Annotated in this window: 54 protein-coding genes (2 of these 54 only partly in view); 20 read left to right on the top strand and 34 right to left on the bottom strand. The window is 64.7% G+C overall.

What is annotated here, in order from left to right:
- The 4 genes in view from HY699_15670 to HY699_15655 are tightly spaced (at most 42 nt apart) and all read left to right on the top strand, a layout consistent with a single transcriptional unit that may run on beyond the window.
- On the top strand, positions 1 to 627 hold the final stretch of the coding sequence (locus HY699_15670; protein ID MBI4517244.1) for a hypothetical protein. The gene continues 1,380 nt to the left of window position 1, outside the view; 627 of the gene's 2,007 nt are visible here — the last part of the coding sequence; its start codon lies off the left edge, out of view; its stop codon occupies positions 625 to 627.
- A 42-nt stretch (positions 628 to 669) separates the two neighbouring features.
- The gene (locus HY699_15665) at positions 670 to 1,746 is read left to right on the top strand and encodes a hypothetical protein (protein MBI4517243.1); all 1,077 of its coding nucleotides are present in this window, start codon (positions 670 to 672) and stop codon (positions 1,744 to 1,746) included.
- 36 nt (positions 1,747 to 1,782) lie between these two features.
- Positions 1,783 to 3,657 (top strand): cytochrome c3 family protein, encoded by a 1,875-nt coding sequence (locus HY699_15660; GenBank protein MBI4517242.1) that lies wholly within the window; start codon positions 1,783 to 1,785, stop codon positions 3,655 to 3,657.
- Positions 3,658 to 3,691: 34 nt separating this feature from the next.
- On the top strand, positions 3,692 to 5,011 hold the full coding sequence (locus HY699_15655; GenBank protein ID MBI4517241.1) for a cytochrome C: 1,320 nt from the start codon (positions 3,692 to 3,694) through the stop codon (positions 5,009 to 5,011).
- A gap of 18 nt (positions 5,012 to 5,029) precedes the next feature.
- Here the strand turns inward: HY699_15655 and HY699_15650 are convergent, their stop codons facing one another.
- Both HY699_15650 and HY699_15645 read right to left on the bottom strand, forming a co-directional pair.
- A complete protein-coding gene (locus HY699_15650; protein MBI4517240.1) occupies positions 5,030 to 5,635 on the bottom strand; it encodes a DNA-3-methyladenine glycosylase in 606 nt (201 codons plus the stop codon).
- Between the two features lie 65 nt (positions 5,636 to 5,700).
- Complete coding sequence (locus tag HY699_15645; protein MBI4517239.1) at positions 5,701 to 6,849, bottom strand: tetratricopeptide repeat protein; 1,149 nt, start codon at positions 6,847 to 6,849, stop codon at positions 5,701 to 5,703.
- Positions 6,850 to 7,190: 341 nt separating this feature from the next.
- Here HY699_15645 and HY699_15640 point away from each other — a divergent pair, with 341 nt between their 5' ends.
- Positions 7,191 to 7,754, top strand: coding sequence for a hypothetical protein (locus tag HY699_15640; GenBank protein ID MBI4517238.1), 564 nt, complete (start codon positions 7,191 to 7,193; stop codon positions 7,752 to 7,754).
- Positions 7,755 to 7,790: 36 nt separating this feature from the next.
- Here HY699_15640 and HY699_15635 read toward each other — a convergent pair whose 3' ends face one another.
- The 8 genes from HY699_15635 to HY699_15600 all read right to left on the bottom strand — a co-directional run bounded on the left by HY699_15635 (position 7,791) and on the right by HY699_15600 (position 16,865).
- Positions 7,791 to 8,945: a beta-lactamase family protein gene (locus HY699_15635; GenBank protein ID MBI4517237.1), complete on the bottom strand. Its 1,155-nt coding sequence runs from the start codon at positions 8,943 to 8,945 to the stop codon at positions 7,791 to 7,793.
- A 759-nt stretch (positions 8,946 to 9,704) separates the two neighbouring features.
- Positions 9,705 to 10,169 (bottom strand): hypothetical protein, encoded by a 465-nt coding sequence (locus HY699_15630; protein ID MBI4517236.1) that lies wholly within the window; start codon positions 10,167 to 10,169, stop codon positions 9,705 to 9,707.
- Between the two features lie 39 nt (positions 10,170 to 10,208).
- The gene (locus tag HY699_15625; protein MBI4517235.1) at positions 10,209 to 11,207 is read right to left on the bottom strand and encodes a phosphotransferase family protein; all 999 of its coding nucleotides are present in this window, start codon (positions 11,205 to 11,207) and stop codon (positions 10,209 to 10,211) included.
- 90 nt (positions 11,208 to 11,297) lie between these two features.
- Positions 11,298 to 13,199 (bottom strand): lytic transglycosylase domain-containing protein, encoded by a 1,902-nt coding sequence (locus tag HY699_15620; GenBank protein MBI4517234.1) that lies wholly within the window; start codon positions 13,197 to 13,199, stop codon positions 11,298 to 11,300.
- Entirely contained in the window at positions 13,196 to 14,101 is a 906-nt protein-coding gene (locus tag HY699_15615) for a beta-lactamase-like protein 2 (GenBank protein MBI4517233.1), read from the bottom strand. Before HY699_15615 ends, HY699_15620 begins: the two co-directional genes overlap by 4 nt.
- 146 nt (positions 14,102 to 14,247) lie before the next feature.
- Complete coding sequence (locus HY699_15610; protein MBI4517232.1) at positions 14,248 to 14,601, bottom strand: response regulator transcription factor; 354 nt, start codon at positions 14,599 to 14,601, stop codon at positions 14,248 to 14,250.
- Between the two features lie 69 nt (positions 14,602 to 14,670).
- The gene (locus HY699_15605) at positions 14,671 to 16,461 is read right to left on the bottom strand and encodes a carboxypeptidase regulatory-like domain-containing protein (protein ID MBI4517231.1); all 1,791 of its coding nucleotides are present in this window, start codon (positions 16,459 to 16,461) and stop codon (positions 14,671 to 14,673) included.
- On the bottom strand, positions 16,458 to 16,865 hold the full coding sequence (locus HY699_15600; protein MBI4517230.1) for a hypothetical protein: 408 nt from the start codon (positions 16,863 to 16,865) through the stop codon (positions 16,458 to 16,460). The genes HY699_15605 and HY699_15600 overlap by 4 nt, the downstream gene beginning before the upstream one ends.
- A 576-nt stretch (positions 16,866 to 17,441) precedes the next feature.
- Between HY699_15600 and HY699_15595 the strand changes: the two genes are divergently transcribed.
- The 13 genes from HY699_15595 to HY699_15535 all read left to right on the top strand — a co-directional run bounded on the left by HY699_15595 (position 17,442) and on the right by HY699_15535 (position 33,418).
- Entirely contained in the window at positions 17,442 to 18,740 is a 1,299-nt protein-coding gene (locus tag HY699_15595; GenBank protein MBI4517229.1) for a hypothetical protein, read from the top strand.
- Positions 18,680 to 19,315: an N-acetyltransferase gene (locus tag HY699_15590; protein MBI4517228.1), complete on the top strand. Its 636-nt coding sequence runs from the start codon at positions 18,680 to 18,682 to the stop codon at positions 19,313 to 19,315. Before HY699_15595 ends, HY699_15590 begins: the two co-directional genes overlap by 61 nt.
- Before the next feature lie 77 nt (positions 19,316 to 19,392).
- Positions 19,393 to 20,559 (top strand): DegT/DnrJ/EryC1/StrS family aminotransferase, encoded by a 1,167-nt coding sequence (locus HY699_15585; protein ID MBI4517227.1) that lies wholly within the window; start codon positions 19,393 to 19,395, stop codon positions 20,557 to 20,559.
- A complete protein-coding gene (locus HY699_15580) occupies positions 20,547 to 21,491 on the top strand; it encodes a sugar transferase (GenBank protein ID MBI4517226.1) in 945 nt (314 codons plus the stop codon). Before HY699_15585 ends, HY699_15580 begins: the two co-directional genes overlap by 13 nt.
- Complete coding sequence (locus HY699_15575) at positions 21,491 to 22,510, top strand: Gfo/Idh/MocA family oxidoreductase (GenBank protein ID MBI4517225.1); 1,020 nt, start codon at positions 21,491 to 21,493, stop codon at positions 22,508 to 22,510. The genes HY699_15580 and HY699_15575 overlap by 1 nt, the downstream gene beginning before the upstream one ends.
- A gap of 1 nt (position 22,511) precedes the next feature.
- On the top strand, positions 22,512 to 23,624 hold the full coding sequence (locus tag HY699_15570; protein MBI4517224.1) for an NAD-dependent epimerase/dehydratase family protein: 1,113 nt from the start codon (positions 22,512 to 22,514) through the stop codon (positions 23,622 to 23,624).
- Positions 23,621 to 25,021, top strand: a complete 1,401-nt coding sequence (locus HY699_15565) for a sugar transferase (GenBank protein MBI4517223.1) — start codon at positions 23,621 to 23,623, stop codon at positions 25,019 to 25,021. Before HY699_15570 ends, HY699_15565 begins: the two co-directional genes overlap by 4 nt.
- Positions 25,015 to 26,106 carry a GHMP kinase gene (locus HY699_15560; GenBank protein MBI4517222.1) on the top strand — a complete coding sequence of 364 codons (1,092 nt, stop codon included), beginning with the start codon at positions 25,015 to 25,017 and terminating at the stop codon, positions 26,104 to 26,106. The genes HY699_15565 and HY699_15560 overlap by 7 nt, the downstream gene beginning before the upstream one ends.
- 201 nt (positions 26,107 to 26,307) lie before the next feature.
- Entirely contained in the window at positions 26,308 to 27,444 is a 1,137-nt protein-coding gene (locus HY699_15555) for a hypothetical protein (protein ID MBI4517221.1), read from the top strand.
- Between the two features lie 68 nt (positions 27,445 to 27,512).
- The gene (locus HY699_15550; protein ID MBI4517220.1) at positions 27,513 to 28,805 is read left to right on the top strand and encodes a hypothetical protein; all 1,293 of its coding nucleotides are present in this window, start codon (positions 27,513 to 27,515) and stop codon (positions 28,803 to 28,805) included.
- A gap of 110 nt (positions 28,806 to 28,915) precedes the next feature.
- Positions 28,916 to 31,117: an adenylate/guanylate cyclase domain-containing protein gene (locus tag HY699_15545; GenBank protein MBI4517219.1), complete on the top strand. Its 2,202-nt coding sequence runs from the start codon at positions 28,916 to 28,918 to the stop codon at positions 31,115 to 31,117.
- Positions 31,114 to 31,977: an MBL fold metallo-hydrolase gene (locus tag HY699_15540; GenBank protein MBI4517218.1), complete on the top strand. Its 864-nt coding sequence runs from the start codon at positions 31,114 to 31,116 to the stop codon at positions 31,975 to 31,977. The genes HY699_15545 and HY699_15540 overlap by 4 nt, the downstream gene beginning before the upstream one ends.
- A gap of 58 nt (positions 31,978 to 32,035) precedes the next feature.
- Positions 32,036 to 33,418, top strand: coding sequence for a flippase-like domain-containing protein (locus HY699_15535; GenBank protein MBI4517217.1), 1,383 nt, complete (start codon positions 32,036 to 32,038; stop codon positions 33,416 to 33,418).
- 905 nt (positions 33,419 to 34,323) lie between these two features.
- Here HY699_15535 and HY699_15530 read toward each other — a convergent pair.
- From HY699_15530 to HY699_15420, 23 genes are all read right to left on the bottom strand, one after another.
- Positions 34,324 to 36,162 (bottom strand): FAD-dependent oxidoreductase, encoded by a 1,839-nt coding sequence (locus HY699_15530; GenBank protein ID MBI4517216.1) that lies wholly within the window; start codon positions 36,160 to 36,162, stop codon positions 34,324 to 34,326.
- Positions 36,155 to 36,442: a hypothetical protein gene (locus HY699_15525; GenBank protein ID MBI4517215.1), complete on the bottom strand. Its 288-nt coding sequence runs from the start codon at positions 36,440 to 36,442 to the stop codon at positions 36,155 to 36,157. Before HY699_15525 ends, HY699_15530 begins: the two co-directional genes overlap by 8 nt.
- Positions 36,443 to 36,445: 3 nt before the next feature.
- Positions 36,446 to 36,682: a DUF4926 domain-containing protein gene (locus tag HY699_15520; GenBank protein MBI4517214.1), complete on the bottom strand. Its 237-nt coding sequence runs from the start codon at positions 36,680 to 36,682 to the stop codon at positions 36,446 to 36,448.
- Between the two features lie 9 nt (positions 36,683 to 36,691).
- Positions 36,692 to 37,030, bottom strand: coding sequence for a hypothetical protein (locus HY699_15515; protein ID MBI4517213.1), 339 nt, complete (start codon positions 37,028 to 37,030; stop codon positions 36,692 to 36,694).
- Positions 37,031 to 37,091: 61 nt separating this feature from the next.
- Positions 37,092 to 37,439, bottom strand: a complete 348-nt coding sequence (locus HY699_15510) for an ATP-binding protein (protein MBI4517212.1) — start codon at positions 37,437 to 37,439, stop codon at positions 37,092 to 37,094.
- 28 nt (positions 37,440 to 37,467) lie between these two features.
- Complete coding sequence (locus tag HY699_15505) at positions 37,468 to 37,641, bottom strand: hypothetical protein (GenBank protein MBI4517211.1); 174 nt, start codon at positions 37,639 to 37,641, stop codon at positions 37,468 to 37,470.
- A 41-nt stretch (positions 37,642 to 37,682) separates the two neighbouring features.
- Positions 37,683 to 38,438, bottom strand: coding sequence for a hypothetical protein (locus HY699_15500; protein ID MBI4517210.1), 756 nt, complete (start codon positions 38,436 to 38,438; stop codon positions 37,683 to 37,685).
- Between the two features lie 219 nt (positions 38,439 to 38,657).
- Positions 38,658 to 38,840, bottom strand: a complete 183-nt coding sequence (locus HY699_15495; protein MBI4517209.1) for a hypothetical protein — start codon at positions 38,838 to 38,840, stop codon at positions 38,658 to 38,660.
- A gap of 84 nt (positions 38,841 to 38,924) precedes the next feature.
- Positions 38,925 to 39,431 carry a DNA-processing protein DprA gene (locus HY699_15490; GenBank protein MBI4517208.1) on the bottom strand — a complete coding sequence of 169 codons (507 nt, stop codon included), beginning with the start codon at positions 39,429 to 39,431 and terminating at the stop codon, positions 38,925 to 38,927.
- Between the two features lie 111 nt (positions 39,432 to 39,542).
- Complete coding sequence (locus tag HY699_15485; protein MBI4517207.1) at positions 39,543 to 39,761, bottom strand: DUF2283 domain-containing protein; 219 nt, start codon at positions 39,759 to 39,761, stop codon at positions 39,543 to 39,545.
- Entirely contained in the window at positions 39,758 to 40,009 is a 252-nt protein-coding gene (locus HY699_15480) for a DUF4258 domain-containing protein (GenBank protein MBI4517206.1), read from the bottom strand. The genes HY699_15485 and HY699_15480 overlap by 4 nt, the downstream gene beginning before the upstream one ends.
- A gap of 67 nt (positions 40,010 to 40,076) precedes the next feature.
- Positions 40,077 to 40,298, bottom strand: coding sequence for a hypothetical protein (locus HY699_15475; GenBank protein MBI4517205.1), 222 nt, complete (start codon positions 40,296 to 40,298; stop codon positions 40,077 to 40,079).
- A complete protein-coding gene (locus tag HY699_15470) occupies positions 40,295 to 40,867 on the bottom strand; it encodes a DNA-processing protein DprA (protein MBI4517204.1) in 573 nt (190 codons plus the stop codon). The genes HY699_15475 and HY699_15470 overlap by 4 nt, the downstream gene beginning before the upstream one ends.
- A complete protein-coding gene (locus HY699_15465; protein ID MBI4517203.1) occupies positions 40,860 to 42,047 on the bottom strand; it encodes a DUF1016 family protein in 1,188 nt (395 codons plus the stop codon). Before HY699_15465 ends, HY699_15470 begins: the two co-directional genes overlap by 8 nt.
- Complete coding sequence (locus tag HY699_15460) at positions 42,047 to 42,388, bottom strand: hypothetical protein (GenBank protein ID MBI4517202.1); 342 nt, start codon at positions 42,386 to 42,388, stop codon at positions 42,047 to 42,049. Before HY699_15460 ends, HY699_15465 begins: the two co-directional genes overlap by 1 nt.
- Before the next feature lie 2 nt (positions 42,389 to 42,390).
- Positions 42,391 to 43,398 carry an ATP-binding protein gene (locus HY699_15455; protein MBI4517201.1) on the bottom strand — a complete coding sequence of 336 codons (1,008 nt, stop codon included), beginning with the start codon at positions 43,396 to 43,398 and terminating at the stop codon, positions 42,391 to 42,393.
- Between the two features lie 203 nt (positions 43,399 to 43,601).
- Positions 43,602 to 46,691: a DEAD/DEAH box helicase gene (locus tag HY699_15450; GenBank protein ID MBI4517200.1), complete on the bottom strand. Its 3,090-nt coding sequence runs from the start codon at positions 46,689 to 46,691 to the stop codon at positions 43,602 to 43,604.
- 107 nt (positions 46,692 to 46,798) lie between these two features.
- A complete protein-coding gene (locus HY699_15445) occupies positions 46,799 to 47,599 on the bottom strand; it encodes a hypothetical protein (protein ID MBI4517199.1) in 801 nt (266 codons plus the stop codon).
- 90 nt (positions 47,600 to 47,689) lie between these two features.
- Entirely contained in the window at positions 47,690 to 48,979 is a 1,290-nt protein-coding gene (locus HY699_15440) for a restriction endonuclease subunit S (GenBank protein ID MBI4517198.1), read from the bottom strand.
- Complete coding sequence (locus HY699_15435) at positions 48,976 to 50,514, bottom strand: N-6 DNA methylase (GenBank protein MBI4517197.1); 1,539 nt, start codon at positions 50,512 to 50,514, stop codon at positions 48,976 to 48,978. The genes HY699_15440 and HY699_15435 overlap by 4 nt, the downstream gene beginning before the upstream one ends.
- Positions 50,511 to 53,171: a DEAD/DEAH box helicase family protein gene (locus tag HY699_15430; GenBank protein ID MBI4517196.1), complete on the bottom strand. Its 2,661-nt coding sequence runs from the start codon at positions 53,169 to 53,171 to the stop codon at positions 50,511 to 50,513. The genes HY699_15435 and HY699_15430 overlap by 4 nt, the downstream gene beginning before the upstream one ends.
- Positions 53,159 to 53,335 (bottom strand): hypothetical protein, encoded by a 177-nt coding sequence (locus tag HY699_15425; protein ID MBI4517195.1) that lies wholly within the window; start codon positions 53,333 to 53,335, stop codon positions 53,159 to 53,161. The genes HY699_15430 and HY699_15425 overlap by 13 nt, the downstream gene beginning before the upstream one ends.
- Positions 53,336 to 53,518: 183 nt before the next feature.
- Positions 53,519 to 55,402, bottom strand: a complete 1,884-nt coding sequence (locus HY699_15420) for an aldehyde ferredoxin oxidoreductase family protein (protein MBI4517194.1) — start codon at positions 55,400 to 55,402, stop codon at positions 53,519 to 53,521.
- A 116-nt stretch (positions 55,403 to 55,518) separates the two neighbouring features.
- Between HY699_15420 and HY699_15415 the strand changes: the two genes are divergently transcribed.
- On the top strand, positions 55,519 to 55,998 hold the full coding sequence (locus HY699_15415) for a hypothetical protein (GenBank protein ID MBI4517193.1): 480 nt from the start codon (positions 55,519 to 55,521) through the stop codon (positions 55,996 to 55,998).
- On the opposite strand, the gene HY699_15410 is transcribed toward HY699_15415, so the two are convergent.
- Complete coding sequence (locus HY699_15410) at positions 55,995 to 57,404, bottom strand: phenylacetate--CoA ligase family protein (GenBank protein MBI4517192.1); 1,410 nt, start codon at positions 57,402 to 57,404, stop codon at positions 55,995 to 55,997. The two genes, HY699_15415 and HY699_15410, sit on opposite strands and share 4 nt — an antisense overlap.
- 173 nt (positions 57,405 to 57,577) lie before the next feature.
- Here HY699_15410 and HY699_15405 point away from each other — a divergent pair, with 173 nt between their 5' ends.
- On the top strand, positions 57,578 to 57,671 hold the 5' end (the start) of the coding sequence (locus tag HY699_15405) for an enoyl-CoA hydratase/isomerase family protein (protein MBI4517191.1). The gene runs 713 nt beyond the window's last position; only the first 94 of its 807 coding nucleotides appear in the window; the start codon lies at positions 57,578 to 57,580; its stop codon lies off the right edge, out of view.

Below are 57,671 nucleotides of genomic sequence, written 5' to 3'. Positions count from 1 at the left end.
TTCGGACTCCGCTCCGAGACCTTCGGTTCCACCACCAGTGCAGAGCTCTTCGACGCCTTGCTGACGCCGTATTTCAGCTTCGTAGCCGTCAGGTCGGAACTGTTGTCAGGGTCGTTCGCGGGGACTCCGGTCGATGCCACCACCTACACCACCGGCATCATCTTTCAGCGCGGGCCGCTGCGGGTGCGGGGAGAGTACCAGAGTCTGGAATGGGAGGTGAGCGCTTATCGCGCCTGGAGAGCGGATGTCCAGTACGCTTACGCGCTCAACCCGACGACCAGCGTGTACGCGACGGTGGCCTACTTGAACCGCTACTATCCGCGCGGACGTTCCCAGTACTACAGCGGCGGCTTCAGCGAGGAGACCGCTTCCGCCGCCGGCAACATTCAGAAGCAGCTGTTCGCGCGCAGCATGTTCGTGTCGGTGGGGGGTTCGTACTCGCGCCTGCAAGGGTTGATTGACGCTAATGCCTATGCCCTCACTGCCGCCTGGATCTGGAAGATCGGCAAGCTCGACATCAACGTCGGTGCCAGCGCCTACGAGTCCGATACCGCTGGAACGGGCACGGTTGCCAGCCGGAGAGACCATGAACGCTTCTACGTCAGCCTGCGGCGGCGGATCTTCTGAAAGCGGCGCGGGCCAAGTAAGGCAGTAAGGCAAGGTGGCGTTATGCTGAGGTCTAACGATCGCGCGGGTGCTTGCTGGCGATGCACGAGCCTGGTCGGTGGGCTCGCCTTCTTGGCGCTAGGCTGTGCCGCGAAATGGAACCTGCAGGCGGCCCAACCCGAGATCGCTTTGCAGTGGCCGTACCAGCCGAACCGGGCCAAGCTGACTTACGTCCGCTCGCTGACCGGCCTGACCCGCCAGACGGACTCCGGCACGCTCCTGCGCGCCATCGTTTTCGGCAGCGAAGCCGCGGACCGCAATGCCTTCGTTCTGCCGGTGGCTGTCGCCGCCGGCCACGACGGCCGCCTGGCGGTCGCCGATATGGGACGGCGGCGAGTGCACCTCTACTTGCCCGCTACTCAGCGCTACCTACAGCTGGCGGGCTCGGAAACTGAAGCCATCAGTTCACCGGTCGGTCTGATCTTCGACGAGGAGTTGCGCCTCTACTTGTGCGATTCGGCCGGAAAGGTATTGGTGTTCGACGCCGACGGGACGCTGCTGTTTGCCGTGAGGGCGGCCGGCACCCAGCCGTTGCAGCGGCCGACCGGCATAGCTTACAGCCCCGGCAAGAAGCTGCTCTACGTCGTCGATACGCTGGCGAACAGGATTCATGCCTTCAGGAAGAACGGCGAGCTGGCCTTCTCGTTCGGCGGGCGCGGTGCGAGCGAAGGCCGCTTTAATTTTCCCACGCACATCTTTCGGGCCGCCTCCGGTGATCTCTTCGTGACCGATTCGCTCAATTTCAGGATCGCGGTCTTCGACGAAGATGGTAAGGCGCTGGGCTCCTTCGGCCATCACGGTGACGGCTCCGGTGATTTGGCCATACCCAAGGGGGTGGCGGTGGACCGTGACGGCATCATTTACGTCGTCGACGGCCTCTTCGACCACGTCCAGCTCTTCAACCGCCGCGGCGATTTCCTGCTGACCCTGGGCCGGCGCGGTACCGACTTCGGGGAGTTCTGGCTGCCGGCGGGCGCGTTCATAAGTGACGATAACGAACTTTATGTGTGCGACGCCTACAACCGGCGCATCCAGGTGTTTCGCATCACCGAACGGTACGCCGGCGCGGCGGCCGACTAGGAGCCGGTTCGGGGCTAGTGTCCTGTGGGTGTTAATATGACGCGACTTCGTCTGATCGCCGGTTGCCTCACGCTGACTGTCCAGGTTCTTTGTCTGCTCGCGATCGGCCTGGGTCGTGGTGTCGAGGCGCAGAGCCCGTCCGACATGGCCCGCACCCCGCACAATCTGTCGGTGTCGGGCCCCGGGCCGGTGCAGGCGCTGACGGAAACCCGCATCTGCATCTTTTGTCACACCCCGCACAACGCCACCCCGCTGTCGCCGCTGTGGAACAAGGAGCTCGAGCCGCAGGTCTACACCGTCTATGCGAGCCCGACCTTGCGCGCCGGCCCGCTGCCGCAACCTTCGGGTGCCAGCAAGCTCTGTCTGAGCTGTCATGACGGCACGATCGCGCTGGGCGCGGTGGTTAACCCGGTCGGCGGCATCGGCATGGCCAGCGCCGCGCTCGGCAGTCACTCGAGTTTCGGTTTGGACTTATCCGGCCACCACCCGGTGTCCTTCGCTTACCACAATGCCCTGCCCAATCCCGAGCTGGCGCTCTCGCCGCCGCCCGAGCTGGTGTACGGCGGCGCCGACGAGGTGCATTGCACCACTTGTCACGACCCGCACAGTGACCGCTACGAGAAGTTCCTGTTGAAGGACAACCGCTACTCAGCGCTATGCACCAGTTGCCATCAGCTGACGGGATGGAGCAGCTCGGCACACGCGACCTCGACCGCTTCGGTGGTCGGGATTCTGCCGCGGCCGCCGAAGACCTGGCCCACCTACACGCAGCTGAACGAGTGGGGCTGCGAGGCCTGCCATACACCCCATTTCGCCCCGACCGCGGAGCAGTTGCTGAATTTCACCGCCGCGCCGCCGGATCCGTTTTCTTGCACCAGCGCCGGTTGCCACAGCTCAGCACCAGGTGAGCCGCACGCGACCACCGCGCGTGCAGCTGTCGGCGCCCCGGGGCGCGCGGCTGCCGGGATGGTCGATATTGCCCGCCAAACACGCAAGCCCTCCGCCCACCACGAGCCCCTCGGTGCCTTCGCGCTGGCCCTCCAGCTGCCCGGCGGGGCGGCACGCTCAGGTGTGCGCAGCATTGCTTGCGCCGATTGCCACAACCCGCATTTCACCGCTCGGGGCAAGGCCCAGGCCCCGTATGCTTCGGGCCTGCTGCGAGCGGTCAGCGGCGTCGATCGCAACGGCATGGAGATCCGTTCAGTGACCTATGAATACGAGGTTTGCTTCAAGTGCCATGGTGACAACACCCCGGACCTCAACTACGTTCCCCGCGTGCTCGCCGTCACCAATACCCGGCGGGCCTTCGATGCCGCCAACCCCTCGTACCACCCGGTTGTCAGCATGGGCAGGAACCTGAACATTCCCAGCATTCCCTCGCCGCTCGAACCCAGCATGAGTCCGTCGGCGATGATCTATTGCACCACCTGCCACGCCGACGACGAGGGCGGTGCCAGCGGGCCCCACGGCTCGGCGTTTGCGCCGATCTTGAAGGAACGTTACGAGACCGCAGACTACACTCCGGAGAGCTACGATAACTATGCCCTCTGTTACCGTTGCCATAACCGATCGAGCATTATGAACGACGTAAGTTTCCGTAAGAAGACGATGCGGACGACGGCTTCCGGGGGCGGCCACAGCGGACATCTGGCAGCCGGCGCGCCCTGCTCGGCCTGTCACGACGCGCACGGAGTCAACGAGTTCGGCGCGCGGCAGACGGGGTCGCACACGCATCTCATCAACTTCGATACCAGGATCGTCTTGCCCAAGGCGGGTTTGTACCCGCTGTTCTGCGACGGCGATACCGCCACGATCGACTCCGGTTGCCCGCCGGCGGTTGGCGGGGTCTTCTCAGGAAGTTGTACGCTCGTGTGTCACGGTGTAGTTCACGACGGCACTTCCTATCCGTGATGGGCTCGGGCACATGCAGGAAAGGGATCGGCGCATGAATCACAGGGATGTTGGTACAGGCCTGCTGCTGGCTTCGCTCCTGCTGTGCCGGTTCTGGCTGCCGGGCGTGGCTGCCGCTGCCGAGGAGGGTTGCGTCTCCGGCAAGTGCCACGCGGCCCTGCTGAAGGGTCAGAATGTCCACCCGATCGCGGAGAATTGCGAGGGCTGTCACGAGTCGATAGCGACGCCGCATCCCAAGAAGGGCCAGAACACCTTCAAGCTGACGCAGGAGCAGCCCGAGCTGTGTTACACCTGCCACGAGAAATTCGGCAGCAAGGCGGAGGTGCATCCGCCCGCCAAGGAAGGGATGTGCAGCACCTGCCACAACCCCCACGCGGCCGACGAACCCAAGCTGCTGACCCAGCCGCTGAAGGATCTGTGTGCGATCTGTCACGCCGACCACGTCGACTTCAAGGTTGTCCATGGCCCGGTCTCCGCCGGCGCCTGCACCGCCTGCCACGCCGCGCACGAGTCCGACGCCAAGACCCTGCTGCTGAAGCAAGGCGAGGAGCTGTGTGCCGGCTGCCATCTCGACGTGCCGGAAATGGTGAAGAAGAAGAACCTGCATCCCGCGCTCCAGGGCGGCTGCACTTCGTGCCACAACCCGCACGGTGCCGCCCACCCGAAGATGCTGGCGGAAGCAGGAGCGCAGCTGTGCTTCCTCTGCCACGGCGAGATCGGGGAGAAGATCACGCAGGCGCCGGTGGTTCATGCCGCCGTCAAGGGCGAGCAGGGCTGCGCGGCCTGCCATTCGCCCCATGCCGGCGACCACGAGAAGCTCTTGCTCAATCCGCTCAAGGAGACCTGCTTGAGCTGTCACAGCACCGTCATCACCAAGAACATGACCGTGCTCCATGGCCCCAACAACGACGGCAAGTGTACGCGCTGCCATGATCCACACGGCAGCCAGAACGCGAAGCTGCTGGCCAAGGCCTTCCCGACCGATCCCTACGTGCCCTACACCGAAACCGAATTTGCGCTCTGTTTCAGTTGCCACAAACGCGACCTGCTACAGTATCCGGACACCTCGTTCGCCACCAACTTCAGGGACGGGGACAAGAACCTCCACTACCTGCACGTGAACAACAAACAGAAGGGGCGCAGCTGCCGGCTCTGTCACGACATGCACGGCAGCTCCCAACCCAAGCTGATCGCAGAGAGCGTGCCGTTCGGAAAATGGAATCTGCCGTTGCGCTTCGTCAAGACCGAGACCGGCGGCGGCTGCTCACCGGGATGTCACAAGACCTTGTATTATGACCGCCAGACTCCCGGCAAGAAGCCCGACGTAGCCAAGCCCGCCAGCAAGCGCGACTGAAGCAAGACGCGGGCTGGCCTAGCGCGGTGGGCGAGCTCGAGCCGAAACCGCGGCGCTAGTGCGGTCGTAGAATCGCCACAATCGTAAGGCGTGCTCGCCCGCGTAAGCGACGCCGACGCGGGTGGCTGCCACGATCCGCTCGGTGGCGAGCGCGGCCCCGCGCTCGATTCGCAGCGGCCCGCTGAGCAGGTTGGCGCCATTCAGCCGCCGATCAATACCCAGCGCCCGACAAAGGTTAGCAGGACCGCGGGCGAGGGCAGCGGGCGGCATCGCCTCGTTCACCCCACGGCGCGCGCGCATCAGCTCAACTCCGGCGAGCGGCTCCAGAGCCCGGATCAACACCGCCTCGGGCTGATCGCGGCCGGCCGCCACGACGTTGAAGCAGTAGTGCATCCCGTAGATGAAGTAGACGTAGGCGTGGCCGGCGGGGCCGTACATGACCTCGTTGCGCGGCGTGCGCCGGCCGCCGTAGGAATGGGCCGCGCGGTCCTCGGGGCCGCGGTAGGCCTCGGCTTCGACGATGCGGCCGGCGGCGGTGCCGTCGGGAGCTTCGTGCACCAGCACGGCTCCCAAGAGCGCCTGCGCCAGCGTCAGCGCGTCACGGGCAAAGAATCTCCGGCTCATGGCGGCGGCGGGAGGGCTCACCCTCTGGCCCTTGGCGGTGCGCGCTGGAATTGGTCGGGCCGGCACTACTCGCGAATGGTATCGAGCAGCTCACCCGAGGTGCTGTCAACCAGTTGTACTGTAACGCTGGCAGTGAGCCCCCGGGCGGTCTTCTGTTCTTGGAGTTGACTGCGGATACGGTCGGCAAAGCGCGTGCGCACATCCTCGGGCATCGCCGCCAGCGGGAAGTCGTGCACCAACACGCGCAGCTCGGTGTCGCTGGTCCATTCGAGCCGGTCGAGTTTGGCGGCGAGGATCTGATGGCTGCGGAAGAAGTGCTCGAGCTCGGTGCGCAAGCTGCCCGCTGGCGCACCAACGCTGCCGGCGGCGGGCGCCGCCGCGCTGCCGGCAACACGCGCGAGCACCTGATCGACCTGCTTGCGGGTGCGCTCGTCGGCCGCCAACTGGCGCGCCTGCTGCAGCGCCGCCACGGCTTCGGTGACCTTGCCGGTTTTTTGAAAAGCTAGGCCCAGGTTGAATTGGGCCTGAAAGAAAGACGGGCTCCCGGCCAGGATCTTCTGATACTCGGCGATCGCCGCTTCGGTCTCGCCCGCGGCCAGCTGCATGGTGGCGCGATCGGTCAGCACGTTGAGATCGTCGGGCTTCAACGCCAAGTAGCGCGTGTAGAAATCAATCGCCTGCTGCGGCTGATCGCGGTCGAAAGCAACGTTGCCCGAATTGCGCAAGGCGTCGGTGTGGTTGGGGTCGCGCTCCAGCACCTGCTGATACGAGCGCTGCGAGGCTTCCAAGTACGCCGGATCAACCTGTCCGGCGCGGTACTGCACCTCGGCGAGCTGCTGCCAGAGCTGGACGTTGTCCGGCTGGGCTTCGGCGGCCTTGGCCATTTCGGCGATGGTCTTCTTGACGTCGTCCGGCAGCGCGATCGGGGGATGCCCCTCGGGCAACTGGCCAACCGGTGCCGGGGCCGCGGGCGCGCCGCCCTTGCGTGAGGGCACCGACGGCGGGGTCTTGGGGTTGAGCCAGCCGATCGTGATCGCCGCGCTGCTGATCAGCACTACCACGGCGACAACCAAGATCGGGGCGTAGCGCCCGAGTGCCAAGCGCGCTGGGCCGGCTCCCTGGCCGCCGGCTAACGCCGTGCCACACTCGATGCAGAAGCGCGCGGTGGTTAGCAGCTTGGTACCGCAGTGGCTACAGAACTTGGCCTCGGCCATCAAGCCCTCGAATAAGACCGGCTGCCGGCCCGGTGTTGATCGCTGCGGCGCTGCGCCAAGCGAGCTGAATCGCGCCGGTATCTGTGCCGCCGCTTGAATAGTGTCCGGGAGGCAGGCGTCCCAAGCGCATACGGCTGACTTCGGGCCGGAAAAACGCGGGAGATCATCGCGAGTGGACCCTAGCAGCAATCCCCCAACGTGCCAACCAGCCCGCCGCGCTGGCAGGTGTGCGGTGAACGCCGTGCAAGCGGCCGCGCGCAAGCCGCGTGGCCGCCTTCTCTTGGCGGTTGTTTTCGTGAATAATCGGCGGCCAATGCGGCGCCGAGGAGGAGAGTGAAGGGATGCGCTACAAGTACTACCGCTGGCTACCACTGCTGTTCGCCGGCAGCCTCATCAGCTCATGCACCTGCCGCCAGCAGGTCGAACAGGTCGCCGGCAGCCCCACGCAACGGCCGGCCGGCTTCCATGTTGCGGGGCGGCGCACCGTAATCGCCCCGACTGTGCTGGTAGCGCCAACGCTGCCACCGGCCCCGACGTCCGAGATTACGCCCGGCCCCGGCGCCGAACCGGAAGGCACGCTGCCCTCCGATTTCCCCGCCGACGTTACCCTGATGAAGGACGCTGAAATCACCGGCGTTCAGCGGCTGCCCGCCGACGCCCGTGCCGTGCTGGTCCGCACCGAACAGGAGAAGAGCCAGGTGTACGACTTCTACGAGCAGGACCTGCGCGAGAAGGGCTGGACGCTAGAGCAGAACTACCAAGGCAAGGAGCAATCGTTCTTGGGCTTCCGCCGCGGCAACACGATCCTCAACCTGACCGTAACCGAGGACCCGAAGAATCCGGGCAAACGGATGGTGATGGTCATGTATCAAGAGGATCAGCCACCCGACTTCGGCGACTTCTGACGATACCTGCGCCAGCAACGAATGGGCGAGGCGCTCTCACAGTGCGGCGTAGACGGCGGCGATCAGTGCCCGCGTGCGCGGATCTTGAAAGCGCGGCCCCGCCTGATTCATGGTGTAAGCGAACGCCAACTGCGCATCCGGGTCGGCGAATCCGAGCGCGCCGCCGGCACCGAAGTGGCCGAAGCTGCGGGGGTTGGGACCCAGCGGCCGCGCCGGTTGCGTGAGCTGAAAGCCCAGTCCGAAACGCGATGGGCGCCGTAGCACGAAATCGGTTCCCGCGGCAGCCTCGGCGATGGCCTGATCGATTGTCGAGCTGTGCACGAGCCGGATGCCGTCGACGGCTCCGCCGCAGGCCAGAGCACTGTAGATCCGCGCCAAGGCACGCGCGTTGGCGTGGCCGTTGGTCGAGGGCATCTCGGCTGCCCGCCAAGCTCTCGTGTTGACAGTGCCGGGGCCCGATAGCCCGGCCGGGTTCATGTACACGCAGCCCAACATGAAGCGCCGCTCGTCATCATCATCGTCGGCCACGATTTGCGGCGGCTTATCGGCGAAGAGATAATCGGCGATGCGCTCGTCGTGCTCGGGCCCGATGCCGAAGTGAAAATCCGCCGCCAGCGGGCCGGCGACCTGACGCTGAAGGAAGCCGCCGATGCTCTGCCCACTCACCCGCCGCACGATTTCGCCGACCAAGAACCCAAAGGTGTTGACGTGATAGCCGAGCTCGCAGCCCGGCTCCCACCACGGTTTCTCCTCGGCCAGAGCTCCGGTCATGAGCTGCCAGTCGTACATGGCCAGGCTCGGTAGTGGGCGCCGGATCGCTGGCAGTCCGGCCCGATGGCAGAGCACCATACGCACCGTGACGGCGCCCTTGTCGTGAGCTGCGAACTCGGGCCAGTAGCGCACCACTGGAGCTTCCAGGGCGACCTGCCCGCGATCAACCAGGATGAGTAGAGCGAGTGCCGCTATCGCCTTGCCCGCGGAGAAGACGTCCACCAGCGTTTCCCGCTGCCACGCTCGCGTGCGGGTGCGGTCGGCCCAGCCGGCCCAGAGATCGAGGACCGGTCGGCCTTCGAGCGTGATTGCGAGCGCGGACCCGAGCTCGCCGTGTTGGCGGAAATTCTCGGCCATTGCGGCGCGCACGCCGGCAAAGCGCGCATCACACCAGCCATGGATCTCGGGGACGTCGGCCACGAAGGTACAGAGCGGTTACGTACCCGCTCCGGTGGCGGCCGCGCCACACGCCGAGCGGCAGGCGCGCGCGGCGGTCAGGCAAGCACGCGAATCAACCTGGTGCTTCTTGGCACAGGCCTCGCCACAGTCTCGGGCCTGGCGCAATCCCGGGCAGTTCTCCGTGGTAGCGTTTGGTGGGCATTCGCTCAGCTTGTCGCGCTGACTGCGGCAAGGCTGCAGGCAATCGCGCCGCTGCGCCTGAGCCTTGCGCTGACAAGTGGAGAGATCCTGCCGGCACTTATTCATGCATTGATTCGTCGCTGCCCAGGTAGTGGTGGCGACCGCCGCCAACATGATCAGAGATAACGTCACGCGCTTCATAGCCTCTCCGTACCAGCCGCTGGTCGGGGAATCTACCAGCAATAGCCGGTGGGGGTAAAACGAAAACGCTTGCAGCCCGGAGCCTGCGGCCCGGGCCCCATTTCTCGCTTGACGCTGTCCGGCACAAATTTCGCCGCCCAAGGGGAAGAGATTGGCGGATCCCAAGCGGGAGCCGCAAGATGGGCAACAATCCCGTGCCGGGGCTGCGGCCGCCGCACGAGCTGAGAAGCGGACCGCGCAAGCGGCGCGTGAACTCGCCCCGGGCTTGCGGGTCGTCCTGGCTGACGCAAGTCCGGATGACTGCTCGCCGTTGACAGCGAGGTCGGCCGCGGCTCAACCTTCCGTGTCTGGGGGCCCGCCAGTGTTGGGCATCCCCCGGCTCTTGCGTAAGACCGGGTCTCACCACGCCAGGCCGCCGACCTGCACGATCTGCTGGTCGCGGCGGTGTTGGTTGCGGATGTAAGCGCGCATGGCAGCGTCGAGCTCGAGAATGCGCTCGCCGCCGTCCTGCGGCAGTGCCCGCGCCAGCGCCGGCACCAGTGTGCGCATGCGCTCGTTCGCGGTATCCATGGCCCGCGGGCTAGCGCCGCTGCCCGCGGCTCCCTCTAGAGCTGCGCGCACACGTGGCCCCAGCTCGCCGCCATCACCGAGCACCGCGAGCGCTTGGGTCAACAACGCGCGCAACTCAGCGCGTTCCTCCAGCAGCAGCCCGCCCTCGATCTCCCAGCGGGCGATTACGTGATCCAGGAGCAGGCCGGTGTACATCGCCTGCTGCCGCGCCTGTTCGGTTTGCAGCTCGGGCAGCAGGATATTGAAGATGATCTGTTTCACGCCGTTAAGGACAGCGGTCGCGTCTGGTTGCATGGGTTCTCCTTCGGTGCGCCAGCGTGGGTGTGGCGGGGCTCAGATTCGTAGCTTCTCGATCAGGTCAGCCTCCAAGCGCGGTACCATCAAACCGACCAAGGCCAAGACGGTTTCGCAGTTGCGGCCCTCGCAGAACGACTTCACGCCGGTGAGCGAGATCACCGCCATCTTCACCGCGCCGAGCACCTCGTAGTAGAACAGCCGCTCCGCGTTCACCGGCATGCCGCCGGCATGTTCGTAGGCGGCGATCATCTCGTCACGCGGCAGCAAGCCCTGACAGACGTTGGCGCTGCTCCAGAAGTTGAGCACGGCCCAGGCCAGGTCCTCCATCGGATCACCCAGGTGCGCCAACTCCCAGTCGAGGATCGCCGTGATGTGGCCTTGGTCGTAGAGGAAGTTGCCGGCACGATAGTCGGCATGGACGAGCACGATCTCCGACTGGCGCGGCGGATGGGTGGCCAGCCAATGCAACGCCGCCGCCAGCACCGGGCGCTCTTCGAGCTTGCTGCGCTGATACTCGCGCTCCCACCAGTCGGCCTGTGCCAGGGCGGCGGCTGCGCCCGAGCTCGGCACCCCGAGGAACTCGAGCTCGAGCTTGCGCCAATCGGCGTGATGAATGCGGGCGAGATAGGTAGCGAACTCCTGGGCAATGGTGCGCCGCGTCTCGTCGCTCTCCGTGATCGGAAAGATCACCGGCGGTGCGACGCCGGGGATGCGCTCCATCAGCATGAACGGCCGATCGAGCCAGCGCGACTCTTCCTCCAACCAGTAGATGCGCGGGACCGGCACGCCCATTTCACGGGCCGCGATCAGCACGCGGTACTCGGTGCGGCGATCGGTTTCGAGCACGCTGGCGGTCGGGTCGCGCCGAATGATCAGCGGCCGCAACGCGCGGGCGCCGTTTTCGGTCCATTCCGCGTCCACCAGCCAAGTCTCGCGCGAGGCCCCGCCGCCGGTGCGCGCGAGGCGATGGACGGCGATGTCGGTGGCATTCGGCAGTCGGGCGGTCAGATATGCTTGCAGGCGATCACGATCCATGGCGGCTTCTCTAGCGTGAATCGGCGCACGATAGCCAGGGGTGCGGTGCTGGCATTTGTCACCGGCGCCGCTGACCGACGCCAGCCCGGACTACTCGCCATAGCAGCGCGCCACCTCCAGCTCGCGGCCGTCACGCACGGCGGCATACTTGGCCCAGAAGAGATCGTCGATCTTCTTGAGCGCCGGCTTGGGCTTGTTCGCGCGATAACGGGTGCGATGGCCGGGGCCGCCGTTGTAGATCGCGTAAGTGGCCCGCGCCAGGTTGTCGCTTCCGCCGGGCTGATTCTGCTCGCCCTTCGCGATCGCATAATCGCGCAGATAGTGGAGCAGAATCTCGCTGCCGGCGCGGCCGTTGTAGGCGATGTCGCCGAGCAGGCCCTTCAGGTCATAGACCCCGCGCCAGACGTTCTGATTCACCTGCATCATGCCGACCGAGCCGACGGCTGACTTGATCGGCGTGAGCTTGCCGCCTTGGCGAACGAACTGGCGCCAGCAGCTCTCTTGCCAGGCGGCGGCGAAGACTAAGTGACGATAGAGCGGCTGGAACTGTACGCCGAGTTCGTTGGCGGCCAGGGTCTCGTTGCCGGCGTGCACCAGCAGATCGCGCACCAGCGGCAGATAGCTGGCAACGTCGTCGCGCGTCGGTGCCCAGCGGTTGAGCTTGGCGATCGTGTCGGGCGCAATCGCGGCCCCGGCGGGGGCAACAAACCAGCGCAGCAGGGGAGCGAGCGCGCTGAGATCGATCTCCACATCGGTAGCAATCTCGGGCGGCGGCAAGGGCGCGCCGAAGCCGAGCAGCGTGCGCAACTCCGGATCGATCTCGATGCTGTACGCCACCGGATCCGCGCTCGCTGCCGGTGCGATCATGCGGGCAAGCCGGCGCAAGCCGTCGGCCGACAACTCCACGCCGAGGTCAGGACCAAGCTCGTGCAATGCCGCCAGCGCATCACCAGCCGTGATGAAGCTGGTGTACTGCAACGCGGTCTCGGCCGGCAGGCCGGCGGCGGCTTGGCGCAGGACCGGGGCCAGACGTTCCCAGGTGCGCAGGAAGAAGCCCGGCACGGGATCAGGGGCGCCGGAATACGGCGGCGCCAGCGCCTCGAGCAGCTCGTGGCGCGCGTCGAGTAAGAGCTCGAATAAGGCGTGCCCCAGCTCGCCGCTGTTGTCGCGCGCAAAGTGTTTCACCATGAAAGTAACGAAGGCGTCCCACTGCTGCCACTTGGCTTGCCAAGCGCCCACTTCGGCCGGCGATAGCGTGGGCTCGGGGGTGGCAGCGGCCGCTGCCGGACGCGGCTCGGCCTCGAAGGCGAGCGTGACCGCGAGGCCGCCTTCGACCACGCGCGGATCACGAACACTCAAGGAATTCACCATGCGCTCGATACGCTCGGCGCTGCCCGGCAGAACCAGGGGCAACCACGCCCGCAGTTCGTTGAACGGCTGGTTCAAGTCGAGGCGCATGTTCTCAAACCGCGGATGCACCGAGGTCTTCACCAAGTCCCATAGCTTGCCGGTGGTGAACCGCTTCTTGTGCTCTTCGTCATAAATGTTCGAATCGATGATCTTGAACTTCAGGACTCTCGTGGCCCCGTCGAGTTGTGGTTCCTCGAACACCTCGACAAACCCCTTCCACTCCAGCGCCACCAAACACTGGCTGCCGATCTTGGTGCCAAGACGGGCATCGCCGCGGCTGGTGATGTGTAAGCTCGCCTCCGCGACATCGACCTTCGGCTCGTAGAGATCGAGCCAGCCGCAACCCACCCCGTCATCGAAGATCGCCGCCTTTTCACCGGGCTCGGTATAAATCTGCTGCACCAGCGCCTGACGGACAAAGGCCAGATCGAGTCGCACGGGCACGCTCACTTGACTCGCCCACGCGGGTGAGGCCAGTAGGATGGCGATGAGCAGCAGCGCGAGCGGGCAGCCGAAAGGTGCCAGCAGGTAGCGCAAGACCGAGCACGTGTCTTGCAGGTCTTGCAGTTGGATGCGCTTCATTGCTGGGTGTTCGGCTTGACGGCGTCCGCGCCGCTTAGGTGCCAGGCTTGGTGCTCGTGCCGCACGCGTCCTTCTTTCTCCAGCTTGCGCAGGTGGGCCATAACCGACATCGCTGCGGCAGCGTGTAAGTATTCGGGGACGTCGGTATACATACGTTTGACCAGCGCCGGGACTTCGTGGACCCCGGCGCGCAGCCCGGCGAGAATCTGCTGGTCGCGCAGCAGGCGGTGCGCGATGTACTGTTCGATCTTCTCGCGCGGGTTATGGATCGCCGGTCCGTGGGCGGGGTAGATCACGGCCAATTCAAGTGTGAGCAAGCGGCGCAAGGAGTCGAGGTAGTCGCCGAGGTCTCCGTCATCGCCGATCACGGTGGTGCCCGCACCCAGCACGACGTCGCCGGTGAACAATGCCTTCTCCTCTTCGAGGTAGAAGCAGAGGTGGTCACGCGCGTGACCCGGCGTCCAGAGCGCGCTCAGGGTCGCGCCCTCTGTGGTGATGGTCGCGCCTTCGCCGATGGCGGTTAGCGCCTGGGCGGGATCACGCTCGGGCAGAAGCATCTTCGATACCGCCACCGGGCCAAAGCGCTGCTGAACCTGGGTCACGCCGCCGATGTGGTCGATGTGACCATGGGTGAGCACAATCCCTTGCAACGCTCGCGCGCTCTGGCTGTTCAAAGCCTTTTCTAACAGCGGCAAGTACGCCGGCACGCCTTGGCCGGTATCGAGCAACAGCGGCCGCCGGCCGGTACCGATCAGATAGGTGTTGGTTCCCGGCCCGGCAAAGATGCTCGGGTTCTGCCCCAGCACCACTGTCACGCGCGGGCTCCACGCGGCAATGTCGGCCATTTGCAGGCCGATCATCGAATCCTGCACCACCCGAGTGGGCGCCGCCGCTTGGGCCATGGACTGCTCAGTAGCTGGATTCGCCCAGCGCCTCAAGCGGCCGGAACTGACGATTGTCGGGATCAAAGCATTGGCCAGACGCTCCCCTAGCAGCGTCACGGCAGTGTCGCCGGAGCGTCGCAATGACGCACGCAACAACGCACTTGTCAGGCCGACAAAGCGTCGCGGACAGCCTGTACGTAGATGTTCGGGGGCGCCGGGCACTGGATATAGCCGTCGGCCCCCGGCACCTCCCGGTCGATGTTGCGGTCGCTGTCGACGACCAGTACCCGCACTTGCTGGCGCCGCGGCGTCGCGCGCAGTCTTTCAATGATTTCCGCGCCGTTTTTCCGATCAACTAGCAATAGGTCGGGCCGTTCAGCCAGAACTCTAAGCCACAGTTCCTCCGTGCCGTTACACTCGGTTCCCACCGTGCCAAACCCCTTGAGTGCCAGCACCCGCGCCAGCGCCGTGCTGAACTCGGGGTCGCTACAATCCGCAACCAGAATACGCGCCATCATCCCCCCTTCGTCCTCGACTCTAGCAAGAGGACGGCCACGAAGTTGACTGGACGGATGCTGGCGAACCGCTCAGCGCACTTGCGCCTCAATCTGGTTGCTTGTCGTGTCGGCCTCTGGCTGCAGGCGAATGATCTTCGGCCCCGGTCCCTCGATCTGCCAGGTCGGGAAGTTCGAGTTCGAGGTCCACACTCCGCCGGCGTCGTCGAAGTCGATCTCGCGCGTGTAGGTCACCCGGGTCGGTAGTGGGTACACGGTAAACTGCTCGCTGAGCGGATCGAAGCGGATCAACGAGTCGGAGCTAGTGCCGCAGATCCACACGTTGTCGGTGCGGCGGTCGACGTTGAGGGCGTAAGGGGTTTCGACTCCCTCGATCGGTAGCCGCCAGGTCTTGAACTCCCCGGTGCTCAGGGCGTAGCGCGCCAGCAGTCCGGCGCTGAAGGCGGGAATCCAGAGGTTGCCTTTCGAGTCGAAGCGCAGGCGGCGCGGGCCTGGAAACGGCGTGTCGATCAGCTTGATCGAGCCGGTATCCGGATCAATGCGGCCGATGCGGCGCTCGTTAAGTTGGCTGAACCACACCCCGCCGTCGGGAGCGATGTCGATGCCATAGGGCACCGGCAGGTTGATGCCTTCGCCGGCCGACGAGGCGTCTCCCATCGGCAGGTAGCGTGCCGCCCGCAGAAACAGCGGCGTGAGGCGCAGCACGAGTGCCTGTCCCCAAGTGCGGGCGGGCAGCCGGATGGTGCGGCGGGTGCCGGTCTTGGGGTCGATCATGCCGACGTGATTGCTGACCGCGAGCGTGTACCAAACCCGCCCGCTGCGATCGAAACGCAAGGTGTGCGGATAGAGCCCGTCCTGTTGCTCGATGATTTGCCACTGCTCGGTCTTGGGATCGAAGCGGCCGATCTTGTTGCCGAGACAGAGCGTGACCCAGATCGAGCCGTCGGGGGCCACCTGCAAGCTATGCGGTGCCACGTGAGCGTTGCTGTTGGGCGCGAGCAGGGTGCCAGTGGTGTTGAATATGCCGCCGAGCGGCGAGTCGCCCCGCGGAATGGCGTAAGCCTTGCGCTCGTTGGTTCGGGGGTCGAGACGGTAGAGCTGGTCCTGGTTAGTGTCGACGGAGTAGATCGCCCCGTCGGGATGAACGGCGAGGTCGTGCTGCATCGACGCCGGATGGCCGATGTCCCATTCCGTGATCACGCCACGGGCGGCGTCGCCGCGCGGCGGCGCGGGCGCAACGAACTGCGGCTGAGTCAGCGCCGGCAGATACGATTCGTCGTCGTACGCGGCGTTGAACGCCGGCGGCAACTCGGCCCGCAGCTCGGCGGAAATGATCCCGCCCATGCGGGCCATGAGTTTGAAGATCTTATCCCAGTCCTCGGCGCTGCGCGGTACACGCGTCGCCCAGTTGCCTTGTTGGTGGCAAAAGGTGCATTGGCGGACGAACTCCTCGCGCTTCTCCTCGCTCGACAAACGCGCCAGTAGCAACGGCAGCCAACGACTCGACGGCAGCTGCCAGGCTAGCTCGTGGGGATCGCTTTCCGGAGTGACGACTAGCTCCAAGCGCTGCGCGCCATCGCCGAGCTGGTAGTGCTGCTGGAGGTCGCGATAGCCGATGCGGCGCACGCGCACATCGTAGGCCCCGACTGCCAGTGCCGGCAGGCGGAAGCTGCCGCCGGCGTCGGCGTAGACCGTGGTTCCACGCTGCTGGCTGCGGTCGGTGGCGGTCACCATGGCGCCCTCGACCGGGGCACCACCGCTGTCGCTGACGCTGCCCGCCAAGACTCCGGTGTCGAGGCCAAGCAGGCGCAGTGGGAAAAGCAGGCCGTACGCCACCGCCGTCAGGTACGCGATACGCTTCATGGCTTATTCTCCGGCAGTGGCGTCGCGGGCGGCGGCATCACCAAAGTGAGCGGGCCTGTGGGCGCCGCGCGGCGCAGCTCGAATTCACTAACGACCGGCAGGAATTGGCGGAGCTGCACCACGCCTGTATGTTCGTGACGGGCGCCGCCGTACTCAATCACGACGCGGAAGCCGACTGGCTGCGCGCCGCCTTCGCAGCCTTCGAGGTAATCAACGCCGACGCGGTAGCGGCCAGGCGCGGGGTCGGCGAAGGTGGCCCACTCCAGCGCCGGTTCAGCCGCGGCGGCGGCGCGCCGGTCGGCACAACGCACGTCGCGCTCGAGCTTGCCGCCGCTACGGCTGGGGTTGTTGGCGAAGTACACGGTTTCCCACGACGGGCCGGTGAGGTAGAGGTCGAGGTCCACGGCATCACTCCATGTGAGTATAACGCGCAGGCCGGCTGCGGCCGGCAGAGCTGGGACCGGCGCTGGCAGCGCCGCCGGCCGGTGAGCGCAAGCCGTGAGCGCCAGCAGCAGCACGGCAGCCGCAGTGGGCGCGGTCCGACAAGAGATGCGCAACTGCTCCACCCGCGTGCATCTAGGTCAGCGCCTGCCGCGATACAAGCCCGCGAGCTGGTGCGCGCGCCGGCTGAGTCAGAAATCGCCTAGGTCTCTACCGCCCGCTTCATGTTCGGCTTCCGCGACCAAGACCCAGCGGGGACTTGGGGCTCCGACCAATTGGTAACCCGCCTCAATCCCGTGCCGCTGGGGGTGCGCGACAAATTTGTGGGTAACGTGGTTCGGTGTTATGGCCGTCATTCCCGCTTTCGCGGGAATGACAAATCGCGTCCCTTTCGGCCATGGGCCTCGGCCTGACAGTACACAGTACTGTCAGACTGGTGAGGCGGCTGCACGTTACCCACAGATTTGTCGCACACCCGTGCCGCAGGCCCGCTATCGCGTCGCTCGCGGCCCGGCCAGTTCTCGGCTAAGGATCGCGCCGTGAGTAGCAGCCGGACAGATGGCCTCGCGGCCGGCGGTGCCCCGCGGGCAAACACGGTGGCGGGTTTCTGGAAGCTGCGCGGAAGTCCGGGCTTAGAGGCCGGTGTTGCGGCCGGCGCGCCGCCCGCGCCCGCAGCGTTGCATCGCTTCTGCTCCGATGCCTTCTTGTTTGGCGCCTGTGCTCAGGGCTGGGACGGCGGGGCTCCAGCCGACGGACGCCTGCCGTTCGACCCCGACGAGGTGTTCGACAACTACCTCTGCGAGCGCTACGCCGCGGCGCCGCCGCGCGGGCGTGCCGCCTACTACCGCTTGCGCCCGTTCATTCCGCTGGCGCTGCGCCGGGCCTTGCAGCGCGGGCAGGCGCGGCGCTCTGACGTGACGCGCTTTCCTCGCTGGCCGCTGGAACTGAGCCTGATCCGCTTTCACCAGCTGGTTCTGGCGACGATGTTGCGCGAGATGGACGAGTGGCCCTACGTGGCCTTTTGGCCCGGCAATCGCCGCTTCGCGTTCGTGCTGACCCACGATGTCGACAGCGCGGAGGGCTTTGCCCGGATTGAGCCGTTAGCGCGGCTCGAACGCGATCTGGGCTTTCGCTCGGCATGGTTCATTGTGCCGGAACTCTACCGGGTGGATTGGGACTATCTCGGGCGTCTCGCCGAGGACGGTTTCGAGGTCAGCATCCACGGCTTGCGGCACGACGGGCGGCTGTTGGCCTCGCGCCGAGTCTTCGAGCGGCGGCTGCCGCGCATCAACGACTACGTGCGGCGGATTGGCGCCGCAGGGTTTCGCAGCCCGGCAACACTCCGGCGCTCAGACTGGCTGGCGGAAATCAACGTCGACTACGATGCTTCCTATTTCGATACCGACCCGTTCGAGCCGCAGCCGGGCGGTACGTGCAGTTGGTTTCCGTTTTGGCTCGGACGTCTGGTCGAGTTACCTTACACCTTGCCGCAGGATTTCACCCTCTTCGAGAAACTCCGACTCGAGGCGGAGCAGGTGTGGCTGGCGAAGCTGGCGGTTATCGAACGCTACCGCGGCATGGCCTTGATGCTGACGCATCCTGATTATCTCGACCGGCACGCGCGCCTTGACGCCTATGCCCGCGTGCTGCAATGGGTAGCCAAACGCGCCGACTGCTGGCGGGCGTTGCCGCGCGAGGTGGCGCAATGGTGGCGGGTGCGCAACGCGGCGACCTGGCGCGCCGATGGGACGATAACGGCTGACGGTCAGGGAGAATCATGGGCGAAGGAACTGCGACCCGACGTACTGCGGCGCGTCGCCGGCGAGCTGTGTTGGTGAGTGCGGGCCGCGGCCAGGCGCCGTACGTGCACCCGCAAGCGCTGGTGGAAACGCGCGACATCGGGCCGCGTACCCGCATCTGGGGTTTTTCCCACGTGCAAGCGGGGGCGCGGGTCGGCGCCGACTGCAATATCGGCGAGCAGTGCTTCGTCGAAGCCGGCGCCAGCATCGGCGACGGCGTGGTGGTGAAGAACGGCGTGTCGCTGTGGGCCGGCGTGACCATCGAGGCGGGCGTCTTCATCGGGCCCAACGTCGCTTTCACCAATGATCCGCGGCCGCGCAGCCGGGTGTATCACGAGCAGCCCGCTGCCACGGTGGTGCGCGAGGGCGCCAGCATCGGCGCTAATGCCACGCTGCTGAGCCGTATCGAGATCGGCCGCTATGCCATGATCGGAGCCGGGGCGGTGGTGACCAAGTCGGTGCCGGCGTTTGCGCTGGTGCTGGGTAACCCGGCGCGCGTCCGGGGCGCGGTCTGTGGCTGCGGACAGACGCTGCGCTTTACTGCCGGCCGCGCCGCCTGCGCTTGTGGCCGGCGCTTCCGGCGTGTCCGGGGTAAAGTCGAGCCGGCGGTGTAAGTGCGGGGTGAGATGCCTAACAGGTTGTTCGGATCGAGGTTTTTGACTTTTGTCGCTGAACTTGTGACAGCTTGAGCATGCACGTTCCGATCACGGATTTGTACGCTCAGTACGAAGAGTTGCAGGGCGAGATTGATGCGGCGATCGCACGAGTGTTGCGCACCTCGCGCTTCATCGGCGGCGAGGAGGTGAGCGGCTTTGAGGCCGAGTTCGCGCAGTACTGCGGCGCGCGCTTCGCCATCGGCGTCGGCAACGGCACCGATGCGCTGCGATTGGCGTTGCAAGCCTTGGGCATCGGCCGCGGCGACGCCGTGCTCACGGTACCGTTCACCTTCGTCGCCACCGTCGAAGCCATCGTTCAGGTCGGGGCGCAACCGGTCTTTGTCGACATCAGTGACGAGGACTTCAACATCGACCTGGTGGCGGTCGAGCGCTTCCTGCACGAGCAGACCGTGGCGCGCAACAGCCGGCGGGTGCTCAAACACAGCGGCGCGGTACTGAAGGCGATCATCCCCGTGCACTTGTATGGCTTGCCGGCCAATCTGGCGGCACTTACGCGCATCGCCGGGGCGCACGGCCTGCGCCTGATCGAAGACGCGGCACAAGCGGTCGGAGCCAACACCGTGGTGGCGGGGATGCCGCGGCGGGCGGGGAGCGTCGGCGATGTGGCCGGGTTCAGCTTGTTCCCGGCCAAGAATCTCGGTGCCATGGGCGATGCCGGAGTGGTGACCACTAACGACGCCGCGTTGGCCGAGCAGATCCGCCTGCTGGCTGATCACGGGCAGGCGGAGAAATACGTGCACGTGCTGCCGGACGGCGGCAACTCCCGACTCGATGCGTTGCAGGCGGCGGTGCTGCGCATCAAGTTGCGCCGCCTCGATGATTGGAATGCCGCCCGGCGCCGCTGGGCGCACCGCTATAACGAACGGCTGGCGGACTTGCCCGTGCGCTTGCCGCGCGAAACTGGGGGCAGCGAGTCGGTCTATCACCAGTACTGCGTCCGCGTGCCGGAGCGTGACCTGTTTCGCTCGGCCCTGGGTGCGCGCGGCATCGTCACCGGTGTGCATTACCCGGTGCCGGTGCACCGGCAGCCAGCCTTTGCCTACCTCGAACAGCTCGAAGGCAGTTTTCCGGTGGCCGAGCGCTGCGCTCGTGAGGTGGTGTCGCTGCCGCTATGGGCGCATATGAGCGAGGCCCAGCACGATGCGGTGGTCGCGGTGGTGCGGCAGGTGTGCAGCGATTGAACCAGCCGGTGGCGTCGGTTGCGGTGGTGGGGGAGGGCGCGGCAGCGGCGGCGTTGGCCGGCACTGCGCGCGCCGCGGGAATCGAGGTGCGCGCCGAGTTGACACCGTTAGCCGCGCTCGCGGCGCCGGTGCCGCCGAACGTCGAGAAGGTGCTCATTGCAAAGAGCGGCCTGAGCCGCGAGATGCTGGCCACACTGGCTTTGCATTACACGGCCGCCGGTGTGGCGGTATGGCTCGAGAGGGCCGAGCTGGCCGAGCTGCAAGGCTTGTTGCCCGAGGAGCCGACCGGCGACCGTCCGGGGGTGGTGCTGGCAGCCGCCCGCCCGTTGCGGAGGTGGCGGCGCGTGGTTGATATCGCCGTGGCCGGTACGGTGCTGGTAGTACTGCTCCCCTTGTTGCTGATCATTGCGGTGCTGGTGCGGCGGTCCTCGCCCGGCGGCGTGTTTCACCGCGCCGAGGTGGTGGGACAAGACGGCCGGCCGTTCACGTGGTACAAGTTCCGCACTATGCGGATTGGCGGGCGGGATGAGGCGCGGCGTCAAGAGCGTTTTGCGGAATTCGTCGCCGGGGGGGCGGCCCCGACGAAGATCGTCGAGGCCGCGCGCATTACGCCGATCGGCGAGGTGCTGCGCCGCCACAGCCTGGATGAACTACCGCAACTATGTTCGGTGCTGAAGGGGGATATGACACTGTTCGGGCCACGCCCGTGCCTTCTGTATGAGTACGAGCTGCTCAAACCCTGGCAGCGTGCCCGCTTCATGGTGCGGCCTGGGCTCACCGGCCTGTGGCAAGTTCGCGGCCGCGGCAAAGTGCACGCCGACGAGATGGCGTTCATGGACATCTGTTACGCCTTGGGGCGAACCTGGCGAACGGACCTGCGCGTGCTATGGGAGACGCTGCTGGTTGTGATCGGCGGGCGGGGAGCGGCGTGATGCAAGAAGTGGTCGTGGGCGTCATCGGCTGCGGCTACTGGGGCCCCAACGTGTTGCGCAGCTTCGCGGCGGTACCGGGCTGCCGCGTAAAACGTGCCGCCGATCGGCGCCCGGGGCGATTGAGGTTCGTGGCCGAACGCTTCCCCGAGGTGGTGCTGTCGGATGATCACGAGGCGATCTTGCGCGATCCCGAGATCGACGCTGTCTGCGTGGTGACGCCGGTGTCGACCCACCACCAGCTGGCACTGGCCGCGCTGGCGGCCGGCAAGCATGTGTTGGTGGAAAAACCGCTGGCAGCGCAGCCCGCGCAGGCGCTCGATCTGGTCGAGCAGGCTGAGCGCCGCGGCTTGTTGCTCGGCGTTGGCCACCTGTTCGAGTATCACCCGGCGATCAGCGCGCTGCGCACGGCCATCGCCCAAGGGGCGATCGGTGAGCTGGCGTACCTGGATGGTGCGCGCATAAATCCCGGGCCGCCGGCCTCCGAGGTCAACGTGTTGTGGGATTTGGCGCCGCACGATGTTTCGATTCAGTTGCTCCTGGCCGGCGCCGAACCGGAGACGGTCACCGCATTTGGCAGCCGCTGCACGCGTGGCGATCTGCTCGATGCCGCCTTTGTTCATCTCGCGTTTGCAGGGGGGTGCAGGGGGCAGATTCACGTTAGCTGGCTATCGCCGCACAAGACGCGGCGTCTGTGGGTGATGGGGACGCAAGGATCAATCTTGTACGATGACTTGGCACCCGAGAAGGTGCGCGTCTTCGATCAAGGCTTCGATAGCCGTGTCGGGGCTGGCGATGACGACACCCGGGCGCTGTTCTACCGGCCGGCGAAGGTGACAGTGCCGGTGTTGGCGGCGGACGAGCCGCTGCGTTTGGAGTGCGAGGAGTTTGTTCGCGCCCTGCGCACCGGCACGCCACCGCGCGCCGACGGGGCCAGTGGCTTGCGGGTCGTGCGGGTGCTGGCGGCCGCCGAGCTGTCGCTGGCGCGCGGTTCGGTGGCGGTGCCGCTGGCGAGTGTGTGAGATGCGTGCCTTGATCACCGGCGGGGCGGGTTTCATCGGCTCCCACATCGCGGATCGGCTGCTCGCCGAGGGCTTGGCGGTGCGCATTCTCGACAATCTGCAACTGCGCGTGCACCCCCACGGTAAGCCGGCTTACATCCCCGCGGCGGCCGAGTTCATCGCCGGTGATGTGCGCGACAAGGAGACGCTGCGGCGCGCGCTGCGCGGCGTCGAGCTGATCTTCCACCAGGCTGCCTATCAGGACTACATGCCGGACTTCAGCACCTTCCTGACCACCAACGCGGCGAGCACGGCGCTGCTGCTCGAAATCATCGTCGAAGAGGGCTGGCTGGTGCGCAAAGTCATCGTCGCGTCGTCACAGGCGGTGTACGGTGAAGGGCGTTACCGCTGTGCCGCCCACGGCGACTTCCAGCCCGAGAGTCGCGACCCCGCTCGCCTGGCGGCAGGGCAGTGGGAGGTGGTGTGCCCGCACTGCGGCGCAGTGGCCGAGGCGCTACTGCTCGATGAGCGCGACCATCACCCGGTCAACGCCTACGCGATCTCGAAACTGGCCGCGGAGCTGACGGCGCTGCGGCTGGGGCGGCTATACGGTATCCCTACCGTGGCCTTGCGTTACTCGATCACGCAGGGGCCGCGGCAGTCGCTGTTCAATAGCTATTCCGGCATCTGCCGCATCTTCTGCCTGAGAGTACTCAACGGCCAGCCGCCGGTGCTGTATGAAGACGGCTGGCAACGGCGCGACTACGTCCACATCGCCGACGTGGTCGAGGCCAACTGGCAGGTGCTCAATGATCCACGCGCCGACCACCGAGCTTTCAACGTCGGTGGCGGCTGCGCGGTCACGGTGCGGGAGTACGCTCGTGTGCTCATCGAGGCGATGGGGGCGAAGCTCGAGCCGGTCATTCCTGGCGACTATCGGCTGGGCGACAACCGGCACAGTGTCTCCGACACCACCCGGTTGCAGGCGTTGGGCTGGCGCCCGCGGCGCGATCTGGCCGATATCCTGCACGACTACCTGGGCTGGGTGCGCCAGCAGGGCGATGTCGGCGCCTACTTCGCCGAGGCCGACCGGCAGATGCGTGCACACGGGGTCGTACGCCGGGTGACGCCATGAACGGGCGCACGCGGGAGTGGCGCCAGGCGGCATTTGTTGCGGCCCTGGCGGCTGGCGACGTGCTCGGGATCTTCGCCTGCTTCGCCACCGCCTACTGGCTGCGCTATCACGCTCCCGGCATCGGCGAGATCGGCGCCGGGCCGGGGGTGTTGGCGTACGGGCAGGCGGTACTGCTGGTGAGCGGCACCTGGGTGGCGATCTTTGCTTACTTCGGCTTGTACGAGTTACGGCGCGGGTGGCGCATTAGCGACTTGCTGTTCACCGGTCTGGCCGCGGTCAGCCTCGGCATGGTGTTCTTCTTGGCGCTGTCATACCTGCTGAAATGGTTCTTCTACTCGCGGCTGCTGTTGTCCTACCTCTGGGTTACCAATGTTGGCGCGGTCGTGCTGGTGCGCTTGGCAATGAAGCAGAGCCTGATGTGGGCCTACCGGCGCGGGATCGGGGTGCGTAACCTGGTGGTGGTCGGCGACAACGAAGCCGCGGCCAGTGTGATCAAGACCGTGGGCCTGCATCCGGAGTTGGGCTATCGTTTGATCGGTGCGCTGCGCCAAGAAAGCGCGGAGAGCGGGCGCGCCGGTGAGGCCGATCGCTTGGGGCTGCGCGATGCCCTTGCCGTGCTGCGGCGCGAGCAGGTGCGTGACGTGGTGCTGACCGTGCCCGTCGGCCAGAACGAGGAGTTGCGCGAGTTCATCACCGGTTGTCAGACCGCCGGGGTCGAAGTTCGGCTGGTGCCCGACTTGTACGAGCTTTACTCCAGCAGCATGCAGCTCGATGGCATCGAAGGGATTCCGCTGCTGGCGTTTCGCCGCGCCTCGCTGCATGGCTGGGAGCGGGTGGCGAAGCGGTTGCTCGACGTCGGATTGACCACGCTGGTGTTGCTGCTGGCTAGCCCGCTGTTCGTGGCAGTGGCCGCCAGCTTACGCCGGCGCAGCGGCCGGCCGGCGATCGAACGACACCGGCGCGTCGGGCGCATGGGCCACCCGTTCACGCTGCTGCGCTTCGCCGTGGCAGCCGACGCCGATGCTTGGCTGGCGCGTTACAGCCTGAGCGAGTTGCCGCAGCTGATCAACGTACTGCGCGGTGAGATGAGTTTGGTCGGCCCACGCCCGGAACCGCCCGAGCGCGCCGAGCGCTACAGCGCCTGGCACCGGCGCCGGCTGCTGGTACGGCCGGGGATAACCGGCTTGGCGCAAGTCAATGGCTTGCGCGGTTTCGACTCGACGGACGAGAAGACCCACTTCGACCTGCAGTATATCGAGCGCCAGTCACTGCTCGTCGATTTGAAGATCTTGCTGCAAACGCTGTGGACACTACTGCAGCGGCGCGGCGGCTCGGGGCGGCCGGCGCCATCGGCCCCCGTCACTGCTGCCAAGGTTACGAGGTGCGAGCCGTGTTGATTGTGCGCACCCCGGTACGGGTCAGCTTCGCCGGCGGTGGCACTGATCTGCCGGCCTACTACTCGCAGCGCGACGGCCTGGTGGTAAGCACCACCATCAACAAGTACTTCTACACCATCGTGACCGAGCGCGATGACGACAACGTTCAAGTCATTTCGGCCGACCTCCAGACCATGACCAACGTGGCGCGCCTGGAGGAAATGCCCGCCGGGCGCGGCGAGCTGGATATACCGCTGGCGGTGCTGCGGGAATTCCGCCCGCCGCGCGGGTTGAACCTGTTCCTGGCTTCGGAAGTCCCGCCGGGCACGGGGCTGGGATCCTCGGCCTCGGTGTGTGTCAACGTGATCAAGGCGCTGAGCACCTACCTCGGCGTACCCTTGAGTCGCCACGAGCTGGCGGAGCGCGCCTTTCACATCGCCGGGGTCGTACTCGGCAAGCCGGCGGGCAAACAGGACGAGTACGCGGCGGCATTCGGTGGCCTCAACCGGTTTCGTTTCACCCGCGCGGATGTGCGCGTTGATCGGCTGCCGCTGGCGAGTGAAATCCTGCGGGAATTCGAGGCCCGCCTACTCTTGTTCTTCACCGGCAGCGCGCGCAACTCGGAGGGAATTCTGCGCGCGATGGACCAAGCCATGCGCGGTCCAGGCAACGGCACGCTGGAGACGCCGGATGCCTTGCGCCAACTCGCCGAGGAATTCTGCGACAACCTCACCCATGGCCGCCTCGATCGTTGCGGGCGCCTGCTGGATGAGCAATGGGAACTCAAGAAGCGTTGGTCCCCCCGGATCAGCTCGGCGCGGATCGATGAGCTGTACGGCTTGGCCCGCGCGGCCGGGGCCGTGGGTGGAAAAATCACCGGCGCCGGCGGTGGGGGCTTCCTCTTGCTCGACTGCCCCGGCCAGTGCCAAGCTGCGGTCCGGAAGGCCCTGTTGAGCGCCGGGGCAAGAGAAATGTCTTTTGCGTTTGACGACCAGGGGGCAAAAGTGGTTTATAACGACCCGTTCTTCGATGCGAGCGGTCGGGGAGGAAGCCTTTGGCGGTTTGTGCGGTTTACGGATGGCCCCCAGACGGGGGGTAGAAAATGAGGCGGTTGGCGTGGCTGGACCTGCCGGGCGGCACGGAAACGACGAATTAAAGTGCCGTTGCGGTGAGATATACCTTGACAATGTGTTGGGTTTTTGAGTATGTAACGCTCCGCTTTCGCCGGGCTCTTGGAGAGCGCGCCGGAGGTGCTTGAGCGCGAGGAGTGTGGGATGAGTCTCGGTCGACTGGAAAGGAGGAGGGCAATGCGAATGGTGAAGTGGAATGCGTTTCTCTCGGGCCTCTGCGGATTCGTGGTGGCGCTGGGAGTGATCGCGACGAGCGCTCGCGCTGACGTCGTGACGGAAAAGCCGGCGTCCATCTTGGTCTTTCCCAAGGTGATCACGACCGGCGGCATCGATACGGTCATTCAAATCTCGAACACCACCAACAACATGGTGCACGCTCGCTGCTTCTACGTCGATGCGCGCTTGCCAGAGTGGTGCGGCGGCATCGAAAACCCCCTGACGGGCTGCCTGCCGATCTGGAACGAAACTGACTTCACGATCTGGCTGACGAAGCAGCAGCCGACCCATTGGCGCGTGACCACGGGCCGGCCGATGGATCCGACGGATACTTACATCCCCGGGGCCGACGGTGCCGGTATTGATCCGGGTGCCATTCCGCCAGTGCCCGGTGGTTTCGTCGGCGAGTTGCGCTGTGTCGAAGTCATGATCGACGGCGCCCCGGTGGGCGGTAACAGCCTCAAGGGCGAGGCCATCCTCAAAGGTGCCGACGGCGACGTCAGCAAGTACAACGCTATCGGAATCATCGGTTCGGCGCTTGTCGGTGCTAGTGGTAACGACCTTCTGCTCAACCGCAAGAGGGACGGCAGCAACCCCGGCGAATACAACGCTTGCCCGGCTGCGTTGCTCCTGAATCACTTCGGTGACGGTGGCGCAATAACGGTGGCGGGTACCGCCCTCGGGGTGACCACGGAACTGACGCTGGTTCCATGCTCGGCCAACTTCGAAACTCAGCAGGGCGGCCGGGTCACGGTTCAATTCGCCGTGTACAACGAGTACGAGGAGAAGTTCTCGGCGAGTATTACGGTGAACTGCTGGAAGAATATCGTGCTGACGGACATCGATAGCCCGAACAACCCGGCCAACTCCGTATTCTCGGCGGCCACACTGGGCACCGATGTGGCGCACACGCGCATCACCCCGGCCGATCCGACCGACGGTACCTTCAACGGTGCGGTGGTGGGAGTTGCTGAGGTCACATGGGTGGATGGTGGCAACTCGGCGCGGGCGGCACTCAACATTCACACCGAAGGCGATCGTATTACCGACACGGACGGCGGTGCCTGGGATCACATGGTCCTGCCGGACCTGTTCTAGGTTTGACGTTGCGGAGCGGAGAAAAGGCAATGGCTGGGTTCTCCCTGACGGCTGAAAGGAGAAGGGCAATGCGTATGGTGAAGCGGAATCCTTTTCTCGCGGGGGTGGCTGCGATCCTCGGAGGGGTGCTGCTGGTTGGGACGGCGTCCGCGGCGGAAATCGGTTCTGACAAGGCCGCGGCGATCGTGGTGTTCCCAAAACTGGTGGCGAATGCCGGGGCTGGTATCGATACCGCTATCCAGGTTAGCAATACCTCGCCGCACCAGATTGCGGCACGCTGCTTCTTGGTTAATGCCAACTCCCACTGCGCCAATGCCGGCGCGACCGACGGTGCTGGCTTTACGGCGCCGTTGGTGTGTACGTCGGACGACGACTGCAACGGTGGCGGCGTGACCGGTGGTAAGTGTGTGCCCGGTTGGATGGAGCGCGACTTCTCCTTCCGGCTGACGGCGCGGCAGCCGATTTGGTGGCTGCTGAGCACCGGCCTCCCCAAGCTGCCGCTTGATGGGCTGCTCAAGGTCGGGCCGGTCGATAACGATCCGTCTCTGCCGGATGAGTTGCGGGGCCAACCGGCGACCAACGCCGGGCGAATTCCGCCGGCCCCCGAAGACCCGTTTATCGGTGAGCTGAAGTGTATCCAGGTTAACGTCGGGCCGGTCCTCGATCCGACAAGCGAGGAGCCGACGCAGGGCACTGATCCGGACAATAACTACGGTGGCGATCTGAAGGGCGAAGCCACCATCATCGAGGTTGGTGGTGGTGGTGGACTGGATGCGCGGGCCTATAACGCGATTGGCATCCAGTCATGGCAGGACGTCAACAATGGCGATGACATCTTGGTCCTCGGTAGCGATCCGGCAGCTGGTGCTGAATACGCCGGTTGCCCGAGCATTCTGATCCTCGACCACTTCTTCGACGACGCAGCGGATCCGGTGACAGCGGCCCCGATCAGGACAACGCTGACGATGGTGCCGTGTTCTGAGGATTTTTACACCCAGAGCGGCGGCTACGTCTCCACGGTGGCGCAGATGTTGATCTACAACGAATTCGAGCAGCGTTTCTCGACCAGCCGCTCGGTGCGCTGCTTCGATACCATCGGGTTGTCGGACATCGCCTCCGCCCCGGGTCCCGCTGACGATGCTCGCTCGATCTTCAACGTAGCGGTGCAGGGGACATTGACCGGCCAGACTCGTATCCGGGCGGTTGACGGCAACAACCCGAACCGCGGTGACGGGTTGCTGGCATTAGCCGAAGAGACCCACAACGGGGTGCGCTCGGCGGCAGTCAACGTGCATTTCAGCGGCACGCGCTCGCGTAACGACGTCATGGTGCTGGCGCCGATCGAGCCGGACAATCCGTAAGCTAGCGACAAAGATAGACCGGTGAATGGAAGCCGGGCGAGAAATCGCCCGGCTTCTTTTTTTTGTGCGGCGGTTGACTCATACGCTGTGATGCCGCAGGGGATGACGTGATGGCGTGGACGCGGGTCACTGGAATGCGGATCGCGTTGGTCGTAGCTGTGGCGCTGGCGGCGGCCCGCTTCGGCGGCTGCAGCTACTTGGAGCTGGCCGATGCGCGGTCAGTTGACTATCGGCTGTTGCAACGTGGGGCCCGCGCTGGGAGCAGCGATGTCGTGATCGTCGCGGTCGATGACGCGAGCTTGGAAACATACGGGCGCTGGCCGTGGCGGCGGTCGGTGGTGGCGCGCCTGCTGGATGCCATTACGGCCGCGGGTGCAGCCGTGGTCGGATTCGATATGGTGCAGTCTGAGCGCACCACTGCGGGCGGTAGCGAAGGGCTGCCCGAGCGTATCGACGGTGTCGACGAGGCCACGTGGTCAATCGTGCGCCGGGAGCTCATGCGTCGCCCCGACGATGACCAGGTACTGGCCGCGGCGGTGAGGCAGTCGGGTCGGGTAGTACTGGGATACTTCTTCGATTTTGCTCGACAAGCGCAGCCTGGGCCCGTGCTCGAGGTCTCAACCTTCAATCTGGTGCAGCGCGGCGGCAACGGCCGGGGAGGGGAGAGGCGGCTGCCCAAGGCTGAGTCTGCGACCGTGAATCTGCCCGAGCTTCGCGCGGCGGCGCGCGATGTGGGGTATTTCAATTTCTTGCCCGATGACCTCGATGGCCTGTATCGCCGGGTGCCGTTGGCGGTGCGCTTCGGCGACGAGATCGCTGTGCCGTTGTCGCTGGCCATGTTGCGGACCTATCGGCCGGAACAGCCGCTGGCGATCAAGTTCGCTGAATTCGGCGTCGAGTCGGTGCGCCTAGGATCCGTGTCGATCCCGGTGGCTGAAGATGGGCAGATGCTGATCAATTTCCGCGGGCCGGGCAAGGCGTTCAAGTACATCGCAGCGGCTGATGTGCTGGCGGGACGCTTCGACCCAGCGGCGCTGCAAGGCAAGCTGGTGCTGGTCGGCGTCACTGCCACCGCCGTTGCCGATGTGCGCGCAACCCCGTTCGACGGTGTGCTTCCGGGGGTCGAGATTCATGCTAACGTCTTGGACAATGTGTTGCGGCAAGACTTCGTTCAGCAGCCGAAATGGATCGTGCTGGTGGAGATCGCAGCCATCCTTCTCGTCACGGCGATGCTCGGAGCCGTGCTGCAGCATGCCCGAGGCGTGATCGGGTCGTTGGTGGCTGTGGGCTTGGCCGCGGCATACCTGGTGTCGAGCCAGTGGTTGTTCGAGGCGCACGGGTTGCCGCTGAGCTTGCTCTATCCGCTGCTGGCGATCGGGCTGACGTATACGGCGATCGTGGTGCAGCACTATGCAGTGGCGGAACGGGGCCGGCGCCAGATTCGTAATGCGTTCGAGATGTACCTGACCCCGGCGGTGGCGCGCTTGGTGAGCCAGAAGCCGGAGATGTTGTCACTCGGTGGCGAGACGCGGGAGCTGACGGTGCTGTTCTCAGACGTCCGCGGTTTCACGACGATATCCGAGCAACTGCAAGACCAGCCGCAAGCGCTGACGGCGCTGTTGAACGAGTTCCTTGGTGCGATGACGGACGTGATCTTCGCGCACGGAGGGACCTTGGATAAGTACGTTGGCGACGAAATCATGGCCTTGTGGGGTGCCCCGGTGCCGCAGCCTGATCACGCTGCTCGCGCCTGTCAGGCCGCCCTCGATATGATCGCCCGCCTGGCCGTACTTAACCAACAGTGGACCCAGCGTGGCTGGCCGGCGCTCGACATCGGCGTGGGGATCAACAGCGGGCCGATGGTGGTCGGGAACATGGGATCGCGGCGGCGTCTTAGTTATACGGTGATCGGAGACAACGTGAACCTAGGCGCGCGCTTGGAGGGGCTCAACAAGCTCTACGGCAGTCACATCGTTGCCAGCGAGAGCACTATTGCTGCGAGCGGTGGGCTGGTCGTACGGGAACTCGATCTCGTGCGGGTGAAGGGCAAGCTCCAGGGGGTGCGCATTTACGAGGTGCTGGGTGCGGCCGCCGAGCGCGTGCGTTGGCAGCCGCTGATTACACGCTTCGAGTCTGGGCTGCGCGCTTACCGCGAGCAGCGCTGGCAGGAGGCTGCCGCCGCGTTCTCCGCCGTGTTGGAAGAGCGCCCCGGCGATGGCCCCGCCCGCTTGTATCTCGGCCGTGCGCGCGCCATGGTGGAGTCACCACCGCCGCCGGATTGGGACGGAGTTACTGTGATGGAGGTCAAGTGAGGGGCGCGCCCGCGCTGCGCGTCAGGTTCTGGGGCGTTCGCGGCAGCTATCCCGCCCCCGGGCCGGCGACGGCCGCCACTGGCGGAAACTCCTCGTGTGTCGAAGTCACGGCGGCCGGCCACACTATCGTTCTCGACGCCGGCACCGGTATCATCGGCCTCGGGCGCGAGTTGCTGCACCGTCGCGGTAACCGGGTTGTCCGAATCTTTTTGAGCCATCTCCATCTCGATCACATCGAGGGGCTACGGTTCTTCCCCCCGGCCCATGATTCCGGCTGGAGGTGTCACGTTTACGGCCCGGGCCGTACCGGCGCTGCGCTCAGGCGGCTGCTGGCGCGCACGATGTCGCGGCACTTCTTTCCGGTGTCGTTCTCGGAATTTCCGGCGCGCGTGTCCGTGCGTGCGCTGCGAGCGCGCCAGCGCCTGCGTCTCCCAGGGGCTGCGCCCGTGGCTGTGTGGGCACGTGCCAGTGGGGCTCATCCCAAGGTTGGAGTGATACTCTATCGCATCGAATGCGGCGGGCGCTCGTTGGTGTACGCCACCGACGTCGAGGCGCCCAAAGGCGGATACGGCGATGTGGTCGCCTTTGCTCGTGGGGCTGACGTACTGATCCACGACGCCCAGTACACCGATCGGGAGTACCACCAGGCGCATCTCAAGCGGGCTGGCTGGGGGCACAGTACGGTGCGGATGGCGGCCGAGGCCGCGCGCGCCGCCGGTGTTGGTCAGCTGATCCTGTACCATCACGATCCCGAGCACGACGACGCCGAGATTCGCCGCCTCGAACGTCTCGCCCGCACTATCTTCCCTCATAGTCGCGCCGCGGTTGAGGGGCTGGAGCTGCGGTTATCTCCGCGCTGACCGTCGGGCTTGCCGCGTTGCTTTCGTCGCGGCGTACCCGTATAGGATGCCGCTGCCGATGAGTTTTCGTACCATTGCCAAAGGCGCCGCCAAGCTGGCCGTTACCGCCGCTATCTTCGTTGCCATCTTCGTAGAGATCGGGGGCGGCTACCGCGCTGTGCCGGTTGCCCTGCTCGACCGCCCGGGCACGTTTGAAGCAGCCAACCCGCAATACCCGGGCGTCGTCGGGCGCCTCAAAGCCCGGTTGGCCGGCCGCGAGCTGCCGCCGCCGCGAGTGCCGATGAGCCCGGACGAGGTCTGCGTGGCGAGCGCCGACCGGCGTGTCTTTGTACGCAGCGAGGGCGCGGCACAGCCCTTCAAGGCTTTTCGTCATTGCCAGGATGGCCGCTTGGCGTACGTGTTCGTGCTGCTGCAAGATGAATTCGTGGCCGTACCGCGGAGCCAAGCCCGTGACACCGCCTACTTTCGGGTGCACGGGTGGCAGCTGGTGCCGGTGGAAGTTGCCGACCTATGGCGTGAGGTGCGTGCGCTCGACCTGGCTCTGTTCGTGCCTTGGTTCACGCTGGCCATACTGGTCAAGCTTGCCGGCATCTTTGCCAACATCTGGCGCTGGCAAATCCTCCTGCGCGGGCAAGGGATTGATCTCACGTTTCGCTTTCTGGCCAGTACTTACTTCATCGGTCGCTACTTCGGCATCGTCACCCCGTCGACCATGGGGCTGGACGGCTGGCGCTTGTACGACACCATCCGCGTGACGCGAAAACCGATTCAGTGCACCACCGCACTGGCGGTCGAGCGCGTCATCGGGCTGGTGGCGTTGCTGGTGGTGATCCTGCTGTTTATGCCGTTTGCCGGTGCGGTTACCCGCGGTCAATCTTTCGGCGAGCTAGTGGCGGCGATGAAGATTCCCCTAGCGGGGGCGGTGGTGTTCGCCGTCCTGGTGCTGTTGCAGCCGTCCTGGTTCAAAGGGCTGTTGAACATCGTACCATCCGCGCGCCTGCGGCGCTTTCTCCTCAGCGTCATCGAAGCCGCCGCTGCCTACGCGCACCGGCGCGGCCATTTGCTGGCAGCCGTGGCGCTGGCCGTGTTCGGTCAGATTACGACGACGTTGATGTACTTCTGCAACGCGCTCGCGATCCACACCGGTAACGTGCAGCCGCTCGAAGTGCTGTTCGCCAGCGCGGTCATGACCTTGGGCACTTTCGTGCTCCCGTCGGCTTCCGGCGAAGGCGTTCGCGAGATTGTCTTCGTCTGGTTGCTGGGCTCGAAAGCCGGCGCGGTCAAGGCCTTCCTCATCGGCCACCTGGGCTTCTGGATCGAGAAGCTCCCGCTGTCGATTCCCGGCGGCGTGCTGTTGTTCTTGCAGCGCGAGCCGCACAAAGCGGTCACCCACGCCGACCTCGACCGGTTGAAGGCAGAAACCGCCGGCAACGCGCGCTAGCCGGGGCGCGCTGGCACTAGGTGAGTTACCCGGCGGCGGCCGCTTCGGGCGCTCAGAGGTTGTGAAAAACTCGGAGGGGTGGAGCAATGCTCCACCCGGAGGAAATCAACGACGTGCCGCGATCGCGACGAAGTGCGGCGGGAGCACCGCTCCCGCCCTCAAGATCGGAAGGCCAAGCGAATGGCATCATTGTTGACGGGTGCGAGAGCTGTCTTCCGGGTGACCCTGGGCGCCAATTGCTTCTCCTCTGCGCCGTCTGCGTTCTCTGTGGTGAGGTTCTCCGGTTGCCCCCGCGGCGGCTGCCCAGACCTGCACCGGTGACCGCGACAGCGACCAGGAGGTCGCCGTCGACGAGCTGGTCTGGCGGCAGTCGAACGGCATGTCGAACACCGCGGGCAGCGCGGCGCAGCACGGTCGAGCCACCATAAACGGGGTCATGACCGTACGAGGCCGCATCAAGACATAGGGGCTGGAAGCCTATACCGCCTGATCCGCTCTCCGGCTAGTGGAAAATCTGTGCTGCACGCAGCTTGCCTGTGCGACCGCCGAGGTGTTGTGAATATCTTCTTGACTCCAGCAAGCGGCAAAGACGCTTCAGACGTCTGACCGAGGTGACGTCCGGGCACGCAGCGTGGAAAAAGGTGGTCTTGCCGACGCGTCGCCAACCCAACAGCAGACAGCTGCGCTTGGGATCTAGCCGCAGATGTCGCTCGATAACCATGGCTCCCGTTTATCATGATAAAGAGTAGTATTCATCCGAGCCGCCAAAACCGGCTGGGCGCTCTTGCTGCCGCGGTGTCAACTGCCGGGTCGTTCTTGCCCACGAGCCCACCGCGTCGCTCGACGGCGCGAGCGGCGCCGAGGTGGCTACGGCGGAGCCGCGCCGGCTGCGTCCGCGCCGCGACCTATTTCGCGCTGAGCAGGAACCGGATCACCGCCGCGCGATCGGCCGGGTCCTTGAGGCCGGTGAACGGCATCTGCGTGCCCGGGATGAAGGCCTGCGGGTCGGCGAGAAACGCGTCGAGGTCCTTCTCGGTCCACGTGATCCCGCGGCTGCGGAGCGCTTCGGAGTATGCGAACGACGGGTCGCTGGCGGCTTTGCGCCCGACGACGCCGTGCAGGTTCGGGCCGATGCCGGCTTTGCCCGATTCGTCGACCGAGTGACACACCGCGCAGGGTTCGAAGGCGGCTTCGCCTGGCGCCCCCGCCGTGGCCGCCGGTGCCGTCTCCGCCTCTGCCCCAAGCGCGAGACTGCCTGCGAGGCGCTCGATCACCACGCGCGCGGTGCGTGTGCCGCTCTCGATCGCGCCGTCGATGAAGCCGCGAAATCCGAGCGCAAAGTCTCCGCCGGCGAAGTGCACGAGCCCCTCGGGGGCGCGAAGAGCGGCGAAGTACTTCGTCATCTGTCCTTTGCGAAGAATGCACCACGTGCCGAGCGAGTAGGGATCCAGATGCCAGTCGTAAGCGAAGACCTCGGTGACCTCGGCGGCCGGCAGAAAGCGCCGAACCGCCTGTTGCACCGCGCCGGTCGCGTGGATGTCGATCTTCTTCGGATCAGTGCCGAAGCCGATGAGCACGCCGCCGTCCTTGCCGCCGTGCGCGGTCATCAGTGTCGAGAAAGGCTCGGGCTCGGGCGCGAGCGCGAGCAGCCTCGGCACCTCGCCGCGCACGCGGATGTAGGCTTTGACGCCGGCTCCGGCGTGCCGTTCCTTTGACGCCGCGATCTTCGCCGGGTCGAGCGCGGGCGAGAAGTCGATGTTCGCGAGAACGTTCATGGGAAGCGCTGCGATCACGGCGCGTGCGCGAAACGTCTCGCCGCCGGCGATCGTGACCTCGACGCGCCCGCCCGTTTGCACGACGCGGGTCACCGGGCTTTGCAGGCGCACGTCGGGCTTGCCATCGGCGATCATGGCGTCGATCAGGCGTGAGGTGCCCTGGCGGAAGCGAAAGCGCGCCACGGTGTCGGAGTAGCGCTGCAGGTCGCTTCCGGACAGCGCCCACCAGCGGAGCATGTCGGCCAAGCCGGCCTCCTCGAAGGCTCCGTGTGCGCTAGCGCCGAGCACGCCCTCGAGCAGCGCGCGCCGGGATGCGGAGAGGCCCATCGAGTCGAGCCGATCGCGGATCGAGAGGCGGTCGCTCGCCTGCCAGGCGTCGGAGAAGAACGGATCGAACGGCCGCGGAAAGGCCGTGGCTGCCTCCGCATGGAACTTCGACATGACTTGGTCGAGGAGCGCAAAGGCATGCAGCACGGGCAAGGGCATTTCGGGGACAACGTCGTCGGGGCTGGCGCAGAGCGCGGAGCCGACGAGCGGTAGGGCGTCCAGTATTCCCGCTTCCTTCGTCTGCTCGCCGTCCCACCACACGATCCGCTCGGGAAACCCATCCGGGGTTTCGACGAGCTCGAGACCGTAGCGGTTGGCCTCCGCCCACACGTGTGGCTGCGTTGAGTGGATCCAGGTGCCGCCGAGCTCGAAAATCTCTTCGCCGACCTTGGTGGTCAACGTACGCCCGCCGAGTCGGTTGCGCGCTTCGAGCAGCAGCACACGCAGGCCCGCGTGACCGAGCTCGCGCGCCGCGGTGACGCCGGCGAAGCCGCCGCCGATCACAACCACGTCGGGCTCGGTTGCCTCCCGCTCGCCCCGCGCCAGGGTTGCGCCGATCGGCAGGGTGGCGGCGCCGAGCACGCCTCCCACCGCCTTGAGAAAAGTCCGGCGGCTCGCGGCCGCACGCATCGTGTTAGTCATCCCGCGCCTCCCTTGTCGTCCTATAGCCCAGGCACGGCTGGGCATCCAAGTTCTTCGCGGGAATTCGTTTATTGCGCCAGCAATGCCACAACACCGGCGCCGTCAGCAGCCGGGTCGAGTTGCCGGTGCGAATGTACAGGTGCTCGAACTGGCCTTCCTTGATGAACACCGGGCGCGGGCGGGGTTGGATGGCGACGCAGGAGAGGTCTTTGCCGCCGAGGGCGCGAAACGTGATGGCGAAAGCTGCGGGGTGACGTCTGGAGGATGTCCGCGCTGGCACAGTTCACGAGCTAGCTGCCGAGAATTCGCGAGCGTGGGTGATCTCCCGATGCGAGACCGGCCGAACTTGCGATGCCTCAAGGGTAACCACCGCCGCGGTGTGCCCGTCGAGGGCAACGAACTCCACCTCATATGCCTCGCCGTCCCTGTATACGTGCACCACGGTTCCAACGTCACCAGGTTCGAGCCCTTCGTTAGGGGCTGGGGTTGTGAGCACTACGCGTTCGTGTTCGCGAATCATGGCTCCCTCTCATTCTTCACGCGGATACGCCGTGATCAGTCGCGGCGCGTCAAGCCCTCGATCTACAATCCAAACAGTTCGCACAACTGACACCTTGCCGCTTGGGGTCTCAATACGACCGTCGAGAATATACTTCCGACCGTGCCTTGATTCCACAGCTTCGGTGACGTCGTCGCTCACGGCCAGCTTGCGAAAGGCGTCGGCCAGCGTCTGCCAGTCGCTGCCTTTGAAGCCCTGTGCTTGGAAGAAGGCGGCTTTGCCACCGTTATCGGGATGCGCAGGATTAAGCAGGTAGCCGGTGATCTTCTCGCGCTCGACCACCGCCAGATGCGCGTTGGGCAGCTTCATCCGGCCGCCCCATTTGCACCGCGGCCCGTGCGGTAGGGGATCTCGGCTGCGTCTGCAAGCATCACCCCGACCTCCACCGCGTCTTGCAGTAGTCGATCGCTTCCTTCGTCGTCAACAACCGCGTCGAATTGCCGTTGCGGAGGTAGAGGTGCTCGAACTGGCCCTCCTTGATGAACACCGGGCGCGGGCTGGGTTGGATGGCGACGAGGCAGAGGTCTTTGCCGTCGAGCGAGTGGAACGTGATTCCGAGCTGCGGGGTAAGGTCTTTGCCGACGTTGTTGAGCAACAGGTCATGGAGGAACAGCTCGTAGCCGTCGCGGCTCTTCTTGTGGACGGCCTGGTAATCGTACTGCAGGCCGATGACCGTGGCGTCGTCGTTGACGCCGATCAGAGGCGCGAATGCGCGCACAGGCGCTCACATCATCAGGGAGTCAGCGCTACTCGTCGTCCGGCTTGTTCGGCAGAATACGCACCGACACGTGGTCGCCGTCCCGGAAGACAACCGAGCGTTCGCGACGGTCGGGCTCGGAGATGAACTGCTTCAGGTCTCGGGCAGTTTGGTCGAGCCTGCGGTTGAGCTCCTCAACGGTGATCTTCGTGTCTCGCATCATGTGCCTCCTCCGGGGCGAAAAGACATAGCATAGGCAACACGCTAATGCCGCACCCCTTGGCTGCCCGACACAGATGGTGCGCCGAGCGCCGTCGATCGATCCAGGCGCGCCAGCAACAAGAGCAACGTCGACGAAAACGGACCGAGCAGAGCGGAGAACTGATCCAAAACCTCGGGGTCCGATCCCGCTCTCGTTCGCAGGATTCCCTCGCTGTTGCGATGAATGTTCAACACCGCCAGGGGTCGCGCGTCGCGCAGTTGCATCAGCGGAACCGCCACGAAGCTGCGCACTGACTGCTGGCTGCGGAAGTAGTCATCGACCTGCGTGCACACGGTCTCGCTGAAGTCGCCCTTCTCGCGGCACCATTGTCCCAGGGTGTGCGTGTCGGCGTAAATGTCCAACAGACGTTCAGAATATGCGCGCGGCGCTCCCGGCAGTACGCGGCTTCGCCGCCCATCGGGGCTACGTTTGACTCTGGGCACAGGCAGCGCCATCGGTTGCAGATCCTTATCGGGGCCGTAGTCTTCCGCTTGCGTGGTGGTCGAAAGCTCCACGCACAGATCCAGGACGCCTTCCAGGGCGGTCAGGTCGGTTTCGGGTTCGGCAAAGCGTAGGCGTTCGGTCAATGCCGTCCTTCCTGAGGGCAGCGATTCGCCAGGCCGAAACAGCATGATGTTGGCAGCGTACAACACGTCCCTGGCTCTGCCGTCGAAGTCATGCGCCAGCGCTGCAACCTCACTCAGTACGATTCGAATCGCGCGTTCAACGGATGCAGCAGGCAGCTCTTCGGCCGGCACGTTGAGGACATCTGTCAGCACGGCACTGCAATGCCAGTACAATCGCTGGAACGTGGAGAAAAACCCTTTGGGAGGGAGGGTGCTAATCAGCTTCACCAGCTCATCCGAACGACGCCCGAGGTTCTCCTCCGATTCTCGGCGAGCAGCGTCAATGGCTCCCTGGCGCAGAAAGAAGAACAGGGCGGTGAGGATCGCGGCGCCCCAGAAGAGAGCGGGCGGCTATGGAACCGTGCCACCAATCCATGAAAATGGGAACGCGCGCCCGATGTCTGCGCTGTAGACAGAGCCGAGCACCCCCGCCAATAATCCCAACAGCGTGACGCCGGCAGCGTATTCGGGACGGCGCGCCAGCTTGCGGTACCAACGCTCGCGAGAGCGCAGCGTTGGCGTTCCGGAATCCATAGAGGTCTCCTCTCACCCATTTCCGTTGCGGCTGTCAACGGGCGGTCGAGTCACATCCGGCAGCCGGCCTGAGCGCCACGGTTCTCATCCTACGACCGTTTGGTACGGGATGCCCCAGCGCGTGACGAGCTGCTTCAATTCATCAACCTGCCCTCCCGGGGCGACGTGCGCGAACACGACCTCGTCCGCCAGCGCCGCCACGAGGCGATTGCGGTCGGTGGCGAGGTCCTTGGTGACCCGTCGCGCCGCGGCGGGGAACTGCGACAAGATGAGCAACCGATTGTCCGCCAGCGGCTGCTTCCATTCGGCCGGCAGGCGCATGCCTTGCAATCCGCGAGCGAGGCAGACGATGACGGGTTGTCGACCGCGCAGGAGAATGCGCAGGCATTCTTTCTCCACCGGGGAATGGAAGCCGCTGATGACGCAACGGCCCTCGTCGCGCCAGCGTGCGGCCTGGTCGTAGGCGGCGAGGATGGTGTGACCCGGACTGCTCGCGGAGCAGAAGAGCGCTGTCTTCGGCAGGTCCAGCCCGTCGAGGTTGCCCACCAACCTCAGCTCCGCGGGCGCGTCTGCACCCAGGCGCTCTCGCAATCGATCTGGGTAGCTGGGAGCACCGGCCACAACGGTCAACGGGGTCATCCGTGGACAACGCCGTCGCCAAACACTCGGCGCAATGATGCACCGATGGTCCGGTGTGTGGCGTTACTGCGCCGCGGTCGCTCGCGCCGTCTCGAACACCAACTTGCCCGCATCCAGCCCGGGGGCGCGTTGGGAGAGGCGCAGAATCTCGACGCCCACGACCTGATTGTCGGCGTTGAAGTCCAACACCACACCTGGGGAGACCTCCTCGGATTCGACGATTGGCGAGTCGTCCAAGCGCAGGTACAGCGCATCGGCTTCCTGGTCCACGTGGAGTCTCATAGTTTGCCTCTCATGCTCCGGTCAAAGAATACGCTCACGACGCGGGCCGGTGCAACCGTGGAGTTCACCGCCACGCGCAACACCCGCCCACCGAACTCAGGGATCGGGCGATAGAGACGCTCGATCGAAGTATCGTCCGGATCGGGTCGGCGCAACACCGGATCGTTCAGTGTGCGTTCGAGCCAATCGAGCCGGATCTCCCTCTCCGCCAGCACCCTCTTCGCATGCGCCGTCAACGTGTAGGTCATTCGTCCTCGGCCTCCGCCTCGCCGCCCATGCGGTACTTGATGTCGTAGTTGATGCAGTGCCGCGTCATCACGCTGTCTTCCACCGCGTCCTGCAGTACTCGATCGCTTCCTTCGTCGTCAGCAACCGCGTCGAGTTGCCGGTGCGGATGTACAGGTGCTCGAACTGGCCTTCCTTGATGAACACCGGCCGCGGGCTGGGTTGGATGGTGACGCGGCAGAGGTCTTTGCCATCGAGGGAGTGGAAGGTGATGGCGAGTTGGGGGGTGAGGTCTTTGCCGACGGTGTTCATGACGGTAGCTCGGCTCCATCCGAGAGCACGCGCTGGGGAACTCGCCAGCTAACAATGAGCCACCTCAATTCATCCAGGTGGCCGCCCGGTGTGATATGGCCGAACACGACCTCATCGGCTAGAGCAGCCACGAGTCGATTGCGGTCCGTGGCCAGGCTCTTGGTCACCCGTCGTTCCGATGCGGGGAACGGCGACAGGACCAGCAATCGGTTGTCCGCCATCGCCGCTTTCCATTCGGCCGGCAGGCGCATACCCTCCACTCCGCGAGCGAGGCAGATGATGACGGGTTGCCGGCCGCGCAGGAGAATGCGCAGGCATTCTTTCTCCACCGGGGAATGGAAGCCGCTGATGACGCAGCGGCCCGCGTCGCGCCAGCGCGCGGCCTGGTCGTAGGCGGCGAGGATGATGTGGCCGGGGGTGCGCGCGGAGCAGAAGAGCGCTGTCTTGCGTTGGGCGAGATGTGCCAGGGAGCCGATTGCCGTGAGCGTTGCTGGTGCGTCTTCTCCAAGGCGGGTACACAAGATGTCCGGATAGAGATCCCCCCCTCGGGCAAGGCAATGTTTATCCACGGTCGTTCATCTCCCGGCGCTTTTCCTCCAGGAAACGCCTCAGGTCTTCCTTGCTCGGCAGTTCGAGCTGGTACTTGGAGACGAACAGGCCGCTGTCCATGCCGGCGAGCGCGTACTCCACCAGAGCATGGTCCTTCTGCGTGCAGAGCAGCAGGCCCACCGGCGGGTTGTCGTGTTCGGCCATCATGTGCCGCCGACACCAGGTGACGTAGGTGTTGAGCTGGCCAAGGTGTTCGTGGCGAAACTCGTCGACCTTCAGCTCGATGAGCACATGGCACTTGAGAACGCGGTGATAGAAGACGAGGTCCACAAAGCCGCGCGTCTTGCCGATGACGATGCTCTTCTGTCGCGCCTCGAAACAGAAGCCGTGGCCCAGTTCCAGGAGAAAGTCCTGCAGCTTGTCGAGCAGGGCATCCTCCAGGTCGGATTCGCTGACCGCCTCCTTTGGCCGAAGGCCGAGGAACTCGAAAACATAGGGGTCACGAATAGCGAGTTTCGGCTCGGCCTCTTCGGCGGCGCCGTGGGTCAGCGCCGCAAGGTCTTCCTTGTTGGTGGAGAGCCCCGAGCGCTCGAAGTACAGGGTCGCGATCTGGCGCTTGAGCGCCCGCACCGACCAGTTGCCGCGAATGCATTCCACCTCGTAGAAGGCGCGTTTGAGTGGGTCGTCGATGGCAATGAGTTCAGCCAGATGGGTGAACGAAAGCCGAGCGATGAGCAGGCGCCCATCAATCCCCAGTCGTCGGGATGTCTTTGATTTGGGAGTCGTCGGTTCCCGGAAAAGACCGCTTGTGCTGGATTTGGCAATCAGTGACCGCCAAATCGGTTCCGACAAGTGGCTGCCTGAGGACTTGGCAATCGCCGATTGCCAAATCTCGGGATAGACGAGGTAAAACTGGCGGTAGAGCCGGAGTGATCGGGCGGACATGTCCGCGTCCCTCCGGCGCAACGCCTCGGCCAACCGCTCCAGCAGACGGTCGCCGTACTCGGCGCGGTCAGCACCGCGCTGCTCGTACTCGCAGATGTGCCGCCCGATGAGCCAGTTACGCAGGGTGAGGCTCACATTCACCGCACGAGCAGCTGTGGCGGCGCTTCGCTCGTGCACCTGCCGGACCGCTTCGACCAGGGCGGTGAAGTTCAGGCCATGCTCGGATGTCTTCACCTTGGCGGGTTTTCGCGGCATCAGTCCGCCTCGCCGTCCAGGCGGTACCTGATGACGTAGTTGGCGAAAAGGTCGAACTCCTCGTCCGTGAAGCCGTAGTGCCGCACCATCATGCTATCTTCCACCGACTCTTGCAGTAGTCGATGGCTTCCTTCGTCGTCAGCAACCGCGTCGAGTTGCCGGTGCGGATGTAGAGCTGTTCGTTGTTGTTCCGCGTCTCGTAGGCCGTGGATCAGCTTGGTCCCGTGTGGTACGCGATCACGAGTTGGGACCTTGAGTGGCCTACCTTTGACCTCCCGAGCGTAGGTGTACTGTTTGGCGGCCGCTGTTCCCGGCGGAAAGAGATGCGGCAGGTTGGCCATGATCAGCCGACGCGCGAATCGTGAGCGCCCTCAGAGTGCTCCGAACCGCGACGTTCGCCGAGAACCGAGGCAAGCATCGCCGTGTTGATGCGCTTTGTCCCGCGAAGGATGCAGTCCTTGGCCGCGTTGTCACAGGCGCGGGCAATATCAGCGTGGCTCAGACCAGCCGCGGCTTTGCAAATGTGTGCCCAGTCGGGTCGTTTCACGAGAAGCCCCGCGAGCCGGTTGCGCACGAGATCGTCAACCTGGCGGTCTGCAGGTCGCCCGTAGCGGATGACGTCGTCAAAGCGCCGAAACAGCGCCTCATCGAGCATGCCGACGTAGTTGGTTGCGGCGATGATGATACTCTCGGAGTCATCTTGCTCCAGGAACTGGAGGAACGAATTGAGGACGCGCCGGATTTCGCCGACGTCATTCTTGGTGCCGCGATCGGCGCCGATGGCGTCGAACTCGTCGAAGAAATAGACGCCACGCGTCTGTCTCATCGCCTCGAACACCACGTGCAGCTTGGCCGCCGTCTCGCCCATGAACTTGGTGATCAGCCCGTGGAGCTGCACAGAGAAGAGCGGCAGTTTCAGCTCGCCGGCCAAGACAGATGCGGTCATCGTCTTGCCACAGCCAGGCGGTCCAATCAGCAAGAGCTTGCGACGAGCGGAGAGGCCATGTGCGCGCAGTTTGTCGCGTTGGCGGTACTCGCGCAGGACGCGTTCGACCTGCTCGCATGTCTTGTCGCTGAGGACCATCTCCGAAAGGCGGGGCTTTGGATAGGTCACTGCCAGGAGGCCCGCCAGTTCCCCCGTCGGCCTCGCGATCGGCACGGCTCCACCAATCCTGCCCGCCGCATCTCTTCGCTTGATGTCGTCGACGAGGTTCCGGAGCTCCTGTGCAAGCTTGCCCTTGCCGGTACGCGCCTCATGCGCGGCGATCTGGAGCGCAACGGAGACGAAGTGCTCGCTGTCGCCCTGCGAGTAGCTCTTCAAGAGGGCCTTCACCTGTTCCGCCGTTGCCATACTTACAACTCCCCGCTGAAGGTGTTGGATGAGCAGTTCGACGTCCCGGGCCTCCAGGCGGCACATCTCGTCGACCTCCCCGTTGACGGCATCGAGCGCGACGAAAGCACGCTGCTCGTCCACGCCGACCCGTTGGAAAGGGGATTCGCAGACATCGCCTGCTGCAACTCCACCCCGGTCATGCACGCGGCCCCTGGCTGGCGCTACCGGTCCAGACCGGCCAATATTCGCCACACTCGTCGGTAGTCGGCTCCGGATACTGCCGCAGCCTGCCGCCGCACGGCTTCCCACGTGGCCACAGGCTGCTGCTCCAGCCATATGCGCGCCCGTGGCAACCGCGGCCCCGTTCCTCCCGCAGTCTCCCTCGCAAATCGTTCACCTAGCGGTACCGCCACAGAGCGCGGTACGGAGAGAGATCGCATAAGCACGCCAGGAACCGTGTCCACGCCGTAATAGACCATTGCTGGTAGCGTTCGTACCTCCTCGACCTGCTCAGGAGAGAGCGTGGCCGTGTCGATGCTGGCGAGAGCTTGCGCCGCGCCGAGGCCCCATGCTGCGGGCTGGATCAGTCGCTGGAAGAGCCCACGACAGCATTCCGTTATGGCCGCAGTGATGTCACCACCATCCTGGAAGTGATCTTCGGCAATGTTCCGGATGGAACGCCCGAGCACCCACTTTGAAATCACAGTGGCGATCTCATTTCCCCCAGCTCCACCACCTGCCTCGAACTGTAACTCTCGAACCGGCAGGAGCGCCCCGATGATACCTTGAAGCTCGTTCACTGAGCCGGAGAAGAGTTTCCCCGGCACCCATGCTGTCGGGTCGCTGGGAATCTGCTCCTTGCGGGACAGCAGTTCCAAGATCGATTCTCCGGAGAAACCGGTGGTATCGACCAGCGACACGATGCCCGGCCCCATCTTCGCCAATGTCTCCGCGTAGGCTCGGGCAGAGTCGACCAATTGCTCTGCAACGACGGGTCGCGACTCGGCCAGACGGCGATAGCCGAGAGTGCCTCGAAGTAGCTTCTCTGTATCGGCGATGAACTTGCCATGGTCGGCCGCCAACCGATAGGCATGTGCCAGATACTGCACGAAGCTAGACCAGCGCCGATCGCTGCGGACGAGTGACGCAAGGTTGAGGTCCCATCCGCGCTGCAGAACCTCTTCAACCATCGCTTCAAGGGTCGAAGCGAGCTGTGTCACGTTCTGTCCGACGAATTCCCTGATCTCCTTGGCTTCCTCGTCCACAGAAGCGAAAACGATGAGCCCAAGAGTCTCTTGAAAGATTCGCCCAGCTCGCCCGGCGATGTTCCAGAACGCTGCCGGCGCCATGGCCTGGCGGCCGGCGTACGGTTGATACAGCTGATGCGTAGCGAGGACGACAGACGAAACCGGGAAGTTCACGCCTTGGGCGAGTGACGTCGTCGCCACAAGAACCCGAATCTCTCCCTCCTCGGCAAGCCATTCAATCAAGAACCGAACATCGGGAGGCAGCCCCGCATGGTGCACGGCGATGCCTTTCGATAGCAGAGCAGAAAGCTGAAAGTCGCTGCCCAATTCAGTGGCCAGGAATCGCTGAACCAGATCGATTCGATCCTTTGGAGGATCAACGTCGGGCATGTTCTTCGACAGCAGTTCCCCAATGCTCCAAGTGTCCCGGGGGGAGTACGCGAGCAAAATGACTGTGCCGCGCGACGACAGAGACTTCGCAATCGCAGCCGCTGTCGCGCTCTTTGATCGAGCCTTCGACACGGGGATATCAAGAGGCGATGGCGTCCCTGATAGAACCAGTTCTTCGTCCAGTTCTATACCCGGGCGGCTCGTGTGCAGCGTTCGTAGGCGAAGTTCCCAGCTGCGACGCTGGCCCGTTGCGTAGGCGTAGGCAACAGTGAAGTCGTTTGGCTGCCAATCAAGCGCGACGATCGCTTTTGAACGCTGCTCGTCTAGCCACGTTGCCAGTTCGCTAGCGTTCGGTACGAAGGGCGTCAGCAAGAGAAACTGGGCGTCGGGGCATTCTCGGTTCAGAGTGGAGAGAAGAAGTTCAGCACGCAATCCGCGCTCACCCTCGCCCAGGTTGTGGGCCTCATCAAGAACAACGAGACCAAGCGGTCGACCGCGTTGACGGCTCCGCACAAGCAGGTCCAGCTTCTCCGGTGTGGTCACGAGAACATCGACCTCGTCTGCCACAACCAGAAGCTCCTCCTCGAAGACGTCGATCTCGATGGCTGGAGTCGCACTCTCTACTTGGATACCCAGTGGCCCCAGGTCACGACGCAGGCGCAGCAATATCTGGTTCACGAGAGCACGTGTGGGCACGAGGTAGGCAACCCAGCACTTGGGGAAGCTGTTCCGGGCCTGAAGAATCCGAAACTCGGCGAGGAGCGTCTTGCCGCTCGACGTTGGTGTTTCGACAACTACCGCTCGGTTGGCAGGATCAAGGAGCCCTTCGTCGAGTAGCGCTCGACGTTGCGGCGGTAGCAGCTCCAGTAGAGGCCGGTCGTTTGCTTCTGCGGCGAGGTTCCGAACGTGCTGAGAGATCTGAGAATTGAAGGATCGGAGCAGCCACCAGACCGAGTTCTGCGCAACCTGGAGGCACGCAGCACGCACCCATCGGAGGAGGATCTCCAGTTCGAAGATCGCAGCGGCACCAGCAGCCCGAATCGAACGCGCGTAATGGAACTTCAGCTCATCGACTACACTTGTCGGCGTACCCTTCGCAGCATATGAGGCCAAGGTCTCCACGGCTTTCGCAAAGTGATAGAGAGAGACGAGTTCGAGGGCGGCTCGATCCACACAGTCGCCACTGTCCTTAAGATGGGACGATTCGAAAGTCGTCTGAAGGGTTCGGAGTTCTCCAATTGCCTTGGCCACCTGATGGAGATCCTGCCAGCCCTCCTTGCGAACGACTCGCAGGAAGGCGTCGGTGGCAAACTGGAACACCCGCGCGTCCCACGGCGCATCCGAATCAGGCTTCGGCCACGGATGCTCGTGCAACCAGCGACGCGCATCCGCAGATCGGTCTCCAAGAACAGCAAAAGACACGAGGCGCAGGAACGCTTTTAGGGCCTCATCTGTGTCGGGTGGAAGCGGAACCGCGCGGGCCAGATAAAATGCATCGCTCGCTGCCTCACGAAATAACGCGGCCCGGCGTCCCTTTGGATCATTGGCCCATTCGTCCAACAGCTCTAAAGCCGACAGCTCCGCTACGGCGAGAGCTCTCTCAATCAGAAGCGCATCCTCGTCTACTAGCGTTGCGAGTTGCGACGAATCGCCCGCGGCAACTTGATCCAGCACGGAGCGCAGCAACCACGCCCGCGATGCTCCGAGGGCTTGCCGATATCGCTCCGTTCCGAATGCCTCTCGGAGCGTTGAACTGGCCAGGGCCTCAGTAGGCGGTGGCATTACGGAGCGTCCTCTGTGCCAGTGATGGCCTCCGGCCACTCCTTGATGGCCAGCGCAAAATAGAAGGCGAGCACTGCTAGCTCAAAGGTCGTAGCGCACGCATCGAGTGCCGACTTGACGGTTTCCAAGTCTCTTTCGGTCGGCGACGTATCTCGCAGTAGCACGCCGATCACAACGGCGTTACTGGGGTCCCCGAGATAAGCGCGAAGCGCTGCATTGAATGCTCCCTGCCAACTTTGGTTGCGAGCTCGCACCGAGAGCCAGGCCACCAGTGTCTGCCGACGCCGCTCAGACGTGACAATCCGCAGGAGCTGACTCCGGAGACCGTCGTCTCGATGGGTCACCACACTCGGTGGCGCGTCCACATCCGACGAGGTCTTCACTTCGCCGAACAGCAGCCGCGGGGCTCGGTTCGGCGCGTGTAGGCCAACCAAGTCTGGACCCTGCAGGCTCGCTGATTCAGTGCGCTTGTCCCACGCTGGTGGCCACGGAAAGTACGCTTCTTCGTGATCCTCCAGGAGGGTTTCAGCCAGCGCCTCACCGATTTCCCAGGGGCGCGGTGGGCTCTGCTGAGCTGCCGCTGCGATGCCACCTACATCGAAGCCAGTGGCTCGAAGCTCATCAACGTAGCTTTCAATCTGCCGCTCGCTGGAAGCGATGCGCAGTCGCTCCCGGACGCGGCGTTGAAGATATCGGCGGGTCTCATGCGTCGACTCGGTCCTCCGGCCCAGCATTCGTGCCGGCCCAACCGGTGCACGGTACGCCTCTATAAGACGAACCTGAGGTGTTGCCCCTGTCATTCGCCTGTCCTCATTGGCCCCTCCTCGTACCACATGGCGAGGCTTGGGTCTTCCCGGAGATGCGAAGATGTATTCGATCGTTTGCCGTAATCACAGCTCTCCCCGGAACGCCCGCTCCAGGATCGCCTGCTCCACCTGATCGAGCAACTCCGCGTCATGAGCTTGCAGTCGGCACATTTCGTTGACCTCGGTTTGGACCGTGTCGAGCTGCGCCACGATTGCTCGCTGCAACTCGACGCAGACGTACGGGAACGGCAGCTCACAGACATCGCCTTGCGTGATCTTCTTCATCGTAGAACTCGCGCCGCTGGCGTGCGCGGCGACGTATTCGCGCGCCTCCCTGCTGCGCAACCAGTAGACGACGAACTGTGCGTCTGCCGCATCAGTTCTGACGCGCATACGCACGAGCAGGTCTGGGTAGATGCAGGGATGCGGCTCCCCGCCGTAGATGGCCGCGTGGCCCACCAAATCCGGGGTGTTACTCCGTGAGATTAGGATGTCGCCGGGGTTCAGCCAGTAGTGAGCTTTGCGGTCGACCTTGATGTTCGTGTACTTGATCGCCCCTGGGTTGAAGCGAAAGCCTAGCACGGCACCGAGCTTTAGCACGGGCGCGCCGGCCGGATCATTGTCGCATTGCGGCGACCAACCATTTCGTGGCTTTCCGTCGAGCACCTCAATCAGTGCCTGCCTGCCCGGCCCCAACTGGGACATTGCTTCCTCCACCGCAGCATCCATGACCCGGTCGGTGTCGCTGCGGATGTCCTCGGCGAGGGCACGGGCTTCCTTCATCTCGGCCAGCAGCGCCTCAATCCGCGCCACGATGCGGCGCTGGACGTCCAGGGATCGTTCTGGCTCTTGCGGAAACGGAATCGGGAGACGGACTCGTTCGAGTTCGCCCTTGGTGATGTGTCCCAGGCCCACTCCGCCGTGCGCGCGTCGGATCATCTCATCAAGCCTCACGTTCACGGCGTGGACGAGATACAATGGTTCGCTTCGTTCATGGTCGAGGTCCGCTCGATAGATGTGCTGGTTCAGGAGTGCCCTGCCGCGGTTCCACAGGAACGCGCCGAACGACGTGCCCGGCGTTCCGGACCAGGAGATGAGGACGTCGCGATCGTTGACGAGGTGTTTCGGGCTCGGCTCCCCATTGAAGTAGTTGAAGGGCTTCGAAGGATCGTTCAGGTTCTGAATCCGAACAATAGGGAGCCCCACATCCGACCACTCGCTCGGCTTGAAGGCCCGCCCGTTAACCAGGTGGCAGAGGTCTCCAAGCGGAATCCACTCCCAACCCCACGGTAGTTCCCAGGGCGCGCCGCGCGCCTCTCGATCAGCCGCCGGTGGAACTGCGGCCACACTCGCTGCGCCGTTTCCCAAGGTCATGGCCCCTCAACTGCCTCTTGTTCACCGTTACTCAACATCGCATGCAGGTTTTCGAGAATCGCATGCAGTTCACGGTTCCGTTCGAGAAGGCTCGCGGTGAGTTCCGCTGGGTGCGGGAGCTTGGCGCCTTCGGGGCGGTTCGGGTTCTTGGCCGACAGGTCATAGCCGCGCTGCGCCAGAGCCTCGGCAGTTTCGATCCAGGCACTCTCGGTAGGCTTTGGTCTGCGCCCGTTGCCGCGACGGTAGGCATCCCAACACCGCCACACCTCGCCTGCTTCGGCGAAGTGTTCATCGGCGATCGGACTGCCCTTGCTGAACTTCTTCAGGCCTTCCGGAATGGATAGCTCGTAGTAGAGCGTCTCTTTCGTCGGGCCGGGACGTTCGAAGAAGAGCAGACCGGTCTTCACGTCGGAGTATGGCGCGAACGTGCCCGGCGGAAGGCTGACGACGGTGTGGAGGTTGAAGTCCTTGAGCAGGTCCGCCTTTACCGTGGCGAACGTGCCGCCGCGGAAGAGCGTTCCCTCTGGGACGACCATGCCGCAACGCGCGCCGTCACGCGGCTTCAGCTTCTTCATGACGTGCTCGATGAACAGCAGCTCAGTCGCGTTCGACTTCACCGGGAAGTTCTGCTGGATCTGCGCGTTCTCGGTGCCGCCGAACGGCGGGTTGGTCAGCACAACGTCGAAACGCTCGGACACGCTCCGGATGTTTTCTTCCAAAGTGTTCCGCCGCCGGATGTCGGGGGTCATCACGCCGTGCAAAACCATGTTCATCAGGCCGAGCAGCGCTGGCACCGACTTCTTCTCGTGGCCGACGAACGTCTCGCGCTGCAGGCGCCCGTGGTCGCGACGGCTCTTCTCCTGACCCTTCATGTGTTCGTACGCCTGTACAAGAAAGCCGCAGGAGCCAGCTGCGGGATCGTACACCGTTTCGCCCAGCTGTGGGGCTACCACGTCGACGACGAACCGAATCACCGGTCGCGGCGTATAGAACTCGCCGGCGAGCTTGTTCTCGTTGCCGAGCTTCTGGAGCAGCCCTTCGTACACGTGCGAGACGGTGTGGATGTCGTCCTGGTTCGTGAAGTCGATGCCGTCGACGATCTCCAACACGTCCTTCAGATTGTACGGCGACGCGCACACGATGACGTTGCGGTCGGAGAAGATACCCTTGATCACCTCGCGCTCGGGCGAGCCAGACAAGCTCTGCAGGTGCGGCAGGAGGTCGCCGTGGACGAACCGGAGCAGGTCTTCCGCCGTCCACTTCGGCGACTTTCGCTTGCCGGTCTTCTCGTCCTTCTCGCCCAACGCCGAGCTGACCCAGTTCGACCAGCGGTACGGCCCCGAGAGGATGCGCGTGTACTTGCGCCGAGCGATGCCGGCCTCTGCCTCGAAGATCGTCTCCTGCTCATCGAGGAATCTCAGGAAGAGCACCCACGAGAGGTGCTCGAGGTACTCCATGACGCCGCCGCAGTTGTTGTCGCGCCGCATGATGTCGCAGGCGCGCCAGATGTCGTTCGCCAGTTGCTCGCGGCTCATGCCGTTTCCTTTCTATACAAGCGCTGCTGCATCTCAGTCAGCGTCTGCCGCAATGACTCCGCGCCACCGAAGCGCTCGATGACACCGGGTGCCTGCCCCATTTCACGGAACGGCGACAAACGGAAGACATCGGGGCTGGTGATCTCCGTCACCCCGCTGAGACGGTATTTGTCGAGCAATGCCAAGACGACCTCGCGCGCCTTCGCATCATAGGTGTTGAGAAAGTGCTGTTCGTAGTTCACGAACCCTTCCGCGCGCTCGTCACGCGTGCGGATCGGTCTGTCGAAGGCGATGTGCGCCAAGAGGTCGAATTGATCGGCTCGCGGTTGGTTCAGCACTTCCGCCAGCACTTCAGCGTGGACGCTCTCAGCTTCGAGGTCGAAGAGAAAGGCTTCGCGTTTCGCCGGATCGGTCCACACCTCGTGCAGCCTAGCCCAATCAGGCACGTGCCCGACGACCTTCTGTCGTGTGTAGTCGAGGTACTGCCAGAGCGTGAGCTGCTGTCCGGTGCTCTCGATCATGAACGTCGCTTCGTCGGCAATGGTCACGGTGAGATTCTGCACTCGGATCTTCTCCACCGGACCAGTTTGCGTCTTGAGCTCGATGGTGACTGTCTGCACGCTGCCCGCCTCGGTCTCGACCGATACCTGCCGCGGCCGATAGTCAGCACCGCTGACTGAGATACGAATCGTCCCCGCGGGGAGCTGCGTGAAGTGGAAGCAGCCCTCGCCGTCGGTGCGAAACGGCCCCTGTTGTTCGTTGGGGCCAATCAGTGCACTGACCGACGCCCCGACGATCAATGCACCGGAGTCTGCATCCACCACTGTGCCTTCAATCTTAGCCGTGCGCGCGCCGCTCACTTCCGGTGGTTGCTCGCCGGGCGGCCGATCCCATTTATCGAAGAGACGTGTCGCGCCGACGTAATCGATGATGCGGAACCATTCCTTCCCGGTGCTCGGGTCCACCCGGGAACCGCGGCCGATGATCTGCTTGAAGAGAAGCGGTGACGAGATGGTCTTCATGAAGACGATGTTCCGGCAAGCGGGAACGTCGACGCCCGTGGACAGCAGTTCCGCCGTGGTTGCCACCACCGGGCTCTTCTTGTCGCTGTCCTGGAAGTGCTCCAGCCAGGTGAGCGCGTCACCCTCTTCCGACACGATCGGCACAGCGTACTGCGGGTCGCCCAGATCTGCGAAGGCGTTCTGCAGCAGGCGCGACACGAGCCGTGCATGTTCGATGTCGACGCAAAAGACCATCATCTTCTCGCGCGGGCCGAACCGGCGCAAGAGACCAGCGAGGTGGTTCACCATCACCTCGGTGCGGTCGGGCAGCGAGATCTCGCGCTCGAATTGTGGTGTGAGGTACACGTCGCGTAGCTCCGCACCCTCCGGCACATAGATCTCGGCGCCCTGAGTCTGGGCGTCCTGTACGTGCAAGCCGGTCTTGTCCACGGTCGTTCGGACCTTGTGAACCTTGTACGTGGCGAGGAACCCATCGTCGATGCCTTGGCCAAGGCTGTACTGGTAGGCGGGTGGGTTCCAGGTTCCCTTCGACGGGTCGTCAGGATCGATCGGCACCTCGGGCTCTTCGCGGCAGAAGTAGTCGTAGGTGTCAATGCTCTCGGAGCGTTTCGGCGTCGCGGTCATGCCGAGCTGAGCTGCGTCGCTGAAGTGCTGCAGGATGTTGTTCCACTTGCCGAACCCGGAACGGTGGCACTCATCAATGATGATCAGGCCGAAGAAATCCTTCGCAATGCTCTTGAAGAGCGGCTCCGCGCCGTCGCCCGAGTCGAGCGCCTGGTACAAGGCGAAATAAAGGTCACGGTTGCGGTTCCACTTCCCGCCTCGAATGATGGAGCGTGGATCGGACTGGTCGTCTACGAAGGGTGCGAAGTTGTTGTAGGCCTGATCGCGCAGCACGATTCGGTCAGCTAAGAACAAGATCGGCTTTCTGAGCCAGCCCGACTTCTTCAATTTCCAGACAACCTGAAACGCGGTGAAGGTCTTACCCGTTCCAGTCGCCATCGTGAGCAAGATGCGCCGTTGACCGGCTACCACCCGCTTGAGCACGCGTTCGACGGCAACCTCCTGGAAGTAGCGCAGCTCTTTGCCGCAGACGGATTGCGGACACGGTGGCTGAAGAACCGGATCTCTCGGTGGTGGACCGCCAAATCCCCCGGTGCGCTCCTGCTCCTCGGCCGCCCTATCAAGGGTGGCGTCGAGCCTGGAATGTCCGGTCTGCGCCTGCCAGCGACTCAGGAGGTCCTCTGGACCAGGGAACACTGCCAGTTCCCGGCTACGATTCAGGAAGAAGTCGAACTCTACGAAGCCGTGCCCGTTGCTGCAGTAGGCGAACGGGAGCCCGAGCGTCATCGCGTAGCCCTTGGCTTGCTCAAGGCCAGCATCGACGCTGTGCGACTCGTCCTTGGCTTCAAGAACCGCGATCGCCAGCGCGTTGTGAATGCGGAACAGGTAGTCGGCACGTCGCGGCGACCGACGACGAGACTCCTCGCCAACAAGGTAGATCCGACCTGCCGTGAAGGCCTTTCCCTTCACAACGAAGTGCTCGCGTTCAATCTGACTCTCGCCCCAGCCAGCCGCTTTGATCTTTGGGTCGATCAGCTTTGCGCGAGTATCGGCCTCGTTCAGCAATGGCATCGCTCGGCCCACTTGTCGGGTTCACCCCGTGCGCAACGCTCGATCTGCTCCCAGCCGCGCAGGTTGAAGTAGCCGACGCAGAAGTCGGCGCGGTCAGATACTTCGATCGTCTCGCGCAGGGCCGGGAGCAGTGACTGGTCGATGTTGTCGAAGATTCGCGGCATCTGCGGTCTCCTGAGCACCTCCCCAAAGATGGGCTGTCCGTCACTGCATAGCTCAGGATAGTGCGAAAGATCAAAACGGCGGGGGACAGGACGGCCGAGGGCGCGCGCGGCCAAGCTGCACGACCCGCCCCCGCAATCCGTCCAATCCGTTGTAGTCTTGTCCGTCTCCGTCTTCTCGTCCCCTCACACCCTCACCTGCAACCGCTCCAGGGTCCGCTTGGTCGGTACGCCGGCGGCGTCCCAGCCGCGGTTCTTGTAGTAGCGCGGCAGCAGTTGCGCGAGCGGATGGCCGGACTGCATGTGCTTGAAGATCGGCTCGTGGAGCATGCGCGCGGGCAGGGTGTCGTCTTGGGCGCTCTTGCCTTCGCGCAGGTTGTACATGCGTTCGAGGTTGAAGATGCGGGCGCCGATCTCTTGCAGATGCCCGGAGGAGAAGGTCTGGCCGGTGATGTAAGTGAGCCACTTCTCGAACCACAGCATCGGCCGCCCCTTGATGCCCATCACCGTGCGGAACACCGGCCCGCTGTTCTCGAACACGGTGGTGATGGCTTTGTGAAGCAATGAGTTGGGGTTCAAAGCGTGCGCGGCTTTGGGCACGATGCCGTAGGTGGTGAACATGCACAGCACCATGGAGTTGATGGCGCAGGCCAGGTTCTGCTGGATGACCGGCAGCTCGGCCTTGAGCTTCAAGTTCTGCGGGTTGATCGTTAGTGGGCCGGTGGACTCCATGTACATGCTGGCACCCTGAATGTGACAGCCGCCGCGGTTGCTGGTGGCGTATTCGACCCCTTGCGCAAACGAGCCGCGCGGGTCGTAGGCCGACAGCTCCAGCCCCTTGACGTGCATGGCGAACTCGCTGCCGCCGTACTGCTCGCTCATGCGCTTGACGCCGCCGGCAAGGTCATTGCCCAGCCCGCGCCGATGACCGATGTCCTTGATCATCTCGCTCACGCCGCTGGGGTCGCCGAAACGCAAGCCGGCTTCCAGTAGGCCACGCTCCTGGAGTTCCATGGTGAAACTCAGCGTGGCGCCGAGGCTGATGGTGTCCATGCCGAGATCGTCGGCGAGGTAGCTCCACTCCGAGACCTGCTTCAGATCCGCGATCTCCAGGTTGGTGCCCATCAACCCGATGGTTTCGTACTCCGGGCCTTTGACCCGGCCGACGCCCTCGACCATGACATCGCGACCGCAGGTCACCGGGCAGTGAATGCAGCTCGACTTGACGCCGACCAGCTCGTGCTCCTCCATGTACTCGCCGGAGAGGCTGATGGCGTCTTTGAAATGGCCGTACTTGAAGTTGTGCGTGGGGATGATGTTGCGGGCATTGGTGGTGTTGACGATGCCGGCGGTGCCAAACCGTTTGAGATTCTCGCCCAGCATCGGGTGCTCGCGGAACAGCTCGCGGACCCACTTGGTGTAGGCTTTGAACTTCTCCGGGTCATCCATCTCGAGCTTGCGCGTGCCGTTGACGGAGATGGCCTTGAGCCGTTTCGAGCCCATCACCGCACCGACACCGGTGCGCCCCGCGATCCGCTCCTCGGAGACGATGCCGGCGTAGAGGACCTTGTTCTCGCCCGCCGGTCCGATCACCGCGTGGTGCTGCTTCTTGCCCAACGCCGCCTGCGTCGCGTAGGTGCCTTTGCCCCAAAGGCCGGCAGCATCGATGAAACTGACCGTGTCACGGTCGCCGTCGATTTCGAGACGCACGGGCTTCGCCGACTGGCGCGTGAGCACGAGGACGTCGATGCCGGCGCGTTTGAGGCCGTACGCAAACGAGCCGCCGCAGGCGGCGTTGCCGATGCCGCCGGTGAGCGGGCTCTTGCACACCACCGTGAAGCGGTTGGATTGCGGCGCCACCGAGCCGTTGAGCGGGCCGGTGGCGAAGATCAGCGGGTTTTCCGGCCCCAGCGGATCGATGCCCGGCGCCGTCATGTCGTAGAGCAAACGGGTGCCATAACCCTTGCCGCCGATATAGAGCCGAGCAATGTCCTCATCGAGCGGCTTGAAGGCGAAGCGCTGATTTGCCAGATCGACTTCGAGGACGCGACCCGCGTATCCCTTGATCATCGCATTCTCCCCACGGCTGTGGTTCTACCCACTTCGGCGCGCCAATCAACTCGCGCCGCGCCCGCTTTCTGCCATAGTTGACTCCGTTGTGCCGTCCCAGTAATGGCTGAGCCCGTATGAGCTGGCGAGAGGCTTTGGCGAGAATGGTGATCGGGGATCGGCGCGTGATGGTGCGCGAGGCACTGCCGGAGCTGCAGCAGGCGCACGCGGGACTCGTGCAGCGGGCCGAGCAACTGCGCCGGCACGCGCAGTTGGGACCCAATCAGCTCAGCTGCATCGAGCTTGCTCGCCTGGCGGACGAGGAGGAAGCCGAGGCCCAGCGCGTGGCGCAAGCGGTGGTCGCCCTCGGGGGCGCGGCCAGTGCCTCACCGGCCCAGACCCCGGCTGCGGGCTCGCTCAATCACTGGGGCCGTCTGGTGCAGGACCTCGAAGGCCACCGCGCGGCGGCCAAGCGGCTGCGCGAAGACGCCTTCCATTTCGCCGAGACCTTGCCCGAGGCCGCGGCGTTGTTCGAGCAGCTCTGCCACGCCGAAGACCGACACGCCTTGCGCCTGCGCGACCTGATCGCCCGCACTGATCCGCACGCGCTCAATTAGCTCGGGCTGCGCCCGGGGCGGGGGCGGCAGCGAGAGATCACCGACCGGAACTTGCCGCTAGCTTCGCGCGGAATCGCGCTGGTCAGCTTAACCTCGATCGGCAGCTCGCCGACGAGGAAGCGCACTTCACGCCGCACGCGCTCGGACATCGCTTCGAGGTAGTCCACGCCGGGCACCAGCTGCACCGAGATGCGGCCGTCCTCTTCCTGTACGATCTGGCTCTCGCGCACCCCTTCGAGATTGGCGAGCGCGATATCGGCGGCAGGCACGCGCGCGCCCGAGGCCGCCATCAGCAAGTCGCAATCGCGCCCGACGATTTCCTCCACCACCGGAAACGCCCGGGCGCAGTCGCAGCGGGCTCCGGCCTTGACTCGCACGTGGTCGCCGGTGCGGTAGCGCAACAGCGGCATCGCGCGATTAAGCAGCCCGGTGGCGACGATTTCGCGCAACTCGCCCGAGTGATCACCCGCCACCGGCAGTAGCTCCACGATGCCGTACTCCGGGATGATGTGGTAGCTGCCGCGCTCACACTGTTGAATGGCGACCACGCCTTCGGTGAGTCCGTAGTGGTCGAAGACCTGTGCGCCGAACGCGCGCGCGAGCAGTTCCCGGCGGCTGCGCGACAGATTCTCCGACGAGGTGAACACGAACGGGATGCGACACTCCAGGCCCTGCTCGTGCATCAGTGTCGCCAGCGTTCCCGCCGTCGATGGCCAGCCCACCAGCGCCAGTGGGCGAAATCGGCGGATGGCCGCGACATAGGCCGCCACGGTATCGGGGGAGAGATGGAATGACGACGTCCGCAGCTCGCGCAAGGCCAGGTTCCAACGGTACGGCCGCCGCGGGTGCTCGCCCACCACCACGACGTCCTCGCGCAGCTTCACGCGCCGCGCCGCCAACGGGCAGTTGGCCCAGAGCCATTGCCGCGCCAGAAAAGCCTCCTCGGCCGCTTCGAACTCGGGGGTGAAATAGATTTGCAGCGGCGTGCCGGTGGTGCCGCTGGTGCGGGCGCTCAGCAGCAGCCGCCGATCCAGCCGCGCGTCGACGAATTGGTCGCCCGCCCGGCGCACGCTCTCTTTTTCCAGCAACGGCAGCAACGCCAAGTCCGCCGGCGTGCGCAGCGCGCGCGGATCGAGCCCGCGCTCGGCAAACAGGCGGCGGTAATAGGGCGCGTGCGCCGCGGCCTCCAGCATGGCGGCCAGCGCGAGCGCCTGCCCGCCGGCAAGCCCGGCGGCATCGAAGTGCTCACTCTCTGTAAGTGCGGCGAGCCGCCGGCGAAAGGCGGCGCCATGAAGCCGGCGCGCCTTGGCGACGAAGTAGGCGGACAGCAGCCCGTCCTGCACCATTGCCGGTACCCAAGGGTACAGCCGCTTGGTCGCGTCGCGTATCATGCTCAGGCGAGACAACGCACTCCCCCTTGCTATCGGTGGCTTGACCGACAGCGCTGAGCTACCTCAACCAACTACCGCCGAATCATAGGCGAGAGCCGGGCTGATGGGCAAACGCCGCTGCGCGTCGCCCCTTGCGGACACCGGTGCCGGTGATACACCGTAGCGCCGGCAGCGGAGAGGAGCACCGAATGGCATACGAGACCATCATCGTTGAAAAGCGCGGGCGCGTCGGTTGGCTGATCTTCAACCGCCCGCAAGCGTTGAACGCCATGAACGCCAAGT

Source organism: Deltaproteobacteria bacterium, assembly GCA_016210005.1.
Lineage (GTDB): Bacteria > Desulfobacterota > Binatia > HRBIN30 > JACQVA1 > JACQVA1.
Note: the sequence above shows the minus strand (reverse complement) of the source record. Positions and strands in the feature narration are given on the sequence as shown.

Bases quoted from the DNA above. Each gene is read 5' to 3' on its own strand.
- HY699_15440 (MBI4517198.1), bottom strand. From the start codon at position 48,979: ATGACCTTGGGAAACGGCGCAGCGAGTGTGGCCGCAGTTCCACCGGCG.
- HY699_15625 (MBI4517235.1), bottom strand. From the start codon at position 11,207: ATGGATCGTGATCGCCTGCAAGCATATCTGACCGCCCGACTGCCGAAT.
- HY699_15585 (MBI4517227.1), top strand. From the start codon at position 19,393: ATGCACGTTCCGATCACGGATTTGTACGCTCAGTACGAAGAGTTGCAG.
- HY699_15455 (MBI4517201.1), bottom strand. From the start codon at position 43,398: ATGGCAACGGCGGAACAGGTGAAGGCCCTCTTGAAGAGCTACTCGCAG.
- HY699_15435 (MBI4517197.1), bottom strand. From the start codon at position 50,514: ATGAGCCGCGAGCAACTGGCGAACGACATCTGGCGCGCCTGCGACATC.
- HY699_15480 (MBI4517206.1), bottom strand. From the start codon at position 40,009: ATGACCTACACGTTGACGGCGCATGCGAAGAGGGTGCTGGCGGAGAGG.
- HY699_15505 (MBI4517211.1), bottom strand. From the start codon at position 37,641: ATGATGCGAGACACGAAGATCACCGTTGAGGAGCTCAACCGCAGGCTC.
- HY699_15495 (MBI4517209.1), bottom strand. From the start codon at position 38,840: ATGGATTCCGGAACGCCAACGCTGCGCTCTCGCGAGCGTTGGTACCGC.
- HY699_15615 (MBI4517233.1), bottom strand. From the start codon at position 14,101: ATGGCCCAAGCGGCGGCGCCCACTCGGGTGGTGCAGGATTCGATGATC.
- HY699_15575 (MBI4517225.1), top strand. From the start codon at position 21,491: ATGCAAGAAGTGGTCGTGGGCGTCATCGGCTGCGGCTACTGGGGCCCC.
- HY699_15570 (MBI4517224.1), top strand. From the start codon at position 22,512: ATGCGTGCCTTGATCACCGGCGGGGCGGGTTTCATCGGCTCCCACATC.
- HY699_15420 (MBI4517194.1), bottom strand. From the start codon at position 55,402: ATGATCAAGGGATACGCGGGTCGCGTCCTCGAAGTCGATCTGGCAAAT.
- HY699_15630 (MBI4517236.1), bottom strand. From the start codon at position 10,169: ATGCAACCAGACGCGACCGCTGTCCTTAACGGCGTGAAACAGATCATC.
- HY699_15565 (MBI4517223.1), top strand. From the start codon at position 23,621: ATGAACGGGCGCACGCGGGAGTGGCGCCAGGCGGCATTTGTTGCGGCC.
- HY699_15655 (MBI4517241.1), top strand. From the start codon at position 3,692: ATGAATCACAGGGATGTTGGTACAGGCCTGCTGCTGGCTTCGCTCCTG.
- HY699_15665 (MBI4517243.1), top strand. From the start codon at position 670: ATGCTGAGGTCTAACGATCGCGCGGGTGCTTGCTGGCGATGCACGAGC.
- HY699_15605 (MBI4517231.1), bottom strand. From the start codon at position 16,461: ATGAAGCGTATCGCGTACCTGACGGCGGTGGCGTACGGCCTGCTTTTC.
- HY699_15460 (MBI4517202.1), bottom strand. From the start codon at position 42,388: ATGGCCAACCTGCCGCATCTCTTTCCGCCGGGAACAGCGGCCGCCAAA.
- HY699_15645 (MBI4517239.1), bottom strand. From the start codon at position 6,849: ATGGCCGAGGCCAAGTTCTGTAGCCACTGCGGTACCAAGCTGCTAACC.
- HY699_15640 (MBI4517238.1), top strand. From the start codon at position 7,191: ATGCGCTACAAGTACTACCGCTGGCTACCACTGCTGTTCGCCGGCAGC.
- HY699_15545 (MBI4517219.1), top strand. From the start codon at position 28,916: ATGGCGTGGACGCGGGTCACTGGAATGCGGATCGCGTTGGTCGTAGCT.
- HY699_15535 (MBI4517217.1), top strand. From the start codon at position 32,036: ATGAGTTTTCGTACCATTGCCAAAGGCGCCGCCAAGCTGGCCGTTACC.
- HY699_15550 (MBI4517220.1), top strand. From the start codon at position 27,513: ATGCGTATGGTGAAGCGGAATCCTTTTCTCGCGGGGGTGGCTGCGATC.
- HY699_15660 (MBI4517242.1), top strand. From the start codon at position 1,783: ATGACGCGACTTCGTCTGATCGCCGGTTGCCTCACGCTGACTGTCCAG.
- HY699_15650 (MBI4517240.1), bottom strand. From the start codon at position 5,635: ATGAGCCGGAGATTCTTTGCCCGTGACGCGCTGACGCTGGCGCAGGCG.
- HY699_15485 (MBI4517207.1), bottom strand. From the start codon at position 39,761: ATGAGACTCCACGTGGACCAGGAAGCCGATGCGCTGTACCTGCGCTTG.
- HY699_15610 (MBI4517232.1), bottom strand. From the start codon at position 14,601: ATGATGGCGCGTATTCTGGTTGCGGATTGTAGCGACCCCGAGTTCAGC.
- HY699_15520 (MBI4517214.1), bottom strand. From the start codon at position 36,682: ATGATTCGCGAACACGAACGCGTAGTGCTCACAACCCCAGCCCCTAAC.
- HY699_15555 (MBI4517221.1), top strand. From the start codon at position 26,308: ATGCGAATGGTGAAGTGGAATGCGTTTCTCTCGGGCCTCTGCGGATTC.
- HY699_15465 (MBI4517203.1), bottom strand. From the start codon at position 42,047: ATGCCGCGAAAACCCGCCAAGGTGAAGACATCCGAGCATGGCCTGAAC.
- HY699_15415 (MBI4517193.1), top strand. From the start codon at position 55,519: ATGAGCTGGCGAGAGGCTTTGGCGAGAATGGTGATCGGGGATCGGCGC.
- HY699_15445 (MBI4517199.1), bottom strand. From the start codon at position 47,599: ATGACAGGGGCAACACCTCAGGTTCGTCTTATAGAGGCGTACCGTGCA.
- HY699_15430 (MBI4517196.1), bottom strand. From the start codon at position 53,171: ATGCCATTGCTGAACGAGGCCGATACTCGCGCAAAGCTGATCGACCCA.
- HY699_15590 (MBI4517228.1), top strand. From the start codon at position 18,680: ATGGGCGAAGGAACTGCGACCCGACGTACTGCGGCGCGTCGCCGGCGA.
- HY699_15620 (MBI4517234.1), bottom strand. From the start codon at position 13,199: ATGAAGCGCATCCAACTGCAAGACCTGCAAGACACGTGCTCGGTCTTG.
- HY699_15515 (MBI4517213.1), bottom strand. From the start codon at position 37,030: ATGAAGCTGCCCAACGCGCATCTGGCGGTGGTCGAGCGCGAGAAGATC.
- HY699_15425 (MBI4517195.1), bottom strand. From the start codon at position 53,335: ATGCCGCGAATCTTCGACAACATCGACCAGTCACTGCTCCCGGCCCTG.
- HY699_15530 (MBI4517216.1), bottom strand. From the start codon at position 36,162: ATGACTAACACGATGCGTGCGGCCGCGAGCCGCCGGACTTTTCTCAAG.
- HY699_15475 (MBI4517205.1), bottom strand. From the start codon at position 40,298: ATGAACACCGTCGGCAAAGACCTCACCCCCCAACTCGCCATCACCTTC.